Origin of the sequence: Rhodoblastus acidophilus (assembly GCF_900187365.1) — a bacterium.
Lineage (GTDB): Bacteria > Pseudomonadota > Alphaproteobacteria > Rhizobiales > Beijerinckiaceae > Rhodoblastus > Rhodoblastus acidophilus.
In genome coordinates this window covers 56537-111624 of record NZ_FYDG01000007.1, presented here as the reverse complement: position 1 = coordinate 111624, position 55088 = coordinate 56537, and the positions used below count along the sequence as shown (strand labels likewise).

At 64.6% G+C, this 55088-nt stretch carries 57 protein-coding genes and 1 other RNA gene (2 of these 58 running past the window's edge); 37 read left to right on the top strand and 21 right to left on the bottom strand.

Annotation, left to right across the window (positions count from 1 at the left end; all coding sequences use genetic code 11):
- Positions 1 to 994, bottom strand: the 5' portion of a protein-coding gene (gene pyrC, locus CFB24_RS14440) for a dihydroorotase (protein WP_088521337.1). Its footprint begins 323 nt before the window's first position; 994 of the gene's 1317 nt are visible here — the first part of the coding sequence; the start codon lies at positions 992 to 994; the stop codon falls past the left edge of the window.
- A gap of 185 nt (positions 995 to 1179) precedes the next feature.
- On the opposite strand from pyrC, the gene CFB24_RS14435 reads away from it, so the two are divergent.
- The 3 genes from CFB24_RS14435 to CFB24_RS14425 all read left to right on the top strand — a co-directional run bounded on the left by CFB24_RS14435 (position 1180) and on the right by CFB24_RS14425 (position 3596).
- Positions 1180 to 2832: a tetratricopeptide repeat protein gene (locus tag CFB24_RS14435; RefSeq protein ID WP_088521336.1), complete on the top strand. Its 1653-nt coding sequence runs from the start codon at positions 1180 to 1182 to the stop codon at positions 2830 to 2832.
- 125 nt (positions 2833 to 2957) lie between these two features.
- Complete coding sequence (locus CFB24_RS14430; protein ID WP_088521335.1) at positions 2958 to 3188, top strand: hypothetical protein; 231 nt, start codon at positions 2958 to 2960, stop codon at positions 3186 to 3188.
- A 162-nt stretch (positions 3189 to 3350) separates the two neighbouring features.
- Positions 3351 to 3596, top strand: coding sequence for a hypothetical protein (locus tag CFB24_RS14425; protein ID WP_088521334.1), 246 nt, complete (start codon positions 3351 to 3353; stop codon positions 3594 to 3596).
- Here the strand turns inward: CFB24_RS14425 and CFB24_RS14420 are convergent.
- On the bottom strand, positions 3563 to 4162 hold the full coding sequence (locus CFB24_RS14420; protein WP_088521333.1) for a hypothetical protein: 600 nt from the start codon (positions 4160 to 4162) through the stop codon (positions 3563 to 3565). The two genes, CFB24_RS14425 and CFB24_RS14420, sit on opposite strands and share 34 nt — an antisense overlap.
- Before the next feature lie 207 nt (positions 4163 to 4369).
- Here CFB24_RS14420 and CFB24_RS14415 point away from each other — a divergent pair, with 207 nt between their 5' ends.
- Positions 4370 to 5494 carry a glycosyltransferase family 61 protein gene (locus tag CFB24_RS14415; RefSeq protein WP_141098454.1) on the top strand — a complete coding sequence of 375 codons (1125 nt, stop codon included), beginning with the start codon at positions 4370 to 4372 and terminating at the stop codon, positions 5492 to 5494.
- A gap of 64 nt (positions 5495 to 5558) precedes the next feature.
- A complete protein-coding gene (locus tag CFB24_RS14410; RefSeq protein WP_088521331.1) occupies positions 5559 to 6371 on the top strand; it encodes a class I SAM-dependent methyltransferase in 813 nt (270 codons plus the stop codon).
- 15 nt (positions 6372 to 6386) lie between these two features.
- Here CFB24_RS14410 and CFB24_RS14405 read toward each other — a convergent pair whose 3' ends face one another.
- Together CFB24_RS14405 and CFB24_RS14400 are read right to left on the bottom strand one after the other, a co-directional pair.
- Positions 6387 to 7145 (bottom strand): class I SAM-dependent methyltransferase, encoded by a 759-nt coding sequence (locus tag CFB24_RS14405; protein WP_088521330.1) that lies wholly within the window; start codon positions 7143 to 7145, stop codon positions 6387 to 6389.
- Positions 7146 to 7193: 48 nt separating this feature from the next.
- Positions 7194 to 7742, bottom strand: a complete 549-nt coding sequence (locus tag CFB24_RS14400; RefSeq protein WP_244593251.1) for a dihydrofolate reductase — start codon at positions 7740 to 7742, stop codon at positions 7194 to 7196.
- Between the two features lie 181 nt (positions 7743 to 7923).
- Here CFB24_RS14400 and CFB24_RS23390 point away from each other — a divergent pair, with 181 nt between their 5' ends.
- From CFB24_RS23390 to CFB24_RS14385, 3 genes are all read left to right on the top strand, one after another.
- Positions 7924 to 9147: a cyclin-dependent kinase inhibitor 3 family protein gene (locus CFB24_RS23390; protein WP_206605483.1), complete on the top strand. Its 1224-nt coding sequence runs from the start codon at positions 7924 to 7926 to the stop codon at positions 9145 to 9147.
- 182 nt (positions 9148 to 9329) lie between these two features.
- Complete coding sequence (locus CFB24_RS14390; protein WP_088521329.1) at positions 9330 to 9596, top strand: hypothetical protein; 267 nt, start codon at positions 9330 to 9332, stop codon at positions 9594 to 9596.
- A gap of 26 nt (positions 9597 to 9622) precedes the next feature.
- On the top strand, positions 9623 to 9841 hold the full coding sequence (locus CFB24_RS14385) for a hypothetical protein (RefSeq protein ID WP_141098453.1): 219 nt from the start codon (positions 9623 to 9625) through the stop codon (positions 9839 to 9841).
- Positions 9842 to 10051: 210 nt separating this feature from the next.
- Here CFB24_RS14385 and CFB24_RS14380 read toward each other — a convergent pair whose 3' ends face one another.
- Both CFB24_RS14380 and CFB24_RS14375 read right to left on the bottom strand, forming a co-directional pair.
- Complete coding sequence (locus CFB24_RS14380; protein WP_088521327.1) at positions 10052 to 10948, bottom strand: thymidylate synthase; 897 nt, start codon at positions 10946 to 10948, stop codon at positions 10052 to 10054.
- 38 nt (positions 10949 to 10986) lie between these two features.
- On the bottom strand, positions 10987 to 11835 hold the full coding sequence (locus CFB24_RS14375; protein WP_088521326.1) for a 3-hydroxybutyryl-CoA dehydrogenase: 849 nt from the start codon (positions 11833 to 11835) through the stop codon (positions 10987 to 10989).
- Positions 11836 to 11949: 114 nt separating this feature from the next.
- On the opposite strand from CFB24_RS14375, the gene ssrA reads away from it, so the two are divergent.
- The 4 genes from ssrA to CFB24_RS14355 all read left to right on the top strand — a co-directional run bounded on the left by ssrA (position 11950) and on the right by CFB24_RS14355 (position 13498).
- Positions 11950 to 12324: a transfer-messenger RNA gene (ssrA, locus tag CFB24_RS14370) on the top strand.
- 41 nt (positions 12325 to 12365) lie between these two features.
- Positions 12366 to 12959 carry an SspB family protein gene (locus tag CFB24_RS14365; RefSeq protein WP_088521392.1) on the top strand — a complete coding sequence of 198 codons (594 nt, stop codon included), beginning with the start codon at positions 12366 to 12368 and terminating at the stop codon, positions 12957 to 12959.
- Positions 12959 to 13159 (top strand): DUF4169 family protein, encoded by a 201-nt coding sequence (locus CFB24_RS14360; protein WP_088521325.1) that lies wholly within the window; start codon positions 12959 to 12961, stop codon positions 13157 to 13159. The genes CFB24_RS14365 and CFB24_RS14360 overlap by 1 nt, the downstream gene beginning before the upstream one ends.
- Positions 13160 to 13255: 96 nt before the next feature.
- Complete coding sequence (locus CFB24_RS14355; protein ID WP_088521324.1) at positions 13256 to 13498, top strand: ribbon-helix-helix domain-containing protein; 243 nt, start codon at positions 13256 to 13258, stop codon at positions 13496 to 13498.
- Here the strand turns inward: CFB24_RS14355 and CFB24_RS14350 are convergent.
- The 4 genes from CFB24_RS14350 to CFB24_RS14335 all read right to left on the bottom strand — a co-directional run bounded on the left by CFB24_RS14350 (position 13473) and on the right by CFB24_RS14335 (position 15995).
- Positions 13473 to 14063, bottom strand: coding sequence for a hypothetical protein (locus CFB24_RS14350; RefSeq protein ID WP_088521323.1), 591 nt, complete (start codon positions 14061 to 14063; stop codon positions 13473 to 13475). The genes CFB24_RS14355 and CFB24_RS14350 overlap by 26 nt on opposite strands.
- Positions 14064 to 14068: 5 nt before the next feature.
- The gene (locus CFB24_RS14345) at positions 14069 to 14776 is read right to left on the bottom strand and encodes an orotate phosphoribosyltransferase (protein ID WP_088521322.1); all 708 of its coding nucleotides are present in this window, start codon (positions 14774 to 14776) and stop codon (positions 14069 to 14071) included.
- Entirely contained in the window at positions 14748 to 15200 is a 453-nt protein-coding gene (locus CFB24_RS14340) for a nucleotide-binding protein (protein ID WP_088521321.1), read from the bottom strand. Before CFB24_RS14340 ends, CFB24_RS14345 begins: the two co-directional genes overlap by 29 nt.
- A 147-nt stretch (positions 15201 to 15347) precedes the next feature.
- Positions 15348 to 15995, bottom strand: coding sequence for a ParA family protein (locus CFB24_RS14335; protein WP_158255260.1), 648 nt, complete (start codon positions 15993 to 15995; stop codon positions 15348 to 15350).
- A gap of 161 nt (positions 15996 to 16156) precedes the next feature.
- Here CFB24_RS14335 and CFB24_RS14330 point away from each other — a divergent pair, with 161 nt between their 5' ends.
- The 3 genes from CFB24_RS14330 (at position 16157) to CFB24_RS14320 (ending at position 19328) form a co-directional block, all read left to right on the top strand.
- The gene (locus tag CFB24_RS14330; protein WP_088521319.1) at positions 16157 to 17467 is read left to right on the top strand and encodes a replication-associated recombination protein A; all 1311 of its coding nucleotides are present in this window, start codon (positions 16157 to 16159) and stop codon (positions 17465 to 17467) included.
- A gap of 281 nt (positions 17468 to 17748) precedes the next feature.
- Positions 17749 to 18132 (top strand): fluoride efflux transporter CrcB, encoded by a 384-nt coding sequence (crcB, locus tag CFB24_RS14325; RefSeq protein WP_088521318.1) that lies wholly within the window; start codon positions 17749 to 17751, stop codon positions 18130 to 18132.
- On the top strand, positions 18129 to 19328 hold the full coding sequence (locus CFB24_RS14320; RefSeq protein WP_088521317.1) for an RluA family pseudouridine synthase: 1200 nt from the start codon (positions 18129 to 18131) through the stop codon (positions 19326 to 19328). The genes crcB and CFB24_RS14320 overlap by 4 nt, the downstream gene beginning before the upstream one ends.
- 27 nt (positions 19329 to 19355) lie before the next feature.
- On the opposite strand, the gene CFB24_RS14315 is transcribed toward CFB24_RS14320, so the two are convergent.
- The 3 genes from CFB24_RS14315 to CFB24_RS14305 form a co-directional block, all read right to left on the bottom strand.
- Entirely contained in the window at positions 19356 to 20678 is a 1323-nt protein-coding gene (locus CFB24_RS14315) for a L,D-transpeptidase family protein (RefSeq protein WP_425332091.1), read from the bottom strand.
- 190 nt (positions 20679 to 20868) lie between these two features.
- Entirely contained in the window at positions 20869 to 21381 is a 513-nt protein-coding gene (gene ldtR / locus CFB24_RS14310; RefSeq protein WP_088521316.1) for a transcriptional regulator LdtR, read from the bottom strand.
- A 175-nt stretch (positions 21382 to 21556) separates the two neighbouring features.
- A complete protein-coding gene (locus CFB24_RS14305; protein WP_088521315.1) occupies positions 21557 to 22090 on the bottom strand; it encodes a DUF6163 family protein in 534 nt (177 codons plus the stop codon).
- Between the two features lie 139 nt (positions 22091 to 22229).
- Here CFB24_RS14305 and hemB point away from each other — a divergent pair, with 139 nt between their 5' ends.
- From hemB to CFB24_RS14280, 5 genes are all read left to right on the top strand, one after another.
- Positions 22230 to 23252 (top strand): porphobilinogen synthase, encoded by a 1023-nt coding sequence (gene hemB / locus CFB24_RS14300; RefSeq protein WP_088521390.1) that lies wholly within the window; start codon positions 22230 to 22232, stop codon positions 23250 to 23252.
- A gap of 127 nt (positions 23253 to 23379) precedes the next feature.
- Complete coding sequence (locus CFB24_RS14295) at positions 23380 to 24012, top strand: GNAT family N-acetyltransferase (RefSeq protein ID WP_088521314.1); 633 nt, start codon at positions 23380 to 23382, stop codon at positions 24010 to 24012.
- Positions 24013 to 24145: 133 nt separating this feature from the next.
- Entirely contained in the window at positions 24146 to 24598 is a 453-nt protein-coding gene (locus tag CFB24_RS14290; RefSeq protein ID WP_088521313.1) for an RDD family protein, read from the top strand.
- Positions 24599 to 24610: 12 nt separating this feature from the next.
- Entirely contained in the window at positions 24611 to 25354 is a 744-nt protein-coding gene (locus CFB24_RS14285; RefSeq protein ID WP_088521312.1) for an arginyltransferase, read from the top strand.
- A 121-nt stretch (positions 25355 to 25475) separates the two neighbouring features.
- Positions 25476 to 26252, top strand: coding sequence for a class I SAM-dependent methyltransferase (locus CFB24_RS14280; protein WP_088521311.1), 777 nt, complete (start codon positions 25476 to 25478; stop codon positions 26250 to 26252).
- Positions 26253 to 26285: 33 nt separating this feature from the next.
- Here the strand turns inward: CFB24_RS14280 and CFB24_RS14275 are convergent, their stop codons facing one another.
- A complete protein-coding gene (locus CFB24_RS14275) occupies positions 26286 to 27041 on the bottom strand; it encodes a GDSL-type esterase/lipase family protein (RefSeq protein WP_158255261.1) in 756 nt (251 codons plus the stop codon).
- A 211-nt stretch (positions 27042 to 27252) separates the two neighbouring features.
- On the opposite strand from CFB24_RS14275, the gene CFB24_RS14270 reads away from it, so the two are divergent.
- From CFB24_RS14270 to CFB24_RS14260, 3 genes are all read left to right on the top strand, one after another.
- The gene (locus tag CFB24_RS14270; protein WP_088521309.1) at positions 27253 to 27630 is read left to right on the top strand and encodes a DUF423 domain-containing protein; all 378 of its coding nucleotides are present in this window, start codon (positions 27253 to 27255) and stop codon (positions 27628 to 27630) included.
- A gap of 431 nt (positions 27631 to 28061) precedes the next feature.
- Entirely contained in the window at positions 28062 to 29855 is a 1794-nt protein-coding gene (locus tag CFB24_RS14265; RefSeq protein ID WP_158255262.1) for an AsmA family protein, read from the top strand.
- Position 29856: 1 nt separating this feature from the next.
- Positions 29857 to 30750, top strand: a complete 894-nt coding sequence (locus tag CFB24_RS14260) for a LysR family transcriptional regulator (protein ID WP_158255263.1) — start codon at positions 29857 to 29859, stop codon at positions 30748 to 30750.
- 42 nt (positions 30751 to 30792) lie between these two features.
- Here CFB24_RS14260 and CFB24_RS14255 read toward each other — a convergent pair whose 3' ends face one another.
- Positions 30793 to 32676, bottom strand: coding sequence for a PAS domain S-box protein (locus CFB24_RS14255; protein WP_141098452.1), 1884 nt, complete (start codon positions 32674 to 32676; stop codon positions 30793 to 30795).
- A 242-nt stretch (positions 32677 to 32918) separates the two neighbouring features.
- Here CFB24_RS14255 and CFB24_RS14250 point away from each other — a divergent pair, with 242 nt between their 5' ends.
- Entirely contained in the window at positions 32919 to 33533 is a 615-nt protein-coding gene (locus CFB24_RS14250) for a response regulator transcription factor (RefSeq protein WP_338064185.1), read from the top strand.
- Positions 33534 to 33535: 2 nt separating this feature from the next.
- Here the strand turns inward: CFB24_RS14250 and CFB24_RS14245 are convergent, their stop codons facing one another.
- Complete coding sequence (locus CFB24_RS14245; protein ID WP_158255264.1) at positions 33536 to 34141, bottom strand: DUF2147 domain-containing protein; 606 nt, start codon at positions 34139 to 34141, stop codon at positions 33536 to 33538.
- A gap of 509 nt (positions 34142 to 34650) precedes the next feature.
- Here CFB24_RS14245 and CFB24_RS14240 point away from each other — a divergent pair.
- On the top strand, positions 34651 to 35106 hold the full coding sequence (locus tag CFB24_RS14240; RefSeq protein ID WP_088521303.1) for a hypothetical protein: 456 nt from the start codon (positions 34651 to 34653) through the stop codon (positions 35104 to 35106).
- A 77-nt stretch (positions 35107 to 35183) separates the two neighbouring features.
- Here CFB24_RS14240 and CFB24_RS14235 read toward each other — a convergent pair whose 3' ends face one another.
- On the bottom strand, positions 35184 to 36395 hold the full coding sequence (locus CFB24_RS14235; protein WP_088521389.1) for an NADP-dependent isocitrate dehydrogenase: 1212 nt from the start codon (positions 36393 to 36395) through the stop codon (positions 35184 to 35186).
- 596 nt (positions 36396 to 36991) lie between these two features.
- Between CFB24_RS14235 and CFB24_RS23105 the strand changes: the two genes are divergently transcribed.
- The 4 genes from CFB24_RS23105 (at position 36992) to CFB24_RS14215 (ending at position 40533) form a co-directional block, all read left to right on the top strand.
- On the top strand, positions 36992 to 37450 hold the full coding sequence (locus tag CFB24_RS23105; RefSeq protein ID WP_158255265.1) for a response regulator: 459 nt from the start codon (positions 36992 to 36994) through the stop codon (positions 37448 to 37450).
- A 69-nt stretch (positions 37451 to 37519) separates the two neighbouring features.
- Positions 37520 to 38302 (top strand): NAD(+)--dinitrogen-reductase ADP-D-ribosyltransferase, encoded by a 783-nt coding sequence (locus tag CFB24_RS14225; protein ID WP_088521301.1) that lies wholly within the window; start codon positions 37520 to 37522, stop codon positions 38300 to 38302.
- Positions 38299 to 39168, top strand: coding sequence for an ADP-ribosyl-[dinitrogen reductase] hydrolase (draG, locus tag CFB24_RS14220; RefSeq protein ID WP_088521300.1), 870 nt, complete (start codon positions 38299 to 38301; stop codon positions 39166 to 39168). The genes CFB24_RS14225 and draG overlap by 4 nt, the downstream gene beginning before the upstream one ends.
- A gap of 513 nt (positions 39169 to 39681) precedes the next feature.
- Positions 39682 to 40533 (top strand): RNA methyltransferase, encoded by an 852-nt coding sequence (locus CFB24_RS14215; RefSeq protein ID WP_088521299.1) that lies wholly within the window; start codon positions 39682 to 39684, stop codon positions 40531 to 40533.
- Between the two features lie 16 nt (positions 40534 to 40549).
- Here CFB24_RS14215 and CFB24_RS14210 read toward each other — a convergent pair whose 3' ends face one another.
- Entirely contained in the window at positions 40550 to 41032 is a 483-nt protein-coding gene (locus CFB24_RS14210; protein WP_088521298.1) for a hypothetical protein, read from the bottom strand.
- 266 nt (positions 41033 to 41298) lie between these two features.
- Here CFB24_RS14210 and CFB24_RS14205 point away from each other — a divergent pair, with 266 nt between their 5' ends.
- Together CFB24_RS14205 and dksA are read left to right on the top strand one after the other, a co-directional pair.
- Entirely contained in the window at positions 41299 to 41595 is a 297-nt protein-coding gene (locus CFB24_RS14205; protein ID WP_141098450.1) for a hypothetical protein, read from the top strand.
- A 102-nt stretch (positions 41596 to 41697) separates the two neighbouring features.
- The gene (dksA, locus tag CFB24_RS14200; RefSeq protein ID WP_088521296.1) at positions 41698 to 42117 is read left to right on the top strand and encodes an RNA polymerase-binding protein DksA; all 420 of its coding nucleotides are present in this window, start codon (positions 41698 to 41700) and stop codon (positions 42115 to 42117) included.
- Between the two features lie 102 nt (positions 42118 to 42219).
- On the opposite strand, the gene CFB24_RS14195 is transcribed toward dksA, so the two are convergent.
- Complete coding sequence (locus tag CFB24_RS14195) at positions 42220 to 43260, bottom strand: hypothetical protein (protein ID WP_088521295.1); 1041 nt, start codon at positions 43258 to 43260, stop codon at positions 42220 to 42222.
- 253 nt (positions 43261 to 43513) lie between these two features.
- On the opposite strand from CFB24_RS14195, the gene cckA reads away from it, so the two are divergent.
- From cckA to CFB24_RS23940, 3 genes are all read left to right on the top strand, one after another.
- Entirely contained in the window at positions 43514 to 46075 is a 2562-nt protein-coding gene (gene cckA / locus CFB24_RS14190) for a cell cycle histidine kinase CckA (protein ID WP_244593100.1), read from the top strand.
- Between the two features lie 89 nt (positions 46076 to 46164).
- On the top strand, positions 46165 to 46917 hold the full coding sequence (locus tag CFB24_RS14185) for a CDP-diacylglycerol diphosphatase (protein WP_088521294.1): 753 nt from the start codon (positions 46165 to 46167) through the stop codon (positions 46915 to 46917).
- A 419-nt stretch (positions 46918 to 47336) separates the two neighbouring features.
- Positions 47337 to 49283 carry a methyl-accepting chemotaxis protein gene (locus CFB24_RS23940; protein ID WP_111390661.1) on the top strand — a complete coding sequence of 649 codons (1947 nt, stop codon included), beginning with the start codon at positions 47337 to 47339 and terminating at the stop codon, positions 49281 to 49283.
- A 332-nt stretch (positions 49284 to 49615) separates the two neighbouring features.
- Here CFB24_RS23940 and CFB24_RS14175 read toward each other — a convergent pair whose 3' ends face one another.
- Positions 49616 to 51319 (bottom strand): methyl-accepting chemotaxis protein, encoded by a 1704-nt coding sequence (locus CFB24_RS14175; RefSeq protein WP_088521292.1) that lies wholly within the window; start codon positions 51317 to 51319, stop codon positions 49616 to 49618.
- Positions 51320 to 51553: 234 nt separating this feature from the next.
- On the opposite strand from CFB24_RS14175, the gene CFB24_RS23100 reads away from it, so the two are divergent.
- On the top strand, positions 51554 to 52033 hold the full coding sequence (locus CFB24_RS23100; RefSeq protein ID WP_088521291.1) for a cache domain-containing protein: 480 nt from the start codon (positions 51554 to 51556) through the stop codon (positions 52031 to 52033).
- Here CFB24_RS23100 and CFB24_RS14165 read toward each other — a convergent pair.
- Positions 52024 to 52977, bottom strand: coding sequence for a hydrogen peroxide-inducible genes activator (locus CFB24_RS14165; RefSeq protein WP_088521290.1), 954 nt, complete (start codon positions 52975 to 52977; stop codon positions 52024 to 52026). The two genes, CFB24_RS23100 and CFB24_RS14165, sit on opposite strands and share 10 nt — an antisense overlap.
- A 166-nt stretch (positions 52978 to 53143) precedes the next feature.
- Between CFB24_RS14165 and ahpC the strand changes: the two genes are divergently transcribed.
- Positions 53144 to 53707, top strand: coding sequence for an alkyl hydroperoxide reductase subunit C (ahpC, locus tag CFB24_RS14160; protein WP_088521289.1), 564 nt, complete (start codon positions 53144 to 53146; stop codon positions 53705 to 53707).
- Positions 53708 to 53843: 136 nt separating this feature from the next.
- Positions 53844 to 55088, top strand: partial view of an alkyl hydroperoxide reductase subunit F gene (ahpF, locus tag CFB24_RS14155; protein ID WP_088521288.1) — the 5' portion only. It continues 327 nt past the right edge of the window; 1245 of the gene's 1572 nt are visible here — the first part of the coding sequence; it begins with the start codon at positions 53844 to 53846; its stop codon lies beyond the right edge, outside the window.

Below are 55088 nucleotides of genomic sequence, written 5' to 3'. Positions count from 1 at the left end.
AATCGGCCTCGGCGAAAGGCAGGCGCTTGGTCTCGACGTCCTGCGGATTATGATCCGAGAAAATCACGTCGATCAGCCCGCTGGCGACCGCTTCGACCAGGGCGAGGCGCTCGTCCTCGCGGCGCAGCGGCGGCTTCACCTTCAGGAAGGTGCGGTAATCGCCAATATCGTTTTCGTTCAACGTCAAATGGTTGATCGTGACGCCGCAGGAAACCGGCAGCCCCTCCGCCTTCGCCTTGGCGATGGTTTCGAGCGCCAAAGTCGTGGAGATCGGCGCGGCGCAGTAGCGGGCGCCGGTCATGCGCACCAGACGGATGTCGCGGTCGAGCGCGATGGCTTCCGCCTCGCGCGGGGCGCCGGAGAGACCAAGCCGCGTCGCCAGTTCGCCGGCGTTCATCACGCCGGCGCCGGCCAAGTCGCGATCCTCGGGGAAGTGCACGACCAGCGCGTCGAAATCGCGGGCGTAGGTCAGGGCGCGCCGCAGGGTCTGGCTGTTGCGAATCGAGCGCGACCCGTCGGTGAAGGCGACGGCGCCCGCCTCGCGCAGCAGGCCAAATTCGGAAATTTCCTGGCCATCCAGATGTTTGGTGATGGCGGCCGCTGGCAGCACCCGCACGCGGCCATGGTCGCGCGCGCGCCGCTTGAGGAAATCGACCACGGCGGGGTCGTCCACCGGCGGGGTCGTTTCGGGGCTGGCGACCAGCGTCGTGACGCCGCCCGCCGCCGCCGCCGCCGTGGCTGTGGCGATGGATTCGCGATGTTCGCCGCCGGGCTCGCCGACATAGGCGCGCAAGTCGATCAGGCCGGGGGCGAGCGCCTGGCCGCGGCAATCGATCACGCCGAAGCGTTCCGCCAGCCCTCCCGCGCCGATCTGCGGGCCAAGATCGAGGATGCGGCCGTCTTCCACGAGAAGGCCGCCGCGCGTCTCGGCGCCGGTCTCGGGATCGACGAGGCGCGCGTTCAGGAAAGCAAGGGGTTTGGTCGTCGCGGGCATGACGTTCGATAGCGCGCGGCGGCGGTTTCGGCAATGGCCCGACGATATTTCCGCAAACGGACCACCGCTTTCACGCGGCCGTTTCGATGGGACGGCCACCCCCCCGGCCAGCCGCCCCATTGCGCGCCTGGGTTGCCCTAAGGCGAAGGCTTGGCTAATCTCAAGCGAAACGTCCTGGACTTGTTATGAGCGCAACGCCTCCGGACCGCGACGACATCGAGGCCGAACTGGCCCGGGTGCTCGCTTCGCCGGATTTCGAGAAAAATCAGGGCGCCTCGCGGTTTCTGAAATTCGTCGTGGCGGAGACGCTCGACGGGCGCGGCGACAGGCTCAAGGCGTTCACCATCGCGACGCAGGCGCTGGAGCGCGAGGACACTTTCGATTCGCAGAACAATTCGGCCGTGCGCGTGCAGGCGCTGCGGCTGCGACAACTCCTGCAGGCTTGGTACGAGGGGCCTGGCGCGAACAGTCCCGTCCGCATTGAAATCAAGACGGGGACCTACAAGCCGAATTTCGTACGAGGCGCGCCGCTCGATGCGGAGGCGCAATGCGGCGCGTCTGATCTCGCGGCGCGTTCGGACTTGCCAGCGCCTCAGGAGGCCGCGCCGCCCGAGCGCCGCTCGTTCGGGCGCCGTTTCGCTGGGGCGCTGGGACTCGCGTTCTCGGTCTTCTTCGTCGCCCTCACCGGGCTGATGACCGAACCCGCCTCGCCTCCCGGCGCCCGGAGCGGCAACGCCCCGCCCCTGCCCAGCCTGCGCATCGAGCGGCCGTCGGGCGACAAGCCTCTTGGCGATCTCGCCCAGGCGCTGGAGCTCGAATTCAGCGCCTTCGACAATGTGATTGTGAGAAAATCGAACGCCGAAGCAAGATCTTCCGTCAATGCCTACGCCCTGTCGCTGCAGCCGGCCGACAAGGCCTATGTCGCCGAACTGCTGCGGTTGAGCGACCGGACACTGGTCTGGGCGGAACGCTTCCCTCTGCCCGACGGCGCCGACGCGCTCGCCCGTCAGGCGCGCGGGCTGGCGCAGACGCTCGGCGACGCCTATGGCGTCATCGACGTCGACGCGCTGCGCCTGCTCAACGATTTCGACGGCATGCCGCGCGGGTTCAACTGCACCCTCAGCGCCTTCACCTTCCTGAAAAACCAGAGCCTCGACCGATTGCGCGTGGCGCGGGAATGCCTGGAGGTCGCCGTCGGCGCCAACGCCCGCGACGACGACGCCCGCGCCATGCTGGCCATCGTACTGGTGCATGACGCCTTTTACGCGCCGCCCGAAAGCGATTCGCGCGCCGATCTCGCCCGCGCCGAAAAGCTGGCCCAAGAGGCGTTCGACCTCGCGCCGCGACGCGCCCGCTCCTATTTCGCGCGCTTCGTCGCCGCCTACGCCGCCCAGCGCTATGACGAAGCGTTCGTCGCCGCCCGCGCCGCATTGGCGCTGAACGGCAATTCCACGCTTTTCGCGCGCGCGATCGGCGCCGCCTATATTTTGCGCGGGGACGTGGAGGCCGGCATGGCGCTGCTCAACCCTCTGATCGACGCAACCAACGACGTCTCTCCGGCGTCGGGCGCGGCGGCGCTCGGCCATGAATTGCGCGGCGAGCGACGCGAGGCCGAGCGGCTGCTGGCTCGACCCGGGGCCTCGAACCAGGCTCTCGCCCTCCTGCTGCAACTCAGCCTGTGCGCGGACGCCGCCTGCGCACGCGATCGAAGCGCCGATTTGCGGCGCAATTTTCCGGGAATCGCGGCCGACATCGGCGCCGCGCTCGACCGGATCGGCGCGGCCGAACCAGTCAAGACGCGCCTGCAGACGTCCCCGCTCCGCGACGATCAACGCTGAACATACGGAAACCTTTTGGGGTCTTCGCGTCTAAACCCGTGTGTAACCCCTGTAACGTGTCGCGTTATATGCCGTTGCGGCACTTTACCTTCGTCGACCGGAGCCGCCGGTGGATCGGAGGAAACATGGAAAAGCATCTCGAACGCGCTCTGATCGAGGTTTACTACGCGTTGGCCGAGTTCGAGCAAGCGCAGAACCGGGAACAAGGCAAAGGCGGCGGGGCCCGGCCGGAGGCCGACGAACAAGCCGAAAGCCTGTTCATTACGCTGCGCTTGGCGCGCTGGGGCCTGGAAACAGCCTTGCGCGGACTGCAGGCATGCGAAAAGCGCGAGGCCGAAGCGTCGGCTGTTCATTGACCCATGTGAAGGCGCACGCCCCGAATTCGTTAAAATGCCAGAGAGTTTCATGACACTCCGGTAATTCCCGCCCTCGTATCAACACAACGTAAGGTCGTAGTCGCAACGTCAAGGGCGGCAAAAACGCCAAGACCGAAAAATGCATCTGTGGAGGAAACAACCATGACCTGCGAGCGTCAGATCGTCGATCATCTTGAGCGCGCTTTGGTGGAAACCATGTTCGCCATCGCCGAATTCGATCACTTGCGCGCCGAGTCGACGGCGCGCGGGGCAACGAAGCCGCTGGATACGCTCGCGGGCCTGCTGGCGATGCTGAGGTCGGCGCTGGATTCGGCGCTATCGCTGACGCAGGCGCTCACGCCCCAACCCAGCGGCTACAGTCTGGCTTCGCCCGACAACAGCCGGTAAAGCCCCGCGACAGCTGCTCCCGTGGCCGCCTCCATCGGCAGACCGATGGCGCTGGCCTCCAGCCCAAGCATCGCGGAAAGCCCCGCCAAGCCGAGACCGACCGCCGCGCCGAGCATCGCGAAAGCGGGCGGCGCGGCGATCTCCAGCGCGGCGGCAAGTTTGCGCGTCAGCCAGAGATTGGCGCTGAAATTGGCGAAATTACCCACAAGCGCCCAAGCCAGCGCAAGCGGCCCGGCGTAACGTCCAATCGCGGCGAATGACGGTCCCAATGGCCCAACGGCCGCCTGAAGCAGGTCGAGTTCCTGATGCGCCACGCCGATCGTCTCCAATGCGGCGGCGACCGCCGTCATCGCGGCGCAGGCGATCAGGCCGGCGCGGCGCAGGGGACGGGCGTCCGCCGCGCCCGCAAGGGCGACCGCCGGCCGCGCGTCCGTTTCCGCTTGCGGCGCGGACGCGCCAAAAAGATAAGCGCGCTGTTGCTGCGTCAGAACGAGGCCTGGTTCTGGCGCGGATGCGGCGGATGAAGTCGCGGCGGGGCGGTTGCGGCGTCCGAAAGCGGCGGTCATGTCGCCATCATGAGCCGCAATGGTTGAAATATCTTTGCGCCGTCGAACCAGACTCTTCGGAAGCTCGCCCAATCCCTGAGCAACGCGTGGACGATATTGACATCGGCGGCGCCGACGCATAGAAAAAAACTTGGAAAAACCAAGCGGTCACTTCCCCACGCGCAGAATATTCATGGTGTTGCCGGTTTCTTTGATGAGATATTGTTCTTGACCGAAGTCATCGCTCACCGCGTCCCGATCAAGGCGCGCCCGGCCCATGAACTGGCGCGACGGCTGGATGAGCCTTCGGCGTTGGCCCCCTATCGCCGTCGACGCCCGAATATTTTTGGTCCTGTTGCGGAAGCCCTGGTCAACCAGCGGCGCTGGTACGAGGTCACAGCCGAAAGCCACACGCCCGAAGGCGGCGTTTATCTTTTTGAAAATGCGGTGACCTGCGAGGGCCTGCTGTTCGCAGCCGACTGGAGTCTGACGCGCGAAAGCCTGATCAACCGCCAGCACGAGAACGCTTTCGTCGGCCTGACGCGCGGCGCCGGCGACGATTTCCTGCTCGATCCCGCCCGTTTCGAACGGCGCGACCTGACGTTCGAACGCTGCGCGCTGATCCGGCAGCAATGGGACCCCAATTACGGCCATTGGATCGTCGAAGGCTTGCCGCGCATGGCGCCGCTGCTGGCGGCCGCCGCGCTCGACGGCGTCGTCTTTCTCGTCACCAATACTTCGGCGGCGATGATGAAGGTTTACCGGGATTCGCTGAAATGGTTCGGCGTCAAGCCGGAGCAACTGCGCTTCGTCGGCAGCGAAATCATCGCGGCGCGCCAACTGATCTATCCTGCGCCCCTGACCATTCAGCCCTGGGTCAAATCGCCGCGGATCGCCGCCACGCTGGAGCAACTCTCGCAACGCGTCGCCGCCACGTTCACCGGCGTCGCCCCCAAGAAGATCTTCATCCGCCGCGCGCCGGGAAGCCGCCGGCAATTGCTCAACCAGGACGAGGTGCGCGACTTTTTCCTTGAGCGCGACTATGTCGAGGTCGCGCCCTATGAACTGACCTTTGACCAACAGGTCGCCGTGTTCCACGGCGCCACACATGTTGTCGGCGTGCTCGGCGCCGAATGCACCAATTTCGCCTTCTCGCCGCCCGGCGTCCGCTTCCTCGGCTTCGCGCCCGAAGCCATGCAGGACGATTTCTTTTGGGATCTGGCCTCACATAAAGGAAGCGAATATTTCTGCGTGCATGGCGCGCCGAAGGATCCGGCGGACGGCATGAACGCCTCGTTTTCCGTCGATCTGTCGTTGCTGAGGGAAGCCTTCGCGGCCTTCGAGGGCGCCTGAGGGCTTCATTCAGGGCGTCGCCGACGCCCTTCCTGTTCTTCCGGCTCTGGCGAGGTCCAGCGAAATGGCGAACCCCAAACATTTCAACCTGCTTCCCAATATCGAAGCCGTCAGCGCGCGGCACGCGCCCGATACGGCGCGTTATTACCAATGCATCCAGGGCCCGCCCGTCATCGACGCTTATGTCGAGAGCCTGCGCAATGTGATCTATGGCGAGGACTATCTGGAATTCCACAAGCGGCGCTGGGATGAAATCCTGCGCTATGTGCGGCATTACGCCACAGCAAGGCCGCAGCCGAAAATCCTGGAAATCGGCATGAGCACCCTGCTGCGCTGCTACAAGGACGTCGCGCCCGGGGCCATCGTTCACACCGTCGACCGGCCCAGGGCGCTCGGCGGCCAGAGCGCCGAATCGGCGAGCGCCGTAGGCTCCGACGGACACTTCAATCTCGATCTCAACAGTGATTCCTTCGACGTCCTCGCCGGCGAAGCGCGCAAATACGACCTGATCATCATGACCGAGGTGGTCGAGCATATTCTGGCGACGCCGGCCGAACTCATTGCGGAATTGCTGCCGCATCTGGCGCCGGGCGGACGGTTCTACCTGACCACGCCCAATGCGCTGCGCCTCGCCAGCCTGATGAAAATGTGCGAGGAAGGCTGCACGGCTCAGAATTTCTTCTCGAAAATCGAGGGCAACACCTGGGGCCACTGGCATTACCGGGAATATACGATGAACGAGTTGGCCGACGAGATCCGCAAGGCTGGCGCGACCTCGGATATGGCCGCCTTTTCCGACTGCTGGGACAGCGATCACGAAATCTTCAGGGAATTGATCGCGACGCGCGGAAATCTGGTGGCGATTTTCGGCAAATAGCCCGCCGCCAGCGTCTCAGGACGGCGTCCGCTCCTGTCGGACGCCCGCCCAGCCCCCGCCATAGGTCGAAAAATCGGTGTAGTGCGGAAATTTGTGACGCAGCGCCCGATAAATGTCCGGCGGAACGTCATTATACAGCAGGTGCATGCGAGTGACGGCGAAATATTGGTTCATGTGAGTCAAATAGTCCTCGTACATGAGCCTGTTAATGTTCGGCGTCTCGTAAATCTGGTCGAGAATCGCGCGGATCACTTCCTCGCTGTAGCAATTCTGCCGGTAGAAATCCTGAATTTCGTTCGGCGAAGACAGCAGATGCATCCAGCCCGGCAATTTCCACAAGGCGAAATTCAGCAGCGGATCGTTCGGGTCCACAAACAGGTGATGCCCATAGGGCGAGGACCAGACCGGGCCGAACAATGAGGCGAACAGGCCGCCCGGCCTGAGGATTCGGTTGATGTTGGCGAAGCCGGCGGCGACGTCGATATGCTCCAGCACGGCGAAGCTGGCGACCACGTCAAAACTCTCCGGCGCGAACAGGGCGGGGTCGCAGATGTCGCCGACCACATGCGCGTGAGACCCAAACGCCTCGCCGGCGCCTGCCAGCACGGTGATGGATTTCGGACTGTGCGGCTCCAGCGCCGCCGCGATCTGCTCGGGACTGAAGCCGAGCGCCAGCACGTCCCTGCCGCCGATGGCAACGCCAAGTTGCGGCAGGAAGTCAAGCTCCAGCCAGTTCGCGATCGGGCCGAGACAAGGCAGGCTGCCGACTTTCATGGCGAGACTCCTATTCCTCCCGACGACTACCACGCCTCTGCCGAAACGTCAGCACCGCTGGTAATCGATATATTCCAGGTTGCATTCGTCCTTTTCGCCGCGGGGCGCCGGCTCGCGGCGCAATTCGCGCCATTGCGTCCAATCGACCTCCGGGAAAAAGGCGTCGGCCTCCGGCGCGCAGTCGACGCGGGTCAGCCGCAGGAACCGGCCCAGCGGCAGCGCCTGCCGGTAAATCTCGGCGCCGCCCGCCACGATGATCTCGGCGCAATGCATGAAGTCGGCGAGTTCATTGGCCCGCGCCAGCGCGGCGGCGAAATCGCCGGCGACATGGACGCGCTCCGGCGCCGGCGTCCCGAGCCAACCGCCGTCGCGCGTGACCACCACGGTTTCGCGGCCCGGCAGGGGCCGTCCGATCGACTGGTAGGTCTTGCGCCCCATGATCAGCGGCCGCCCCCAGGTGATTTCCTTGAACCGCTTGAGATCGGAGGACGCGCGCCACGGAATGGCGTTCTGAAAGCCAAGCGCGCCGTTGCGGGCGACGGCCGCGACGATGGTGATGGGCAGGCCGGTCATGCCGCCGCCCTGATTGTCTTGCACATGCGCGCTCCGGTTTGATTGACGGCGGGAAGCTAGATCAGGCGCCCCGGCGCGGCCAGTCGGCAAGGGGCGCAAAAGTTGCGGATTTCACAACTTCCTGCCGGGCCGGGCGACGCAAGGTCGCGTGGCGTCGGGCGCGGGCTTGCGTTAGCTTCGCCGCGCAACAATCAAGAGGACGCCCGTGACCTTAGCGCGGACCAGCCAGACCCACCCGCTTCAGATCGCCCATGTACGCGCCACGCCCGCCCATGGGCGAATCGGAATCACGTTCTGCCCCGGCAAGCATGACAAGTCCGCCCACACCGGCGCCTGGGCGCGCGATCTCGCGGCGGATCTCGACGTCATCGCCGACTCGGGCGCGCGCCTCGTGCTGACGCTGGTCGAACCCGCCGAACTGGCGGCGCTCAAGGTCGAGTCTCTCGGCGCGGAGGTCCTGGCGCGCGGGCTCGACTGGCGCCATCTCCCCATCGCCGATTATTCGGTTCCCAGCGCGGTGTTCGAGCGGCTCTGGCGCGCGCAGGGCCGTGAGTTGCGCGCGCTTTTGCGCCGGGGCGGCGACATTGTCGTGCATTGCAAGGGCGGGCTCGGCCGCGCCGGCATGATCGCCGCGCGTCTGCTCGCCGAATTGGGCGTCGATCCCGCAGAGGCGATCAAGCAGGTTCGCCAGGCGCGCAAGGGCGCGATCGAGACGCCGTCGCAACTCTCCGTGGTGCGGCGGACGCGACCCGTGCTGGATGTCGAGGAGATCGACACGACGAGATTGCGCAAGGTCGGCGGCACGCTCGGCAGCAATCCCGGGGGCCTGTTCGAGGACGCCGAGGGCCGGCGTTATTATGTCAAGACGCTGGAATCGGCGGCCCATGCGCGCAACGAAATGCTGGCGGCGAAATTCTATCAGCTCGCCGGCGCGCCGACGCTGACCTATTTGCCCGCGCGCGATCCGACCGAGGTCGCGACCGAATTTGTCGTGCTGGAGAAGAAGACCCTCGGCGAATTCGACGCCGAGGCGTTGAAGCAGGCCCGGCGCTGGTTCGGCGTGCACGCCTGGACCGCCAACTGGGACGCCGCCGGCTATCTCGGCGACAACCAGGGCGTGGTGGAGGGCGTGGTCGTCACCCTGGACGTCGGCGGCGCGCTGGCGTTTCGCGCGCAAGGCGACCCGAAAGGCAAGGCTTTCGGACCCGTCGTGGGCGAATTGGACAGCTTGCGCGGCGATGAAGACAATCCCCATGCGAAAAAACTGTTTTCCGCAATGAGCCGCGCCGAACTCGCCGAGTCCATCGCGGTGGTGACGCGCATTCCCGACGCCGCGATCCGCCGCATGGTCGCGGACAACTATGGCGGCCCCGCCCTGGCCGAGAAAATGATCGCGCGCAAGGCCGACATGGCCGCGCGCTTGGCGTGACGGGCGATTAGCCGTCGTGAAAAAAAGTTCCCGGCGGCCAGCCAGGACGACCTCACAATTATTTTATTTCTATCTCGATGCGATTCAAGGCATTACCCTCGACCTAACCAGCCTCGGACGAATGATATCGGCGCCCTGAAGCCGAAACGCCAGGCTGGATGTGCGATTTCGGGGGGACGACCATGCACTTCGAATTTCGATCCCAGATTTACGCTGACGCGTCCGACATGCATCACGCCATCGCGATCGCGTATCTGCTGGATAGCGGCGGGCGGGATGAGTGGGACCGGCGCGCGTTTCTTGCAAGCCATTCCGCCGAGGCCTGCGCCGACGAAGCCATCGTCCAGTGGCTGCTCGACGAACCCGCCTGGGCGAATCCGCGTGGTTTTTCGCGCGTCTCGCTGATTGATGCCTATGCCGAATTGCTCCAATCCGGTTCCGCAGCCTGATGGCTATCCAGAAAAGCGAGGCTGCGATGGTCCAGAAGCTTGAACTGCGTCTGGTTGGCGCCGGTGGAGAAATCCGGCATCGGGAGAGCGTGGAATTCGCCTCCAACCTCGCCATTTGGCGGGCGCTGGCGAGTCTCGCGCGAAAGCGCGGCCAGCCGGGAGAGTTCCTGCAGGTTCTCGATCAGAACCACGAAATGATCATCCGAGTGGGCGTCGCCACGGCGGAGACGTGCTACGCCGCCTGACTTTTCGCTATGAAGTGGCGGCCGACGCGTCCAAGGCGGACAAGGATTGCGGCGCCGGCCAGTTCTGCATCGTCGCGGTGAGGCCGCACGTCTGCAAGGCGCCCGCGCGCCCAACAAGCGAGATGTCGTCTGCCCGTCCGGAACATGCGACATGTCCGCAGGCATGTGCAAGGAAACCGGGCGTCATCAGGCCCCAAAAGGCCGCGCCAGCTAAACGGCGACCTCGGCGGCGATATGCGGGTGCGGGTCGTAGCCCTCCACCTCGAAATCCTCGATGCGATAGGCGTCGATGCTCGGCGGTCGTCTTTTCAGGCGCAGGCGCGGCAGCGGTCGCGGTTCCCGGGTGAGTTGCAGCCGGGCCTGATCGAGATGGTTCAGGTACAGGTGGACGTCGCCGCCGACCCAGACGAAATCGCCCGGCTCAAGGTCGCATTGCTGCGCAATCATGCTCTGCAGCGCGGCGGCGCCAATCCAGTTGAACGGGCAGCCCAACAGCAGATCCACCGACCGCTGCAGCAACATGCAGGACAAGCGTCCGTTGCTGACATGAAACTGATAGACCATGTGACAGGGCGGCAGCGCCATCTGGTCGATTTCCGCCACGTTCCAGGCGTGGAACAGAATGCGGCGGCTCGACGGATTTTTCCGCAGGGCGTCGATGACGCCGGCGATCTGGTCGTGTTCGCGGCCGTCCGGCCCCTGCCAGCGCCGCCACTGCTTGCCATAGACCGGGCCGAGATCGCCCCAGCGCCGCGCGAAATCGTCATCCTCGACGATGCGCGCCTCGAAAACGTCCTGGCTGACCGACTCGCCCGTTTCCTTGCGATAGCGCGTCAGCGGCCAGTCCGACCAAATCCGCACGTTCTCTTTCAACAGCGCCTGGATATTGGTGTCGCCGGTCAGGAACCACAGCATTTCCTTGACGGCGGTCTTCCAATAGACGCGCTTGGTGGTGAGCAACGGCGCCCCGGCGCTGAGGTCGAATCGGATCATCGCGCCGAAAATCGACAGCGTGCCGACCCCGGTGCGGTCAATCCGGCGGTCGCCACGCTCCAGCACCTGGTTCATCAGGTCGAGATACTGATATTCGGGGTGGCGGTTCAGCATAGCGGACTCCGGACGACGCCGGGGTCCTTACCACGCGCTCAATAGCTGAAAAAGCCACGTCCCGTCTTACGGCCGAGAAAGCCGGCGTCACACATCTGTTTGAGCAAGGGGCTCGGCCGGTATTTCGGATCGGAGAAGCCCGCGTAGAGGACCTCCATCACGTCGAGCACGATGTCGAGGCCGATCATATCGGCGAGCGCCAACGGACCCATCGGATGGGCGGCGCCCAGCTTCATCATGGCGTCGACGTCTTCCGGCGTGGCGACATTTTCATAAACGCAGTTGATCGCCTCGTTGACCATCGGAATCAGCACGCGATTGACGACGAAGCCATACGAATCGCGCGCGACCCTCGCCTCCTTGCCGAGCCGAGCCACGGTCTCGACAATGGCGGCGTTGACCGCATCCGAGGTCTGGATGGCGCGAATCACCTCGACCAACCGCATCATCGGCACGGGATTGAAGAAATGCATGCCGATCACCCGGCCCGGCTGTTTCGACGCGGCTGCGATCTTCGTCAACGACAGCGACGAGGTGTTGCTGGCGAAAATCGCCTTCTCGGCGCAAATGCCGTCGAGATCGGCGACAATCGCCTTCTTGACCTCGAATTTCTCCACCACCGCTTCGACGATCAGGTCGCGGTCACGAAAGTCCTCCAGCTTCAGCGTCGGAACGATGCGCGCCAGCGCCGCGTCGGCGTCGCTCTGCGTCATTTTCTCCTTGGCGACCAGACGCGACAGACTAGCCTTGACGGTCGCGAACACACGGTCGAGCGCGCTTTGCGAAATGTCGCGCAGCAGCACAGGATAGCCCGAGGTCGCGAAGGCCTGGGCGATGCCCGCCCCCATCACGCCGGCGCCGATCACGCCAATTTTTTCAATCTTCATCGTTCTTCACCTGTTGGCGCCGCATTCCGCTCGGGAATCCTAGGCTCCGAGCTTGACGGATTCAAGACTCCAGCCGCGCCGGAGGTCGCGCAAGAGGCAAGGCGCCGCGTTTTTCCCCTTTCGCGGCGCGGATGGCTTCACTATATTCGATCTGCCGTCCTCGGACGGCTATGGCGATAAATGGTCATCGAAATAAGCCTATCGGACCCGGGGGCGGTACCCGGCGCCTCCACCACAAGCCATCTGCAAGGATGGCTCCACCGCTTGGGATGGCTTGCGGCGGGGGCGAAATAGGATAGACGAGGGTGTAAAGGGTGTTCTTTTGCCCGGCATGATACCGCCGTTATCGGGTCAAACCTATAGTTGCCAACGACAACTATGCTCCGGTGGCCGTCGCCGCGTAATGCGGTGATAGTACCGAAATTGAAGTCCTGAGGCTTAGCCGCTTCAGGCGGGGTCCGGAGGCGCCTGGCAACAGAAGCCTCCACTCGTTTTCGAGCGCGGCCGGTCTCAAATCCAATGAAAGACCAATGTCGAAAGATTTGATACGCTACGATCTTCAAGTACAGGACGCGCTGCGCGGCGTCGTTCGCAAGGTGCTGGCCGACGCCGCCCGCGACGGCTTGCCGGGCGATCATCATTTCTACATCACGTTCCGAACCCATGCGCCCGGCGTGAAGCTGTCGCAAAGGCTGCGCGAGCAATATCCGGAGGAGATGACGATCATCCTCCAATACCAGTTCTGGGATCTCAAGGTCGATGAACTCGGGTTCGAGGTCGGCCTGCACTTCAAGAACGTGCCCGAACGCCTGTCCGTGCCTTTCGACGCCATCGCCGGCTTTTACGATCCCTCCGTGCAATTCGGCCTGAAGTTCGAGTCGCAGGAGGAGGGCGAAGACGGCGAGATCGAGGGTGATGAGGACGAAGAGTCCACGATCGACCTCGGCCCGGTGGCCAATCCGCCCCGCCCCACCCCGCGCGAGGCCGAGAAGAAGCCGCGCGGCGCCGGCGCGGAGCCCAAGCTTGCCCCGGCGTCTGGCAAGGCCGACGAAGCGGCGGCGGAAAAGAGCGGCGACGAGGGCGCGAAGGTCGTGTCCATCGACGCCTTCCGCAAAAAGACCTGATGGGCGAAGTCGTCAACCTGCGTCTGGCGCGCAAGCGCCGGGAACGCGATGAGCGCGAGAGCGAGGCGGACTCCAACCGCATCAAGCACGGTTTGAGCAAAGCGGAGAAAACGCTTGCCTCGGCCCGGCGCGATCAGGATGTGCGCAAGCTCGACGGCCACCGTTTGGAGGCGGACTCCACTCCGCCGGAAAACCACTGATTCTTCTATGTTTGCTTTCAGCCTCGACCGGCGCCCCTGCCCCGCCTTGGCGCGATACGGTCATGACGCCCGCTTCAAGCGCGGGTCGATCCACACGTGAGCGACGATAAACTTCGCAAGCGCTCGCTGGTCATCGCGGGACATCGCACGTCGATTTCGCTGGAGGATGATTTTTGGGACGCCTTGCGCGAGATGGCCGGGGACCGTGGCCTTTCCCTACCCGCGCTGGTCGTGGAAGTCGATTCGGCGCGCGGCGGCGCCAACCTGTCTTCGGCGCTGCGCGTCGCGATTCTGCGCCACTATCGGGAGAAGCTTATTTCGCCCGCGCAGCCGATCTGACGGACGCGTAAGTTCCGGCCAGACCGCCGCCACACTGGCCATTGTCGCGCACCAGCAACAACTCGCCGCCGCGCGCCATGCGCACCCGGCACCCCGGCGCCTCCATATTTTCGGGATCGACGCCCTCGCCGTAAAACAGGCCGACGCCATCGCGCATATCCATATCGCCAGCGACCGAGCCGGCGCCCGTCGCCTCGACGATGAGGCGACCGTCGTCGCGCCAGTCGATGCGCAATGCGGCCGCGCCGCGCCGCCAATCGCCGACGAAAGAGCCGGTGTCATTGATGCGGACGATTTTCTCCAGCGAATCGTTCGGCAGCCAACCGGAACGACCGCTCTTGAGCGCCTCGGCGCAAACCTGCGCGTCGGAGATAACGCCGAGCGCCAGCAACTCGCCACGCGCGACAGCGATCCGGGACTTGCCGCCCGTGAACGCCACAGCGCCGGGCGCCTTGGCGAAACGCACCCAGAGCATGTCCGCGAAGCCGACGCCCGCGCAATCCGCGGCGCGCGCCGGCGGCGACAGAAAAAATGCGGCGCCGAGGAGGAAAAGCAGACGCCGCATGCCGCTTACCCCTTTTGGCCGAATTCGGAGGCCCCGCCGTGAGCCGCCGACCATTCGGCAGGCGCATGGAGAAATTTCTCCACCTCGTCGAGCGTCGCATCCGGAAGGTAATTCGTCTTGCGCGCGACCTTCAGCACGTCCCACCAGGTGGTGAGTTGGTGCAGGCTGATGCCCTCCTTGGCCAGTTCCGCGCGCGCCTGCGGGAAGATGTCGTAGAAGAAAAACACGAACGTATGGGCGCAGGATTGGCCCGCATCGCGAATCGCCGTGCAGAAATTGACTTTCGACGCGCCGTCGGTGGCGAGATCCTCAACCAGCAGAGTGCGGGCGCCGTCTTTCAACTCGCCCTCGATGCGGGCGTTGCGGCCAAACCCCTTGGGCTTCTTGCGCACATATTGCATCGGCAGGCTGAGACGATCGGAAATCCACGCCGCAAAGGGAATGCCGGCCGTTTCGCCGCCCGCGATAATATCGAGGCTTTCGTACCCGATCTCGCGCTGGATCGTGGTGACAGCGAAATCCAGCAGACGGCTGCGCAGCCGCGGAAAGGCGATCAGCTTGCGCATGTCGGTATAGACCGGGCTGGCCCAGCCAGAGGTGAAGATGAACGGCTTTTCCGCGTTGAACAGCACGGCGCCGACCTCCAGCAGCATTTTGGCGGTCTCTTCGGCGATCAGTTGTTTTTCAAGCGCGGCGGGCGACAGGTCGGACATGAGGTTTCCTTTTTCCGACCATTAAAACGCAGTTCGCCTTTCCGTCAATCAGGCGGCCAGTTTCCGGGTCTTTCTCCGCCGCCGCGCCGGCGAGATTGACCTCCCCGACGCCCAGGCCGCACCGCACCGCCTCCTGGCAATCGACACGCGAGGAGATCAGCGGATTCATCAGCACGCCGAGCGCCTGCAGCGTCGCCACGCCCTCCTCGATGCGGGCGTTCCGCCGCGCGGTGAGGCATTGGTTGATTACGACGGCGTAAGTCCCGTCGCCGCGCGCCCGCGCCCAACCGCTCAACGACTGCAGCCGGTCGAGGTCGATGAGAAACACACGTTCGCCAGCCTCGCGCGCCGCGACGGCCAGCCAAGCCGCCAACGTGCTCTTTCCGGACTCGCCCTTTTGCGTGACGAAGGCGACGCGCCGCATCTCTTCCCGTCCCGATTCACGGCGTCGAAACGACGTACGCTCAGTCGAATCAGAAACGTCGACCCGAGGCCTATTGCGAAGAACAAGACTATTGCCGAAAGGGCCTGGATCGCGCCGACGAATACGTGCCCTTACGTAATCAGACCTTCAGGCAACGCGCCCTTTCTGTGCGCGACTTTCGAGCCGCGCACGGGTCGATCGCCACAACTCACGCATTTCAGCCGCCGCCGCTCCCGACGAGTTCAGTTCGGTCACGCCCATCGCCTTGCGCGCAGCCTCCTGGTAATCGGCGCGGGACGCCACCAGCGGAGTGAGCAGCGCGCCCATGGCCGCCAGCGCGTCAATGCCCTGCTGGATGCGCGGAGTCTGGCGCTGCGGCGGGCATTGGTTGAGCACGAAGGCGTAATCGCGCTCTTGCACCTTCAACCTTTTCAGCGTGCCGCCGCAGGCCGCCACGTCGAAAATATTGGGACGCGCGGGAACCAGACACAAGTCGGTCGCGTCAATAGCCGCCGCCGCCACATCGGTGTCTCCCGCTGGCGTATCGACAATGACCACCGTCGCGCCGTGCATTTTCAACTGGCTCATTATCCAGGGCAATTCACTGGGGACGGTGGCCATGACCAGGATATCCTCGGATTTGCGGCGATGGCCCCAATCGGTCAGCGACCCCATCGGATCGAGGTCGATCAAGCACACGTTTTCTCCCGCCTCCCGCGCGGCGACGGCGAGGCAAATCGCCAAAGTGGTTTTTCCCGCGCCGCCTTTTTGCGTTACGATGGCGATCTTGCGCATCGTTCCCTCCATATCGGAACTCTCAATGATGTTGACGAATGCCAAATACCGAAATTAGCAGAGAAAAACGGATTGCCATCAACTTTAACCATTTATACACAAGAATAGAGATGACATAAGGTCAATAAAGCGACGCTGGTAACCTTAGGACTCCGACGCTCATGAGTGATCTTTTCGCCGCCGCAGGATTGGAGCGGGACGCCCCCCGCCCGCTGGCGGAACGGCTGCGGCCCAAGCGATTGAGCGAAGTCGCGGGACAGGCGCATCTGCTCGGCGAGAACGGCGCCCTGACCCGCCTGATCGAATCGGGATCGCTGGGAAGCCTGATTTTCTGGGGCCCTCCGGGCACTGGCAAGACGACGGTGGCGCGATTGCTCGCGCATGAAACTCAACTCAACTTCGTCCAGGCTTCGGCGATCTTTTCTGGCGTCGCCGATCTCAAGAAGATTTTCGATCAGGCGAGGGCGCGACGCGGCGCCGGTCAGGGCACGCTGCTGTTCGTGGACGAGATCCATCGCTTCAATCGCGCGCAACAGGATTCCTTCCTGCCGGTGATGGAGGACGGCGTGATCACGCTGATCGGCGCCACCACCGAAAATCCCTCCTTCGAACTCAACGCCGCGCTGTTGTCGCGCGCCCGCGTGATGACGTTCAAGAGCCTCGACGACGACGCCGTCGAAAAGCTGCTGGCGCGCGCCGAAGCGATTGAAAACACGCCCCTGCCCCTCGACCCGGCCGCGCGCGACTCCCTCGTGCGCATGGCCGATGGCGACGGCCGCGCCGCGCTGACCCTGTGCGAGGAAATCTGGCGCGCCGCGCGTCCTGACGAGGTTTTCGATCCCGCAAAACTGTCCGAGATCGTGCAGCGGCGCGCGCCGATCTACGACAAGGGCCAGGAGGGCCATTACAATCTGATTTCGGCCCTGCACAAATGCGTGCGCGGCTCCGACCCCGACGCGGCGCTGTATTATCTTGCGCGCATGTTCGACGCTGGCGAGGATCCTCTGTTCCTGGCGCGACGCGTGGTGCGCATGGCGGTGGAGGACATCGGCCTCGCCGACCCGCAGGCGCTGGTCATCGCCAACGGCGCCAAGGACGCCTACGATTTTCTCGGTTCGCCGGAAGGCGAACTGGCGATCGCCCAGGCGGTGATCTATTGCGCCACCGCGCCCAAGAGCAACGCGGCCTATCTCGCTTACAAGGGCGCTATGCGCCTCGCCCGTGAACACGGCTCGCTGATGCCGCCCAAGGTGATCCTCAACGGCTCGACCAAGCTGTTGCGCTCGGAAGGCTACGGAACCGACTACGCCTATGACCACGACGAGCCCGACGCGTTTTCGGGCCAGAATTACTGGCCGGATTCATTGGGGCGGCAAACGCTTTATGAGCCGGTGGAGCGCGGATTCGAGCGCGAGATCGGCAAACGGCTGGGCTATTGGGAGAAGTTGCGGAAGGAGCGGGGCGGATCTTGAATTGAGGCTTCCATCTACGCGCTGATGTCATGCAATCCGCTCGATATAACGCGGGCGCAAAAAAGACCGTCATTGCGAGCGGAGCGAAGCAATCCACGACTCTTGCAAGCGGCGGATGACTGCAAGACGGCGCCCACAGCGGCTATTCTACGCGTCAAGGCGCCTGGATTGCTTCGCTCCGCTCGCAATGACAGCACAGAGCACGAGAAATTACTGAAAAATCCGGCCGCCCCCCGACAAAATGACCTGACGCCGCCGCCCATCCGCGCTAAGGAGGTCGGATGCAGAGCTATCTCATCGTATTCTTCGGCGCCGGCTTCGGCGGCTGCCTACGCCATTTCATCAATCTCGCCGCCGCACGCACGATGGGGACGGGGTTCCCTTGGGGCACGTTCGTCATCAACATCAGCGGCTCGCTGGCCATGGGGCTGATCGCGGGCTTTCTGACCTTCCGCGAAGGCCTGCACGGATCGCAGCATCTGCGGCTGTTCCTGCTCACCGGAATTCTCGGCGGCTACACCACCTTTTCCGCCTTTTCGCTCGACGCGGCCCTCCTCTACGACCGGGGCGACGTGCTGGGCATGGCGCTATATGTCGCCGGCTCCGTGGCGCTGGCTCTTGTCGGGGTGTTTTCCGGACTCGCGATCATGAGGGCTTTGTCATGAAGACGTCGCGCCCGAAACAAGCCGCCCCCGCGCGCAAGCCCAAGCCCACAGACAAGCCCGGATCAACGTCTCAGCCGGCGCCCGCGAAAAAGCCCGCGCCCGAAAAAGAGCCGGTGAAAATCGCCACCGGCGTGCAAAATCTCGCGGTGACAGAGGACGAGGACAACATGCGCCTCGACCGCTGGTTCAAGCGGCGTTTCCCCACGCTCGCGCTGTCGCATCTGGCGAAAATCTGTCGCAAGGGCGAGGTGCGGCTTGACGGCAAGCGCGTCGAGACCGCCTCGCGCGTCGCAACGGGACAGAGCGTGCGGGTGCCGCCTTTGTCCGTGGAGGCGCCCAAGGCGCCGGCGGTGAAGAAGCCGGCGCAATCGGAAGCCGATCAGCGCGCGATCAAGGACATGATCCTGTTTGAGGATCGCGACCTGATGGCGCTGAACAAACCGTTCGGCCTCGCCGTCCAGGGCGGTTCGGGCACGAAGATTCATCTCGACGGGATGCTCGCTTCGCTGGCCAATGAACGCGGCGACCGTCCGGTCCTCGTGCATCGGCTCGACCGCGACACCTCCGGAGTTCTGCTGATCGCCAAGACGCGCAAAATGGCGGCCGATCTTGGCGAAGTCTTTCGGTCGCGTTCGGCCAAGAAGATCTATTGGGCGCTGGTGGAGGGCGTCCCAAAACCGTCGCAGGGACGCATCTCGCTTTACCTCGCCAAGGGCGAAGCGATGGGGGACCAGCGCGGCCCGGTCAAGGGGCGCCACGGCATCGAGGAACGCCGCGACATCGAGAAGATGCGTGTCGTCAAACATGGCGACGAGGACGCCCAGCACTCCGTCACCTATTACGCCATTGTCGACAAATTGGCGCCGCGCTGTTCCTGGCTGTCGATGAAGCCGATGACGGGCCGCACCCACCAGTTGCGCGCCCATGCCGAGGCGATCGGCTGCCCCATCGTCGGCGATCCCAAATACGGCCATGGCGACGAGGACCGTCGCCGACGCAGCGACCCCAACCGCAACATTCCCGACGGCGTGGACATAAAACTGCACCTGCTGGCGCGCCGGCTGCTGCTGCCGCATCCACGCGGCGGCATGGTGGACGTCACCGCGCCGCTGCCGCCGCATATGAAACGATCATGGGAATTGTTCGGCTTCGACGCCGGGCAATACGATCCGATTCTGGACGCGCCGGAAGATTAAGCTCCGGCGCGCGCCATCGCGCCGCCGTTACCGCTCGTCGGGCGCGGCGTCGAAGCGGTCGGCCTGCTGCCGCACCGCCGCGGAGGGCTGCTGGAACGAGGCGGCCCGCGCCTCGTTGGGCGAGAAGCCGTCGCGCTGGTAAATGTCCTCGCGGAACTGCACCACGCCTTCCGGCGTGCCCCAGGCCGTGATGTAAACCCAATAGACGTTCACCGGCGGCTCGATCTTCACATCCAGCCGCTCGCCCGACGCGATCACGGCGTCGATGCGGTCGCGGTCCCAGCCCGGCTGGTTCTTCAACAGCCAGGCCACATAGTCGCGCACGTTCTGCATGCGCATGCAGCCGGAGGAGACGAAGCGGAAATCGTCGCCGAACACACCCTTGGCGGGGGTGTCGTGCATGTAAACGCCGTAGGGATTGTTGATGTTGATGCGCACCACGCCGAGCGAGTTTTCCGTGCTCGGCTCCTCGCGGAAGCGGTAGTTGGTGGCGTCCATCGAATGCCAGTTGATCGATTCCGGCGGCACTTCCTGATTGTTCTTGTCGAACACGTGGATCTTGTTGTCCCGCAGGTAATTCGCGTCCTGCTGCATTTTCGGGATCAGATCCTTGCGGATGATCGAGGCCGGCACGGTCCAGTAAGGATTGAAGTCCACGTCAAGCGCGCGGGTCTGCATCACCGGAGACTGGCGGTCGATCTTGCCGACGCCGGCGATATGGCGGGTCGCGACCATATCGTTCTCGACGGTCTCGACCAGGGCGGCCGGAATGTTGGCCGTGACGAAGCGGTCGCCGAGATTGGCGGAGAAGCTGCGCAGGCGCACGATATTGGTTTCGAGCTGCCGCAGGCGGTAATCGGCAGGAACGTTCATCGCGTCCAGCGTCGCCTGGTTGACCACGCCGGTCTCGATCAGGCCGTGGCGGGCCTGGAAGCGGCGCACGCCGGCCTCGATATAGGAATCGAACACGCCCGAAGTCGAGATCGCCGAATCCAGGTCGCCGGTCACCACCAGGCGCTTGCGCAACGCCGCGACCGCGGCGCCGCCGGCGCCGAGCTTCAATCCGGCGCCTCCGGGAATCCGGCCCCAGCCGCCAGTGCCGACGATGCGGCGGTAATCCTCGATGGCCTGCTCGGTCGCGGCGAGGGTGCGCGGCGACAACAGCGGCGTGGTGGAGCGCGTCACCGAAAGCCGCGCGTCCGAATCATAGTGCTGGGCCCATTCGGCCTGACCATCGAAAGCCCAAGCTGGGCCTCCCGTCGGCGCAACGGCGAACAGGAGGGATGCAGCCAGTCCCGCGCCAAGGCTTTTTCCGGGGCGGCGGGCGCAAATTGAGGGAATCGCGAACAAGTTCCTGTCTCCATGACGGGGCCGCTCACGGCCGCGCGTTCTGAATTTGGCGAAAACACTCTTCGATTGCCGTTAACAGAGCGCAAATAGCGCGGCGTTTTTAAGGCGCGCAGGCCCTATGGACGAAAAAAGCCGGGCTCAAGGCCCGGCGAATGGTTAAGAATTTGCGACGAAGATGGGAACGCGGAGATCACAGGCGATATTTGATCTGGTCGGTCCAGTAGCGCTCCAGACGGATCAAGGCGTTGTTGATGGTGCGGAATTCATCGATGGACACACCGCCGATCTGCTCCACCGTTACAACGTGCTTTTCGTAAAGTCCGGAGACGATGTCGCGGATTTCCTTGCCCTCGTTGGTCAGGCTGATGCGCACGGAGCGGCGGTCGACGCGGGAGCGGGCATGGTGCAGGTAGCCCATCTCCACCAGCTTCTTGACGTTGTAGGAAACGTTGGAGCCGAGGTAATAGCCGCGGGTGCGCAGCTCGCCGGCGGTCAGCTCGGAGTCGCCGATGTTGTAAAGCAGCAGCGCCTGAACCGCGTTGATATCTGAGCGGCCGCGCCGGTCGAATTCGTCCTTGATGACGTCAAGCAGACGGCGATGCAGGCGCTCGATCAGGGTCAGCGCCTCGAGATAGACCGGGCGCACTTCGGCGTTGCGCTCGGCGCGCACCGCGGAGATTTCCGTCTTGAGAGCATTGTTCATGGCATCGGCCCCTGGTTCGTCGCGCGCCTTGTCTGCGGCGCCCCTTGATGAAGGCAACATAGGGTCCACGGATGAAAACGAGTTTAAACAACAGCCTGAATCGAAAATGAACGGCGATTGCGGCAATTGAAGTGAATCTTTGTTGAATCCAGATTCTGTTTACCTTGAGTATTTCTTATCTAACCGGGGACTTTCCTTTAATCTGCCGGTGCGCCCAGACCAGCCCCATGTCGATAAGACGGTCCAGCGCGCTGATTTCGCCATTGGCGCGATTGGCGCGCCAGGACAGGAACAGGTAGATCGCCACCAGCACCCCGTCGAAGCCCTTGATCAGGCCGCCGCCCGGAAAGAAGCTCGGCTTGATCGCCGCCACATAGATCTGCGCCATCAGCGTGAGCAGCCAGACCACGCCGCCCCAGGGCGCGACCATCCACAAGCCGACGGCGGCGACGAGGTCCATCACGGCGAAGAAGACCACCGCGACGGCCACCGCGCCACTCCCATCTAGAAAGGAGCCGGCGGCGGGAGAGAGGATGCGCCGCCACTGGTCGAGGCCTTCAAGCATCCACAGCAGCGCCACCGCCCGAAAGAAGATCGTGAGCAGAAAGCTCCAGCGCGCCTGGTCCGCGTCGGCGCCGGCCTTGCCGCCCACCTGGATGGCGGCGGCATATTCGAGTTCGTTTGAAGTATTCGGCGCGTACGTCTTCACTTCAGCTTTCTCCCGCCCACGCTTTACGCCGGCGCCGTCTTCGTTAAGCCATTTGCGCCGGCGCCGCAAAATTTTTCTGAGGCGGCGCCGGAATGTGCTAATTCAGCGTCAGCGCAATAACCCGTCAAAGGAACGCGATATGAATCAGGCGCCTCCTCCCTCCGGTTTCGACCTCGCCCTCAACCTCATCCGCCGCCCGCGCCGCAACCGCAAGTCCGATTGGGTGCGCCGTATGGTGCGCGAGAACGTCCTGACCGCCAACGACCTGATCTGGCCGATTTTCGTGATCGAGGGCGAGAACCTGCGCACCCCCGTCGCCAGCATGCCCGGCGTCGAGCGCCTGTCGGTGGACCAGACCGTGGTCGCGGCGAAAAAGGCGGCGGAGTTGGGCATTCCCGCCATCGCCCTGTTTCCCTTCACCGATCCCGCGCTGAAGGACCCCAACGGCTCCGAGGCGCTCAACGAGAACAACCTGGTCTGCCGCGCCGTGCGCGCGATGAAGAAGGAAGTTCCCGAGATCGGCATCATCACCGACGTCGCGCTCGACCCCTACACCAGCCACGGCCACGACGGCCTGCTGGAAGGCGAGACCATCCTTAATGACGAGACGGTCGCGGTGCTCGTGCAGCAGGCGCTCAACCAGGCCCGCGCCGGCGCCGACGTCATCGCGCCCTCCGACATGATGGACGGCCGCATCGGCGCCATTCGCATCGCGCTCGACAGCGAAGGCTTCACCGACGTGCAGATCATGGCCTATGCGGCCAAATACGCCTCCGCCTTCTACGGGCCGTTCCGCGACGCCATCGGCACCAAGGCGGCGCTGCATGGCGACAAGCGCACCTACCAGATGGACCCCGCCAATTCGGACGAGGCGCTGCGCGAAGTGGAGATGGACCTCGAGGAAGGCGCCGACATGGTGATGGTCAAGCCGGGCATGCCCTATCTCGACATCATCCGCCGCGTGAAAGACACGTTCGGCGCGCCCACGTTCGCCTACCAAGTTTCCGGCGAATATGCCATGATCACCGCTGCGGCGCTCAATGGGTGGCTCGACGGCGACAAGGCCATGGTGGAAAGCTTGCTGGCTTTCAAGCGGGCCGGCGCCAATGGCGTGCTCACCTATTTCGCGCCGCGGGTGGCGGAAATGCTCAAGAAGGGCTGACGAAAGCCCGTCGCGCTTCCGGCGAGCGTGAGCGCGACGCGCGCAAGTAGGGCGCGACGCGCGTCGCGCCCGGCCTGTCCGCTTCCAGACGGCGTCTTCGACCCCGTCGAACCAGGGAGGAGGGGTCATGAGCGCGTCCAAAAACGCCGGGACCAAAAGCGGCGGGAACAGAGACAAAAGCGTCGGGAACAAGAACGGCAAATCCCCGTGCGCCCGGGTGGATTTCCTGTCAAAATTATTTCCCGACGGCAGTTTCAAAACCGAGCGGCTGCTGCTGGAGCCTTTGCAGGGTTCTGACGCTTACGGGCTTGTCATTCTCACCAACGATCCGCTGGTCGCCTATGGCGCCTCGACGCTGCCGCAGCCCTTCACCCTTGACGACGCCCGCGCCCTCATCGCCTTGCCCGCCTCGGGCGGCGGCTGCTTCGCCGCGCTGCGCGCGCTGGAGGGTGGCCAGACGATCGGCTGCGCCGGCGTTCTCGCCCGCACGCCGGAGTTGGGCGACGCCGGCGATCTCGAACTCGGCTTCTGGCTCGGCGCGCCGCACCATGGCCGGCGCTACGGCGCCGAGGCCGCGCGCGCCATGCTGGAGCGGGCGAAAGCCGCCTTTCCGCAAGCGCGGATCGTGGTCGAATGTCCGCGCGAGAACGCCGCCTCCTGGAATTTGTTACGTCGGCTGGGCTTCCAGCCAGGCGCCGGCCATGGCGCGAGGCAAAACGCCGAGCTTTTGGTCTGGCGCGCGGCGGCGGAGGTGGACTGACCGACATGCGGCTTTCGGCCTCGCCATGCGGCGCGCGTGTGAACAGCTTCGCCGCGCCTCTTGCGCGGCGACGGGCGTGGGGCCAGATTAGGTGGGTCAGGGTCCGCGCCCCTGGCTCATTCGGAACGCCGCCATGACCCACATGACCCCGCCGACCGCCGTCTACCCGCTTGCGCCCCTCCCGGCGAGCGCGCTTGACAGCGTGCGCCGCCGCCGTATCACGGCGCTGATGCTCGACCTGATGTTCGTAACCGTGCTCTCCGTGGGGCTTTGGGCGCTGTTGGGCCTGTTGTCGTTCGGCCTGCTGTGGTTCATCCTGCCGCCGCTGTTTCCTTTCGTGGCCTTCTTCTATAATGGCCTGACGGTCTCCGGCTGGCGCATGGCGACGCCGGGCATGCGGGCGATGGATCTGGAAATGCGGCTTGTCAGCGGCGATCGCGTTCCGTTCCTTTATGCGGCCGTTCACGCCGTGCTTTTCTACCTGTGCTGGAGCTTCCCGCCCATTTTCCTGTTTTCGCTTCTTTCCGCCGACAAGCGCTGCCTGCACGACATGCTGGCCGGCGTGATCGTGCTGCGCCGCGTCTGAACGGGGGCGCCATTGACCAGCGAACCGCGCGACCCTCCGCAGTTCTATCTCACCTCGCCGGCGCCCTGCCCCTACCTGCCGGGGCGCGAGGAGCGCAAGGTGTTCACCCATCTGGTCGGCCGCCGCGCCGGCGTGCTCAACGACGCGCTGACCCATTCCGGCTTCCGCCGCTCGCAGACCATCGCCTATCGGCCCGCCTGCGAGAATTGCAAGGCCTGCGTGTCCGTGCGCATCCTCTGCGCGGAATTCTCGCCCAACCGCACTCAGAAAAAGCTGATGGCGCGCAACGCCGACATTTACGGCGACCTCGCGCCGGCGCGCGCCGATGTCGAGCAATTCCGCCTGTTCCGCTCCTATCTCGACTCGCGCCACGCCGACGGCGGCATGGCCGACATGGCCATGCTCGACTATGGCATGATGATCGAGGACAGCCATGTCGAGAGCCGGATCGCGCTCTACCGCCTGCCGCCCGTCAAGAACGGGCTTGGCCCGAGCCCCGGTCCACTGGCGGCCTGCTGCCTCACCGACGTGCTGGAGGACGGACTGTCCATGGTCTATTCGTTCTACGACCCGTCCCTGCCCCGCCGGTCGCTCGGCGCCTACATGATCCTGGACCATATTGAGAAGGCCAAAGCGCTTGGCCTGCCACATCTCTACCTCGGCTATTGGGTCGAGGGGTCGCGGAAAATGGATTACAAGGCGCAATACTTGCCGCAGGAAAGACTCGGCCCCGGCGGCTGGACCCGGGTCGGGTGAACCGCCGGGGCCAATGTGTCCTCAACTGTTTTGGCGCCTGATCGCGTCCCTTGGTCAGGGCGCCGCAACCCACCGTTAAACCGGTCTCGCGTAAACTGCGGCGTTTTCCCGCGGAGCCGCGATGACCGAAGCCCTTCAGCACACATCCACCGCCGACGATATCCGCCAGATCGTCGCCGACCTCGGCTATCCCGCGAATTGGCAGTGGTGCTGGGACAATTACAAGGCGACCATCCTTGCTCTGTCCCGCGCGCGCGGGCTGGCCCGGCATCTCGAAATCGGGGCCGGCCGTGACCCGCTGTTCCAGCCGTCAGAGGCGGCGGAACTCGGACTCGACATCACGCTTAACGATATCTCGGCGCATGAACTGTCGCTGGCCCCGTCCGGCTATGGCAAGATGCTGTGCGACATCGCGGCGCCGGATGGGCCGGACGCCCTCGGGCGCGGACAGTACGATCTCGCCTATTGCCGCATGGTGATGGAGCACGTGCCCGACGTCGCGGCGATGTGGCGCAACATCGGCGCGGCGCTCGCGCCCAACGGGGTCGCGCTGGCGTTTTTCCCGACGCTTTACGCGCCGCCCTACGTCCTCAACGCGCTGATGCCGGAGAAGCTGTCGCGCACCCTGCTGGAGGCGGTTTTCCCGGAGCGCAAGCCGGATGGCGACGACCCGAAATTCCCGGCGCATTACAACTATTGCTTCAGCCGCGAGGACAAGCTGGCTCCGATGCTGCGCGCCGCAGGATTTTCCGATTGGGTAATCTTGCCCTTCTGGGGTTACAGCTATTTTTCCAAATTTCCCGGGGTCCGCGAACTCGACGCCGCCTTCAACCGCCTGGCGGAGCGGCGCGACTGGCGTTCCGTTTCGAGCTTCGCCTACATTATCGCGTGCAAATAGCGCGTCGTTCATGACGGCTCCCTGAAAGCGGCGTCAGCGCGTTCCCGACAGGCGTCGATTGATTTCCGCCGTGAGCGCAGCAAAGGCGGCGGCGTTCGGCTTGAGTCCGTTGCGCGCCCAGATATCCGGGGTGCGGCGGTCGTCGCCGCCGAGCGCGCGCGCGACGTCGAGAAGGTCGATTCCGGGGTCGCCGGACACGCCCGCCCGCAGCGCGGCATTGGCTTTTTCACTGAAATCGCGAATGCTCTCGCGCCAGAATGGCCGCCGCAACAGTTCAGGGTCGAACGGCGGCACAATGGTGGACAGTATCACTTTGCCGCCATTGTCGCGCGCCAGCCGCGCCAGAGCCAGCAGACGCTCCGCCGCTTTTTGCGCAAAGTCCGGCAATCGCTCGGGCTGCGCGAAAGAGGCGCCGACACCATCGTAAACACCGGAAATCAGGACCACCACATCGCCAGGCCGCAAGAAGTCGAACCGATCGAACCTTTGCACGAGTTGCGCCGTGGTTTCGCTGCTCATGCCGCAATGAACCGGATCGTAGCGCGGGTCGAATCCCCCTGTCGGCCATTCATTGGCGAGGGAATCGCCGACGAGGTAAAGACGCGGTTGTTGCGCCTCGCTCGCCGGCTCCGCACGGACACACTTGTTCCAGGCGGGATCGAAGCCTTCGAGATAAGCGACTTTTCGCGCGATCCAGGCCTCGCGGCCGATATCGGCCACGCCAATCAGCGTCGCGGCGCCGGCGACGGCCAGAAACGCCCGGACAGGAACCGCGCGCCGGGACGTCATGCGCGAGCCGGAAGGTCCGCGCAGCCCTCGCCGATGCGCGCGGGATGGCGTGCGAACGGCGGCGGATCGCCCCGAACCGCACCACGGGCCGGGAGAGGCGCCGCAGCATGGACGATGCAAACTTGGAATTTTTCTTCGCTCATATTGGCTCCAGCCGTCACGCGCCGCATAGTGCCGGCAAAAATTTGCCCCGTGTTTAAGAGTCCCAGCCATGAGCAAAATTAAGGCGATCCTCGCCCGGTCGCACGTGATCCTGACCGCCGCGGCGGGCCTGATGGGCGCTTGCGGCGTCGCTGCGGCCGCTGCGGCGGCCCATGTCGGCGGCGCGCAGAAACTGTTCAGCGTCGCGCTCGTTCTGCTCGCCCACGCGGCGGCGATCCTCGCGCTCACGGCGCGCCCGGGCAGGCTCGCGGCCGGCGCCGCCTGGGCCATGGCTTTTGGCGCCAGCCTGTTTTCTTTCGATGTCGGTCTGTTCACGCTTCGTGGCGCGCATCTGTTTCCGATGGCCGCGCCAACCGGGGGAATCACGCTCATCCTCGCCTGGATGACGGTTGTTTTCGCGGCGGCGACGGACGTGAGAAGCAAGTAGGACAAGCGCGTCGCCCAGGGGCGGTTCACACCCACGCGCCGAGGAAAGCGCCTGACGCCCTGCGGTCTGAGGCCGCGCATCTTCAGCCTTCGTTAGCCGCAACATCACGAATTCACGCCATCTTTGCGCTGCTTGCGGATACGGCGTCTTTTTTTGCCGGACCTCCACTTGAACTTGTCGTGGGACGCGCCAAACTAAGCATAAGGAGGTCACCATGATCCTTGCCGCAGCCACCGCACTCGCACTTCTGTTGCTTGCCGCCTCGCGTCGCGCTGCGCCCGCGCGCGTTCCAGTAAGAGCGCGCCGCCGCAACGGCCGCTGAACCTTTCGCCAGCCCCGGTTTCCGCATCCGCGCCTGAAAGCGGTTGCGGGCCGACAAAACAGTTTTCCTTGGCAAGGGGCGCGTCTATCCTGCAGCGATGAGACTCACCTTGACGTTCAGATGGATGGTCGCCGCCTCGGCCGTCGGGTTGCTCGGGCTTGCGGCGGCCCCCTGGACCGTGTCGCAGACCGCGCAGATTTCGGCGCTGGAGCAGCAAATCCGCCAGCGCGCCGGTTTGAGTCTCGCTCATCATGGCCGTTCCGTCTTCGCCGTGCTGCCTCGTCCGCATATTCGCATCTATGAGCCGCAATTGCGCGACGCGGATGGGGAACTCATGGTGTCCGCCAGTTCGCTTCGAGTCGATCTCGGCTTTGGCGGTCTGCTGACTGGAACGCTCGATCTCGCCCGCGCGGTGCTGGCCGACGCCATCTTCACCGTGGACGCGGCGCGTCTGCCTGCGGCGCTAACGACCGTTTCTGCGCGTTCCATCGACGGTCTCGGCGATCTCGAAGTCACGCACGGCAAGATCTTTGTGCGGCGGGCGGGAGTCGAACGGCCCGAAATTGCGGCCGACGACATCGGGGCGCGGCTGGAATGGAGTCGGGCCGGCGCGCCGCTGTCGCTCACCGGCCAGGCGCGCTTACCGGCCATGGGCGAAGATCATGCGCCGTCGCGCTTCGCCCTTTGGACGGCGCAGCCGGATCGTTTGCTCGGCGGTGGCGCTAGCGCCATCACGCTGAGATTCGAAGACGAAGGCCTGCAGGTTGTGATCAACGGCGCGTTGACGCTGGCCCAGGCCCCCCGCTTCGAAGGCCAGGTCGCTGCCTCCGCCGCCTCGCTGCGTACGGCGGCGGGTTGGGTCGGCGTGCCAATGCCGCTGCCCGGCCCCTATCGCGACGCGCGGCTCAAGGCCGACGCTATTCTCGAATCAGGACAGCTCGGGCTGACCAATCTGACCATTTCCGTTGATGGCAACGCGCTCGACGGCGCCGCCTCGATCCGCTTCGACGGCCAGCGGCCCTCCGCAGCGGCGACCCTGGCGAGCGCTTCGATCAATTTCACGCCCATGTTCGAGGACTATCCCGCCGCCGAGGCCAACGGTCAGTGGGCGCGCGAGACCTTTCCGCCAGCGCGGCTCAACGCCGCAGACCTTGATCTGCGGCTTTCGGCCAAGCGCGCCCGGCTTGGCGATCTGCAATTCGAGGACGCCGCGCTCTCCATCATTTTGAAGAATGGACGCCTGGACCTGTCGCTCGCCCAGGCGCGCGCCTATTCCGGCGTCGCGCGGGCGCGCGCCGTCGTCGCCGAAAGCGAAGCGGGCCTCGACATTCGCGGGTCGCTGTCGGCTGAAAAACTCGACATCGCCCCGCTGCTGTGGGACGCAGCCAAGCGGCAGATCCTCACCGGGGCCGTCGGCCTTGCGGCAAGTTTCGAAACCAGCGGCAATTGCTTCGCCGATCTCGCGGCCCGTCTCGACGCGCGCGGCGACTTTTCGGTGGCCGCAGGCGAAATCTACGGTCTCGACCTCGACCTCGCTTTTCGGCGGATGGAACGGCGGCCGCTGTCCGTCGGCGCCGACCTGCGGTCGGGACGCACGCCGTTCGATGGCCTGTCCGCCAAGTTCAACGTCGTACAGGGCGTGGCCGATGTCGAGGAAGGCGCCGCTCGCGGCGGCGCGGTCGCGCTGTTTTACTCGGGGCGCCTCAATGTGGCCGAGCGCTCGGTCGATCTTCATGTCAACGCCAGCCGCGCCGACGCCGAAGGCACGGCGCTGCAATTCGGCTTCAATATCGCTGGCGCCTGGGACGAACCGGCGGTGACGCTCGACGCGGAAGGACTGATTCGCCGCTCGGATGCAGCGGCGCCCCTGCTGCCCGCGCCCCGCCCCGCCCCGCCCAACTGACATGTTCATCCGCCAGTTCGAATATCTTGAGGCGCTGGCGCGGGAGAAACATTTCCGGCGAGCGGCAGAGGCCTGCAATGTGTCGCAGCCCACGCTGTCGGCGGCGCTGGCGCAATTGGAAGATGAACTTGGCGTTCCCCTGGTGGAGCGGTCGGGGCGTTTCCAGGGCCTGACGCCCGAAGGCGAGATCGTGCTGGCCCGCGCGCGCCGCGCCCTGATCGAGATCGAAGCGCTGCGCGCGGAAGTGGCCGAGGCGCGCGAGGGATTGCGCGGCAAGCTGCGCCTGGGGGTGATCCCGACCGCCCTACCGATGGCCGTGCGCGTGACGGCGCCGTTCTGCTCCGCCTTTCCCGCGGTCACTCTGGAAATCCTCTCGCTGACTTCGGATCAGATTTGGCAAAGACTGGAAGGGTTCGAGATCGACGCCGGCCTGACCTATATTGACGACGAACCGCCCCCCGGAGCGTTGTACAAGCCGATTTATCGTGAATCCTACTGCCTGCTGACGCGCGCCGACGGGCCGCTGGGCGGGCGCGAAACCATCAGCTGGGCCGAGGCCGCCGAGCAGAAACTGTGCCTGCTGACCGGCGACATGCAGAATCGCCGCATCATTGACGGCCTGTTCCACAAGGTCGGCAAGGCTCCGCGTCCAGCGGTCGAAACCAATTCGATTTTCAACCTCATCACCCACGCGGCGCTGCCGGGCGTCGCCAGCGTCTCCTCGCGTCAGGTTCTCGAACTTTTCGGGCCCCTCGCCGGCGTCATCGCCCTGCCGCTGGTCGATCCGGAAGCGCAGCGCACCATCGGCCTGGTGGTGGCCGACCGGCAACCGCTGCCGCCGCTGCCGCGCAAGTTCTTCGCCAGCGCGCCGTCCCTGGATGATCTGGAGGCATAAAGCCTATAGTTTCAGACGCGAGCGGCGCGGCGAACTGCGGTCCTAGCCTGGGACATTTGACGTCGGAAGCGTGAATTCGAAGATCGCGCCACGTGGCTGGTTGGGGCGAAAGCGAATCTCGCCGCCATGGGCCTCGACAATGCTCCGGCAAATCGACAAACCCACGCCCATGCCGAACATTTTCGTGCTGTAGAAGGCTGAGAACAGCTTCTCCCGCGCGTCCGGCTCGACGCCCACGCCATTGTCGGCGACGCTGACGCTAATGTGGCCCGGATCGAGCTGGGCGAGTGAGATGTGAATTTCCGGGGCGCTGGTCATACGCAGCGCTTCCTCCGCGTTTTGCAGCAAATTGACCACGACCTGCTCGATCTGAATACGATCCACCACCGCTTCGAAACTTCGCTCCGGTGCGAACACGACCGGCGCCCGCAAACGCGACGGCCACAGTTGCAGAGCTTCCTCGATCAGCGCCGCGAGATCTTCCGTCTCGCGAGTTGGGGGCCGCTTTTCAATGAAGCCGCGCAAGCGCTTGAGAATCTCGCCGGCGCGACGCGCCTGAGCCTCGATTCGGCCGATCATCTCGGCTTCCGCTCCCGGAGCGCGGCGACAGGCGGCGGAAAAATTCAGGATGGCGGCGATCGGCTGGCCGACTTCGTGAGCGAGCCCGGCCACCACTTCCCCCATTTCATTGAGCCGGACGACATGGGCCAGTTCGTCGCGCAAAGCTTCCACACGGCGTCGCTCCTCGCGGATCGGGCTGAGATCGCGCATGAAACCGACGAAAATCGCGCCGCTGTCGTCCTTCGCCTCGCTGACCGTCAACTCCAGGGGGAAAATCGTCCCGTCCTTGCGCCGCCCCTCGACTTCGCGCCGGCGTCCCACGATCCGACCGTCCCGATTGCTCCGGTAGGCCTCCAGATAGCGAAAATGCCCGGCAAGCGGCGCGGGAGTCAGGAGATCGATGCTCTGGCCGAGCAATTCGGGCACGGCGTAGCCAAAGACTTCGCATGTGGCGGGATTAGCGGAAATCACGCGGCCCTCAGCGTCGATGGTGACAATGGCCTCCATGGCGGAATTAAGGATGGCGTTCAAACGGCGTTCGTTGTCTTCCAACGCCTGCCTGATAGCGACCCGGTCCGAGATGTCCTCGCAATAGATCAGTACGCCGCCGACGCCGTCAAGCGGATGCCTCCAGGGCCGCGCCTCCGACCGCAGCCAGATCGTTCCACCCTGTAAGCGATCGAAACGGTCCCGGTCGCACTTCACGATTTCCCCCGCTAACGCGCGGGCATGGATGGATTTCCGCGCCCCGGCGATCTCGGGCAGCACCTCGTAATGCGACTTGCCGATAATGTCGCGGCTCAGGCCAAAATCATCGCGCCAGCGCGCGCTCGCGGCGAGATAGCGCATATCGCGATCGAACATGGCCATCGAGGCCGGAGCTTGCTCGATGAAATGGCCCAATTGCTCGGCGTTAATCCGATCAAGTTCATCCACTTCGCTTTTCGCGCGCGACAGATCCTGCAAAGCGCGGGCGAGCAGCAACAACACGACGCCGTTGAAGACGAACGCGCCGAGTTGGAGAACGTCTGGCCAGCCGGCGAGCGGAGACAGCGGCGGCCCGAACAGAGGCGCGTGAACAGCCGTCAGGGCGACGGCAAACACCGCGACGCCGCTCGGAATTTCGAGCAAAAGCGCCGCCGCGATCAAGGCTGGCATGAACAGGCTATGCGTGAGTCTGTCGCCGAGGTCGGGTGCGAGGGTTAAACTCGCCGCAAGCCCTGCGAGCGCCAGCGCCGCTATGGCGCCGATGCGCAAGGGGCGCGGCCAGACGGCGATCCGACACAGCCACGCCACCACGAAGGAGGGCGTCGCTGCGCTTCTTCGCGCTGCGGTGGCGTCCTCGCCGACATTTGCTGCGGACACGTCTTCCTCCCGGCGCGACAGCACCGCCGCCAAAACAACATGCACACCGCGCAACGTTGATTTTACGCCTTCATCCAGCTTGGCGAAAGGGCCGGAAACTACTGAATGCTTGCGTCTCGACGTCGCGGATCGGAACGATCCATGATAGACGCCGGTTATGGCCCTGCTTGGGGCGTCGTGACATGACGACGAACGGAGGTCGATCCGCCGGGAGCCCCGGAGCGGCCCGGAGGGCACCTATGATGAAGGAGCAGATTGTCCACATCATCGAAGACGATTGCGCCGTCCGCGAATCGCTCGATCTGCTGTTGAGGTCAGCCGGACTTGCGCCGCGTCTGCACGCCAGCGCGCGCGAATTTCTTGAGTGCAAGGCTGAACCAAATGGTTGTGTGGTCACCGACATCCGAATGGCCGACATGTCCGGCATCGAGTTACTGGCGGAGATGAAGACCCGCCGCATCCTGTTGCCCGCCGTGGTCATGACGGCCTTCGCCGACGTGCCGCTGGCCGTGAAAGCCATGAAGCTGGGCGCCATAGATTTTATCGAGAAGCCGTTCGACGACGAGTTGATGGTGGGATCAATCCGGGCCGCTCTCGCGCGCAATGCCGATCCCGGCGGCCTTGACGCCCAGGTTGGCGCGGCGCGGCGGCGACTGGCGGGCCTGACCGCGCGCGAGCGCGACGTTCTTCATGGGTTAGTGAAAGGCAAGTTGAACAAGACCATCGCCTTCGAACTCGGCATCAGCGTGCGCACGGTCGAGACCCATCGCGCCAATCTGATGACCAAGACTCAGTCCGAAAGCCTGTCGGAACTCATCCGTCTCTCGCTGCTGACCGAGGAAACCGAAGTCGGTTAATCCTACTCCTTGCGCTTGGGCGCGTCCGGCCCTGTCGGCAGCGCGTTCAGAGGCATGGCGTCGTTGGGCAGGCGCGTCCAGGTCTTGGTCTGGCCAAGCATGGAGACGCCGACGTAGCCGCGCAGCATCAGCTTTTTGCCGTCCGCACTCAAATCCATGCGCGCGTCATAGACTTGACCGTCGCGCGGATCGAGCACCTCGCCATCCTCATAGGCCAGACCAGCGCGCTTCATGCCGGTGACGATCGGCAGGCCCAGAATGGGCAATCCCTTGAGTTCACCCTCGCATTTGTCGCAGGTCTTGACCTTGCCCTCTTCGCCCGGCTTGGGGAAGGACTTCACCAACCGGCCTTCGTACAGGCCATCCTTTTCCGTAAAATAAAACCAAGCGTTCGGCTTGCCTGAATCGTCGTAGGACTGCCAGAAGCCCTTGACCGTCTGCTCCTCGGTCGACGGCGCGCCCTTGCCAGCGGGTGCTGCGGTTTTTTCGGACGGCGCGGGAGCGGCTTTCTCGGCCCGCGCGGAAGCGATCTGCGCCAGAGACGCCGCGTTTGCGAGCGCGAAGGCGGCGAGCGCCAGAAAGGCGCGCTTTGTCGGAAATCTTTTCATACGCAAAGTTCCAGTGACTGACGGACGCGCCGGACGCCCCCGTCTCCCTTGGCGCAGGCTCTTATAGACCGCGCGCCGGAGGTTGACCAGACGGAATCGCCTGACACGGTCGATCCTGCCCGCGGGCGAGCACAATGCTGAAATAGACACGCCAACCCGGCGCGCCTTCCCGCCCCGCGAGACGAAACTCCCATTGCGACACCGGGCTGCCATCCACCGCGCGTGCGCTGTGCGCCTCGAGACGCCAGGGAAATCGCGGCCAGTGAAATCGCGATGAGGCCCAGGCGAGCAGCCATGCCGCGCCCGCCACGCCTCCTGCAAGGCTTATCAGCAAGGACAACGCTCCCAATGGAACCTCCCCAGAACGAAATGAAAACAAACATGTTTGTAATTTATTCTTTCATGCTTTGGTTAATTGTCAACGGTTTTGCAGCACAATTGCACTGCACAGCTCACCCATTGATTCACATTCAGGCCTTGCGTATGGTTGGCTTACGCGGAGGCGCGGCATGGCTTACAACCAGGACGAGGAACGAGAGGCGGCGGCGCGGCAACTCGCGAAAATGCTGCTTGGCGAAGCTCGCCGACTGGCGCTGCAATTCCAGACCATTCTGACGCTCGACGCCGGCGTGCATCAAGAGGCGGTCGATGAATTCGCCGCGCTGGTGGAAGACTTGCGGTCTGGCGCAACGCGCGGCGAAACTTCGTCGCGCGCAGAGATCGAGCGCCCCCTGGACAGTGGAAATACGGAGAATTTCATCCTCGACATTATCGGGATTTTCCCGGAGGGCGCCTCGGTCGAGAACATTTTCAACGGCGTGATCGAATCCGGCGCCGCCATGAGCCGGGAGGCGCTGACCGTCCGTTTGCATCGCATGCTGCGCGCCGGCAAGATCATGCGTCCGTCGCAAGGCCACTATGCCCTGCCCCACGCGCCAGTCACGCCATTCCGGCGCATGTCGTGATCGGCCTGTAAGCTAAAATTACAAAATGTGCCTGAAAGAAAAAAGGCGGGCCAAACGGCCCGCCAAAAACTTGGCGTTTACGCCATAGCCGTCTTTAAATTCTCATCGATCTTGTCGAGGAAGCCGGTCGTGGTCAGCCATTTCTGATCAGGACCGACCAGCAGGGCGAGATCCTTGGTCATGAAGCCGGCTTCGACCGTATCGACGCAGACCTTTTCGAGCGTCGCGGAGAAATTGGCCAGCGCCTCGTTGTTATCGAGCTTGGCGCGATGGGCGAGGCCGCGGGTCCAAGCGAAGATCGACGCCATCGAATTGGTCGAGGTCTCCTTGCCCTTCTGGTGCTCGCGATAATGACGGGTCACGGTGCCATGCGCCGCTTCCGCCTCAACCGTCTGGCCATCGGGCGTCATCAGCACCGATGTCATCAGGCCAAGCGAGCCGAACCCTTGCGCCGCCGTGTCGGACTGCACGTCGCCGTCGTAGTTCTTGCACGCCCAGACATACCCGCCCGACCATTTAAGGCAGGACGCCACCATATCGTCAATCAGGCGATGCTCGTAGTGCAGGCCGAGCGCCTTGAACTTGCCGGCGAATTCGGCGTCGAAAATCTCCTGGAACAGGTCCTTGAAGCGGCCGTCATAGGCTTTCAGGATCGTGTTCTTGGTGGAGAGATAGACCGGATACTTGCGGGCGATGCCATAGTTGAACGAGGCGCGGGCGAAATCGCGGATCGATTCGTCGAGGTTGTACATCGACATGGCGACACCGGCGCCGGGGAACTTGAACACTTCCTTCTCGATGACCGTGCCGTCCTCGCCCTCGAACTTGATCGTGAGCCGGCCCTTGCCGGGCACTTTGAAATCGGTGGCGCGATACTGGTCGCCGAAGGCGTGACGGCCGATGACGAAGGGCTGCGACCAACCGGGCACCAGGCGCGGCACGTTCTTGCAGATGATCGGCTCGCGGAAGATCACGCCGCCGAGGATGTTGCGGATGGTGCCATTGGGCGACTTCCACATTTCCTTGAGGTTGAACTCCTTCACGCGGGCCTCGTCGGGCGTGATGGTGGCGCATTTGACGGCGACGCCATATTTCTTCGTGGCCTCGGCGGAATCGATCGTCACCTGGTCGTTGGTGGCGTCGCGGTGCTCGACGGAAAGATCGTAATATTTCAGGTCGATGTCGAGATAAGGGTGGATCAGCTTCTGCTTGATGAACTGCCAGATGATCCGGGTCATTTCATCGCCGTCCATTTCGACGACAGGATTGGCGACCTTGATTTTCGACATGAGCTGGTCTTCCCCCTCAGCTTTGAAATCCCGGCGTTGAGCCGAGCGCCGGCCGAATCCGCGCCGGCGGGCGCGGCGCCGGCGCAGGGCCGGCGGGCGCCCTTGCTCCGAGCCGGGGCCGGAAGCGAAAGCCGCCATGAAGATCGTGCGACAGAATGTCGCCCGCCGCGGCCTATAGCATCGGCGGCAAGCGCTCGCTAGCTCGGCTTTAGGAGAGAATGACAGAAAAAGCCAAATGTCATTCCTCGCGCCGCGCGCCTGAACCCTTCCAACGTCGCACGCCCGCGCCGGGGCGTGCGCGGCGTCCCCGTGGCAAAGCCTGGAACGACAGCCCGGACATTATGCCGCGCCCTACAGTCGACCATTTGTTCGCATTGAGAATTGACCATGCCGGCCCGCCCGGCCATGCTGATCATGAGCACGGTCGCCGGGCGGCTTCGAAAGTCAGAGCGAAGATTTCGCAACTCCTTCCGGCCGGTCCCGTTCAGCAGGTCCGTAACGATGCGCGTATCCGTTTGTCTCCACAAAGTGGACATTTTAAGCCCACCTTCACAGGGTTAAAGGACCCGCTCTCGCTCGAAGGTCATGAATTACCCATGTTGACAATCGCCGAAAACCGCCGCTCCCGCCATGTTTTGATCGTGGAAGACGACCGCGACGACGCTTATCTGCTCAAGCGCGCGCTGACGACCGCCGCCCGCGAGCGCCAGGTGGACCTGGAGATCGCGCATTCGGAGAACGGTATGGATGCGCTCGGCGAGGTCGCCTTCAACGACCTGCTCAACCGTCTGCCCGACATTATCGTGGTCGATCTCAACATGCCCGTCGTCAATGGCGAGCGGTTCCTCAACGTGCTGCGCAGCGACCTGCGCCTGACCAACGTTCCGACCGTGGTGCTGACCACGGCGACCGAGAATTACGTGCTCGACAGCGCCATGTCCGAAGGCGCCGATGCGGCTTTTTCCAAGCCCAACACCAACGAGGAGTTGCTGGCGATCGCCCGCGTGATTCTTTCCTACGGCGAGCCGCCCGCCCCTGTGGCGCGGCATGCGTGAGTCTTCGCGAATGCCTCTGGACAGGCGGCCGCTCCCGCCGATAGGAAAGCGAGGAGCGGGAGCCTGACCATGACGCCGCGCGCGCATCCGACCAACCTGATCGAATTCACCGCGGACTTCCTTTCCAGCCCGGACTTCAACGCGGCTGGCGCGCGGATCGAAATCACCAACGTCCGCAGCTTCAACCGCGACCTGTTCGCGATGCTGGACGACTCGCCCACCCTCGCAGACGCCGAGCGCGCCTTCATGCTCTACATGAACGCGCTGTTCGCCATCGACGTCGAGCAGGCCCCGACGAGCGCGCGCACCCCGTTCCGCTCCTGCTTTCTCAAACTCCTGCAAGGCTGGGGCTTCGACTCCAACGGCCCCGAAGGCGCGGTGATGAAGGGCTGGGTCGAGAGCCGGTTCGGCCTGCGCCCAAGCTACCACAAGCACCCGCTCGACCGCGACGACCCCACCGCCTGGGGCCCCTATCTCAAGGAGAAGATGGACAGCCGCTTCCATTCCAACTCCATCTATTCCCAACTCGACCTGCTCTACGAATTCATCCAGTACATTCTCCGGCGCTTCATCTACCAGGACCGCACCCACATCACGGTCTACCGCGGCCTCAACCTGTGCGAGGCGACGCATCTCAATCGCAAGGCGTGCTGCCTGATGTGGCTCAACAATTGCGTATCGACGTCCACCGACCCCGACGTCGCCGGATGTTTCGGCGACATCATCGTGAAAATCAGGGCGCCCGTGAGCAAGATCCTGTTCGTCAACAACCTGCTTTCGATCCGACCGCTGCGTGGCGAAGGCGAGGTCCTGCTCATCGGCGGCGATTTTTGGGTGACGCCGCAATCATGACTCTCGAAAATCGCGCGCTCGCTTGCTTTCTCGGCTTCGCCATCGGCGACGCGCTCGGAGCCACCGTCGAGTTCATGACGGAACGCGAGATCGCCGCAACCCATGGCGTCCACAAGAACATTGTCGGCGGCGGCTGGCTCAAGCTCAAACCCGGCGCCATCACCGACGACACGCAAATGTCGCTGGTCCTCGCCCGCTCGCTGGTGAAAATCCAGGGGTTCGACGTCCACGACATCGCCAACGGCTTCGCCGGCTGGCTGCGCTCCGGCCCGCTCGACGTCGGCAACACCTGTCGGCGCGGCATCCGCCGCTACATGACTCACGGCAGCGTGGAAGGCCCGCTCTCCGAAGGCGACGGCGGCAATGGCGCGGTGATGCGGGTGGCCCCGGTGGCGCTGGCGACCGTCAACCAGCCGGAAAAGGGCGAAGGCTGGGCGGTGACGCAGGGCCGCATCACCCACCACCACCCGCGCTCGGACGCCGCCTGCGTCTGGTTCGTCCGCCTGCTGCGGCATGCGCTTGCGACCTCGGACAAGGCCCCGCTCAAAACGCTGGCGGAGCAATGGGTCGCGTTGGACCCCGCCTTTCGCTTCGCCAATTACACCGGCCAGTCCTCGGCCTATGTGGTCGATACGATGCGCACGGTTTTGTGGGGCTTTTTCGAGACGGAGTCTTTTGAGGACTGCCTGATCCGGGTGGTGAATCGCGGCGGCGACGCCGACACCACCGGCGCGCTGGTCGGCGCGCTGGCGGGGGCGTTCTACGGCATGCAAGCCCTGCCGAAACGCTGGGTCAAGGGCCTGCAGCGCGACGTGCGCGAGGAAATTTACGCGATTACGCCGCAACTGCTGGCGCTGGGCGTCTGAAGCGAAAGCCAACCGCCGACGGCGCCCGTCTGACGACGGACGATCGGATGAGGGACTGTCATGAGCTTCAAAGCCTCGGGCAAGCCGTTTGCGCGGCGAAAACGGCGAAAAGTGAAAACGCAATCCCATACTTGACAAATACGAAATTTCGTTCCCGTTACGTTCCACGTGAAACCCTGGCGCTCCAACGCATTGATGCAAAATGCTTTTCCACAATGTGGCCCCAAATCCCACCGCCAACGCCCCGCCACAACCGGACAGGTGTGCATACAAAAACCGACGCATTTTGATCGCTTCTTCGCACAAAAACGCAGAAAATCGCGCAGATTCGATCACTTTTGCAAAAACGCCTTCAACCGGAAATAGAATTTTTGTCAGATACGGGCTCCACGCCCTGGCGCAGACCGACCAAAACAAAACCAACGCTTGCCGCTGTTTGGACCCTGCCCCGCCCGCCTTGCCATCCCCGCCCCCCGCGCCTAAAACCGCGCGGGAAAATCGGGGGACAAAAAATTGGTCGGAGCCGGCACGGATCGCACGAAACCCTTGTTTGAGGGCGGGCCGTCCATCATCCTCGTCCGCCCCCAGCTCGCCGTGAATATCGGCATGTGCGCCCGCGCCATGGCCAATTTCGGCCTGTCGAACCTCCGCCTCGTCAGCCCGCGCGAAGGCTGGCCGCGAACCGACGCCCGGCGCGAAAGCGCCTACGCCGCCGCCGCCGGCGCCGTCCACCTGCTGGAAAACGCCACGGTCTACGACAGCACCGCAGCCGCCATCGCCGACCTCAACTTCGTCTGGGCCACCACGGCGCGCGAGCGCGGCCAGTTCAAACGCGTCGAAACCCCGGCCGCCGCCATGCCCGAATGCGCCCGCGCCACCCAATCGGGCGAAAAGCAGGGCATTTTGTTCGGTCCCGAGCGCACCGGCCTCGACAATGACGATATCGCGCTGGCCAGCGCCATCCTCACTTTCCCGGTCAATCCCGCCTATGGCTCGCTCAATCTGGCGCAAGCGGTGCTGCTGTGCGGCTACGAATATTTCAAGGCCCGCGAGGGCGGCGCCCTGCCCTTCGCGCAGGAGGAACGCTCTCCCCCCGCCCAGCGCGAAATGACCCTGTCCTTCTTCGAATTTCTCGAAGGCCACCTGGAACGCTCGGAATTCTTCAAGCCGGATTCAAAACGCCCGGTGATGCAGCGCAACCTGCGCAACATGTTTCACCGCATGAACCTGACGCAACAGGACGTCCGCACGCTCTGGGGCGCGGTGGTGCGGCTGGTGGAAGGCCCGCGCAAGGAAATCCAGACCCGCAAGCGCGCCAAGCCCAAACCCGCGGCCGAAACCACCGAGGTCGAGCCCAAGGCGTGAGACGGGGCTGAAAAACTCAGCTCGCCATGCGGCGCGCCCGCTCCATCGACGACAGGCCGTAGTATCCGCGCGCGGTGGAGACCAGCCGGCCCGCCTTGATCATCCGGTGTAATTTTACAGACAAATTTCCCTTGGTCATTTCCACGCCCATTTCGCCGAGCAGTTCGAAAACGGCGTCGACATGCATGCCGCCCTCCTCGCCCTCGACGATTTCGAGAATGGTCGATTCGAGTTCGCCCAGCCTTTCGGCGGCGCGGTCGCCCGGCCGCGCCGGCACCACCGACAGCCGCCCCTCGCCGCGCAACGCCGGCTGCTGATCGCCGGCGGCGACCAGAAACTCCACCGCCGCCCGCCGCAATTCGAGCCCCGCGGCGGAATCCTTGGCGGCCAGCCCCGCGATCAGAACTTCCAGCCGCGCCAGCAGGCGCTGCGCCTCGTCCCGCGCCTCGCGCGCCGCCAGCGCGATGAATTCGGCGTTCTGCTCAAAGGTTGCGCGCATGGTCCTTCTCCCCTAAACGCCTGCTTTTCCGGCCATTCCCCAAGGCTCCCGCCCGGGGCCGGCGTCCTCGACTTGCGAACCCGGACCTTCCATTGCGGAAGCGCCTCTGCGCCGACCAAACGTCAACCGAAAAATCTCTCAGCCGGCCGGTTTATTTCGCAGCTGTAATCTTTACACACCGCCCACCGATGCTAAAGATCGAAACCAGATATTAACCATGTTCGCTGCAATTTTTACACCACTTTGCAGCATATGGAGGGCATATGATGATCAGCAGGTCTTTCAGCGCATCTTGGACGGGCGTCAATCTTCCCAGGCGCGCGCGCGAGAGCAAGCTGCTCGCCCTGTTCGCGCCGATTTTCAGGTCGGCGCCCCTGCCCCCCGACGTGCTTGTCCTCGACGATGACGAATGCGGCGCGCAGGGATGGACGGCCGAATTGCGGCGCGGCGGCGACCTGCCCCGCCTGCGGCTCTCGATCCTCGACCAGCCCGGCGCCGGCATGGCCTTGCGGTTCGACGCTTGCGCCGCCTCCGCCTTGGAAACCCGCGGAGAACGCTGCTAAACAGGCCAGCGGTTTTTCCGACCGGCTCTGGCGCAGCCCGGATTGTCCCCGCAGACGGCCCGATATATATAGGCCGCGCGTTAGGGTTGGGAGAATGCAAGCATGGCCGCGGACATTGCAGCGGAGAACTACCGCCCGTCCGACGACGAACCGTTCATGAACGATCGTCAGAAGGAATATTTCCGCCGAAAACTGCTCAAGTGGAAGGACGAAATCCTGCAGGAGGCGCGCGAAACGCTCGCCGCGCTGCAGGCCGAAAGCGAGAATCACGCGGATATCGCGGATCGCGCTTCATCCGAAACCGATCGCGCCATCGAGTTGCGCGCCCGCGACCGCCAGCGCAAGCTGATTTCCAAGATCGACGCGGCGCTCACCCGCATCGACGACGGCAGCTACGGCTATTGCGAGGAGACCGGCGACCCCATTTCGCTGAAACGGCTGGACGCCCGTCCGATCGCCACCCTTTCGATCGAGGCGCAGGAGCGGCATGAGCGCCGCGAGCGCGTCTATCGCGACGACTAGCGAGCGCCGCGCGCGCATTGACCGCGACGGACTGGACGCCGCAAAGATCGAAAATCATGACGCCGCTCCGGGTTTTCGACCCGAAGCGGCTTTTTTGTGTCTTCAAGGCTTGTGGGTCGGACGTCCCAGCAGCTTGGCCATCTCCTCCTCAAGCGACTCCAGCGTGTCCGAATCCGTGCGCGGCGGCGGCGGGGGCGGCTCGGGCGCCGGTTGCGGCGCGGGCGCCGCGGCGGGACCCGGCAGCGGAGCGAACAGATCGTTGCTCTCCTCCGGCGCCGGCGGGACCGGGGCGCGCGTCTCGGGCGCAACCGGCTCGGGCGGCGGCGGCGGCGCGTTGCGGCGGGCCAGCGGCGGGATGACGAAGCGCGGCCGGGTCGGCGCCTCCCCGCCAGACGCGCCCGAGGGCGCTCCGGGGGATCGCGGCGGCAACGGAGCCCGGAAGCTCGGGCGCGGCGGCGGCGTGAACCGCGTCGCCGGACGCTCCGGCGGCGGCGCGAACGACGGCGGCGGGGGCGGCGTGAACGACGGAAGCGGAGTCGGCGGCGGCGCGACCGGCGCGGACGGCGGCTCGTTCGGCAGCAAGGGCGAAGCCTCCAGCGCCGCTTTCAGCTCCTGCTCGATGTCGATCTCCGACGGCGGCTCCGGTCGCGGCGCCGGCTCGAATTTCGGCTCGGATTTCGGCTCGAACCGCATCTCCGGGCGAACCGGCGCCGACGCCTCCGCGCGCTCCGCCGGCTCGGGCCGAACCGGCGAGGGCAAATCCTGCGCGGCGACGGGCGGCAGCACCAGCCCGGACGGCGCCGAGGCGGCCGCGGCGGCCGTCGCCGGCTCGAACGCGCCGCGAGACGCGCGGCCCTCGGCCCGAACGATGCCCGATTCGACCAGAACGTCGTTGGGGCCGCCGATCATGAGCAGATGCTCGACATTGTCGCGGCGCACCAGCAGCAATTGCCGCTCGCCGTCGAGGTCGAAATTTTCGACAAAGCCCAGACGCAATTGCCGCGAGCGCTCTCCGCCCGGCAGGCGGCGGCGCAGCTCGAACAAGATTTTTATCATATGCAAAAGCAATATGATGAAGACGACGAAGGCCAGGCCAGCCCCGACCCAGGCCACCCAGGGATGGCTACGCAAAAACTCGTCCATCGGCGGCGCATGCTCCTTTGCCACATTTATCTTAAACTATAACGCAGGCTCGGCGCGGCCGCGCGCCAAAGGTTAAAATTTGGTTAATTTTTGACCTCGGCCGATGCAAGTCCTCGCCAATTTCTCTCATGACGGCCGCCTGCTTAAGCTGTTATTTGTGATGAATCCCTATAAACTCCAGTCGTCGCGTCGGCAGTCCGGCGCTTTTTTCGGTGACCGGCGGCTCCGCCCGACCATTCATGACAGGCCTGGCATGCGCCCTGATTCCATGCACATCGCCGCCGAACGCGAAGGCGCGCGGCGTCTCATCGTCCTGGCGGTCGCCGCCCTGGCGCTCGCGGCTCTCGCGGGTCTCGCCTATTTTCCTAACGAACAGACTCCGATGTTGCTGCTTTTCCTGCTGTTGAGCCTCGCTTTCATCGGCGCCCTCGGCCTGATCGCCTTCGCCGCCGGCTTCCTGAGCACCAATGCGACGCGCGCCAGCGACAACGTCGCGCGATTGCTGGCGGACACAAGCCCCGACGGCCTGCTGGCGACCGAGGGCGAATCGCGAATCATCTACGCCAATGACGCCTATCTCGCCCTGGCCGGCGCGCCCGCCGCCGCCGCGCGCGGCGAAACCGGGCCGCGCACGGTCGACCGCCTGTTCGCCGGCGCCCCGGAAGTGGCCGAGCCGCTCTACCGGCTGGCGACGGCGGCGCGCGAGGGCAAGCGCTGCGCCGAGGAATTGCGCGTCACCCCCGCCCTGATCGGCGACGCCGAGGTCGCCTGGTACCGAATCACCGTGCGCCCGCTCGAGCGCCCGGCGCCCGGACGCGCCGCCGCGCCCGGCGGCCGGCGGACGTCCAGCCCCGCGGCGCTGTGGACCATTTCCGACGTCACCCGCGAGCGCGAACGCCACGAAAACGTGTTTCAGGAACTGCAGCACGCCATCGACTTCCTCGATCACGCCCCGGCCGGCTTCTTCTCGACCGACGCGCGCGGCAACATTTCCTACATGAACGCCACTTTGGCCGACTGGCTCGATTTCGACCTGTCGCAGGTCGGCGCCGGCGGCCTCGCCCTGCGCGACATCATCGCCGACGATTCCGCCTCGCTGCTGGTGCTGGGCGCCGGCGGCCCCAACACCGTGCGCACCGAACAGATCGACCTCGACCTGCGCCGGCGCGACGGCCTGCGCTTGCCGGCGCGGCTGCTGCACCGGGTCGCGTTCGGCGCCGACGGCTCGCCGGGCGCCTCGCGCACGCTGGCGCTCAACCGTTCGCCCGGCGGCGAACCGGCGGAAGAAGCCCGCGCGGCGGAAGTGCGCTTCGCCCGCTTCTTCAACTCCACCCCCATGGCCATCGCGACGGTGGACCGCGCCGGCAAAATCCTGCGCTCCAACGCCGCCTTCGCCAAACTGCTGCCCGGCGCGCTCACCGCGCCGGACGGCGACCGCAACGTTCTCGCGGGCGTGGCGCAGGCCCATCGCTCCGGCCTTTTGCGCGCGGTGCAGGACGCCGCGAGCGGAAGCGAGGACAACGCCCCCATCGACGCGGCGCTCACGGAGACGGGAAAATCCGCCCGCCTGTTCGTCACTCCCAACGAGGAAAACGGCGAGCGCGGCGCCAGCGTGTTCGTGCTCGACACCACCGAGGAGCGCAACCGCGAGGAGCAGCTGCACCAGTCGCAGAAAATGCAGGCGGTGGGCCAGCTCGCCGGGGGCGTCGCCCACGATTTCAACAACGTGCTCACGGCGATCCTCGGCTATTCCGAACTGCTGCTGGCCAATCACCGCCCGACCGATCCGTCCTTCCAGGACATCATGCAGATCAAGCAGAACGCCAACCGCGCCGCTGGCCTGGTGCGGCAGCTGCTGGCGTTTTCGCGCCGCCAGACCCTTCGCCCGCAAGTGCTGCAACTCGGCGACGTGCTGTCGGATCTGCAAATGCTCACCCGCCGTCTCGTCGGCGAAAAGATCGACGTCAGCTTGAAGCAGGCGCGCGACCTCTGGCTGGTCAAGGCCGACCTCAACCAGTTCGAGCAGGTCATCATGAACCTGGTCGTCAACGCCCGCGACGCCATGCCCGACGGCGGCAAAATCCTTTTGCGCGTGAAAAACGTGGCGGCGAGCGAATGCGCGGCCTACGCCTACAAGCAATTGCCCGAGGCCGATTACGTCATTGTCGAGGTCGAGGACAACGGCGCCGGCATTCCCGTCGAAATCCGCGACAAGATTTTCGACCCGTTCTTCACCACCAAGGACGTGGGCAAAGGCACCGGCCTCGGCCTGTCGATGGTCTATGGCATCGTCAAGCAGACCGGCGGCTTCATCTATTGCGACTCCACCGTGGGACGCGGCACCACCTTCCGCATCTTCCTCACCCGCCACATTCCCGTCGCGGAAGCGCCGGTCGAGGAGGAAAAGCCGGGCAAACCCGAGAAAAAACCCGCCTCCGCCGATCATACCGGCGTGGGCGTGGTGCTGCTGGTCGAGGACGAGGAGGCGGTGCGCTCGTTCGGCGCCCGCGCTTTGTCCTCGCGCGGCTACACCGTGCTGGAGGCGGAGAGCGGCGTCGACGCGCTGCGGGTGGTGGACGAGAATCCCGGCCGCATCGACCTCGTCGTCTCCGACGTGGTGATGCCGGAAATGGACGGGCCGACCATGTTCGGCGAATTGCGCAAGCGCGGCATCAAGGCCCGCGTGATCTTCGTGTCGGGCTACGCCGAGGACGCGTTCTCGAAAAACCTGCCGGAGGGCGAGGATTTCGGTTTCATGCCCAAGCCATTCACGCTCAAGCAGCTGATCGAAACCGTCAAGTCCAACATGCGGTAATCTCAGGCCGGCGGAAGTTTCAAACTTTCGCCGGTTTTGGCGTTCAGGCTTAGCTTTCGCAACGCATCAACCGGGAATTCGCGCGACGCATGATCCTGCGCCTTCTTCGCCTCGGCTTCACATTGGCGTTCGTCGCCGCGATCGCGCTCGGCGGGCTGGCGTTTTACCGCGTCACCCGCGCCGAGGACGCGCGCGCCAGCGACAGGGGCGATCTCTGGCTGGTGGCGCATAATCTCTGCGCCGCCATGGACAGGCTGACGGGCCTGCCGCTACCCTGCCTCAAGGTCGATCGCGAGGCCGGCTTCATCGTTTTGCGCGCGCCGATGGACCACGCCCGCGTGCTGGTGGTGCCGATCCGCAAAATCCCCGGCGTCGAAAGCCCGCTGCTGCTGCTGCCCGACGCGCCGAACCCCTGGACCTACGCCTGGAGCCAGCGCGATTACGTCGCCAACGGCGCCGGCCGGCCGCTGGCGTGGAGCGATTACGCGCTGGCGATCAATTCGCGGCGGGCGCGCACCCAGGACCAGCTGCACATTCACGTCTCCTGCGTCGATCCCCGGCTCAAGCGCTATCTGGCGCGCCATGCGCCGCCGCGCGACAAATGGACCACCATCGACCTCGCGCCCTGGGCCGACCGCTATCGGATCAAGCGCATCGACGAGGCGGGTTTGCGGCGCGATCCGTTCAAGATCGTGGCCGAGGAATCGCCGGGCGCGCGCGCCAACATGGCCGCGCATTCGCTGGCTTTGGTCGGCTATGGCGAGGCCGACGCGCGCGAATTCGTGCTGCTGGACGCCGGCGGCTACGGCCATGCCGAGGAATTGCTCGACCACCGGTGCTAGCGGACGAGATCTGCGGTTTGAACCCTGAAACAAGGGCCGAAATCGGCGGAAGCAGAAATCGAGCGGAGGGCCGGTCCAGGCGGCGAACCGGTCGATGACCGCAGGGTGCAGGATGCGCCACCAATTTTCTCCGCGCCCCCTGCCGCCCGGCGCGCAATTGCGAGACGAGTCCTTCAACCTGCCGCCACAGGTCAGATGCGCGCGCGTCCCCGGAGATCGTTGGTCATCTGGCCATAAATTCGAGACAAATTAAATTTTTAACTGGGCGTTAGAGGTTGTAATAACAAAGCTAAGCAACTTAAGGTCGCATACTGCAAGTCGTCGCGCATCCGCGATTCTGGGAATATTCGCCTCCTCATCCGTTGCGGCGAAACTTTGGCCGTCGTCTCGAAGCGAGCTTGAAGGGTTTGGATTTTCATATGTTCCAGAACATGAGGATTGCCGCCCGTCTGCTCGTCGGGTTTGGCGTGTTGATGCTCTTGCTCGCCAGCATAGCCGGATTTTCGGTCTATTCGGCGCGATCGACCCAGGTCGCCGTGGCCGATATGCTGCACTTCAAGGACGATCAGGTTCTGAATCATGAAGTCGAGAAGCTGATCTATCAAGCCCGCTTCCGGTTCTACAGGCTGCTGGCCCGCGGCGAGGCGGCGGACTACGACAAGGCGCAAGAGGCGTTCCGGTCCGCGCATGAGGCATTCGCGGAACTGGCCGCGAAAACATATCATCCGCGTCGCCGCGCCAAACTTGAAGCTCTAACGCGCGCGGTGGATGAATACAAGGCGGCGGTCAATCAGTTCAAGGACATCAAGGGCCACAACCCCAACCTCGACACAAACGAGGCGAAGGCGATCCTCGCCGCCGCCGACGTCCATTCTCCAAAGATCGCAGAGTTCGCGAAAGATCTGTCCGACGACTACGCGCAGGGCGCCAAGGACTCTGAAGCCGCAACCAATTCGGAAATGAAGACGGTCATTGCCGTTTCGTTGATTGGCGGCCTCATCAGCATCTTGCTCGGCGGCGCCCTGGCGTTCGCCATCGGGCGCAGCGTCGCCAGCCCAATCAATGCGATGACCGCGGCCATGGCGGCCATGGTCAAAGGGAATAACGCCATCGACCTCAAAGCCTTCAGCCACGATAAGGAATTCGGGGCCATGGTGAGCGCCATCGCCGTCTTCCAGGAAAACGCCATCGAGCGGAAGCGTCTCGAAAACGCGGCGCGATCCGAGCGCCAGCACGAACTGCAACGCCAGTCGGCGATGGAAAGCTTGATCAGCCAGTTCCGGGTCCTGATCGCCGATGTCGTCGCCGCGATGCGTTCCGAGACAAACAAAATGCAAGGGACGGCGCGGACCTTGACGGACGTCGCTTCGCGCGCCGACCAGACGGCGGGGTCGGCGCGGAACGCCTCCTCCGACTCGTCCGTCAACATCCAGACGGTTTCTGTCGCAGCCGAAGAACTCACCGCCTCCATCAACGAAATCTCGTTGCAAATTCAGGGCGCCAGCAAAAGGGCGAGCCAGGCGACCGACATCGCGCGCCAGACGGATGAAAATATCTCCGGGCTCGTCGATATTTCGAAAAATGTCGGCGCGATCGTCGAAATGATCCGCTCGATCGCCGAACAGACCAATCTCCTGGCGCTGAACGCGACCATCGAGGCGGCGCGCGCCGGCGACGCCGGCAAGGGGTTTGCGGTGGTGGCGTCGGAAGTGAAGATGCTGGCCGGGCACACCGCCAAGGCGACGGATGACATCGCCGCGCAGATCTCGGCGATCCAGGGCGCGACGCGGCAGGCCGTCACGGACATCAGGGCGATCACCGTCGCCGTCGCCGAAATTGATTCGATGACAAATTCCGTGGCCGCGTCGGTCGCGCAGCAAAGCGACGCAACGGGAGAGATCGCCCGCGCGATATCGCAGGCGTCCGCAAGTTCAAAGCACGCCTCGGCGGATGTCGAGAATGTCGCGTCCGTCATCGGCGAGACCAACACCGAAGCAGGCCGCGTGAACAGCGCGACCAATCTGATCGCCGGTTCGACGCAAAGGCTGGCCGATGCGGTGGAAGGCTTCTTGAACGATCTGAGCCGTGACGTGAGAAATCGGCGTGAAGCCACGCGCCGGCTCTCGACCGAGGCTGTCGTCATTCACACGAACGGCGCCCGCGCCAACACGAAATTGATCGATATTTCGGACACCGGCGCGAAGGTCGTCGCCACGTCGCATCTCGGCGTCAGCGGCGACCGCATCACCCTCGAATTTGAGGATCAATCCAGGGCGACGGCGAGGATTGTCTGGATCAAGGATGGATCCGCCGGCGTGCAATTCGATCAGCCGCTGAGTTCCAGAGTCGAAGGGCGGGCCGCCTGATAAGACGTGCAGGGTGTCGGTCAAAGGTCGACCGACCCGGCGCCGACCGCGGGGCGTCCTACCGCCGCAGCACCCCGAAGCGGCCGCTGAAGATGCTGCTTCGGCCATTGTGATAAAGGCTCGGATGGCCCGTTCGAGCCTTCATCCGTCATTCGCCCCGGACCGAGGCGTCAAACTTTGCCCGCCAGCGCCCCGCGCCGCCGCTCCGCTTGCCCCGAGACGTCCCACGCAAAAAGAGCCTGTCCGGCGCGCGCAACGAACGCGCCGGACAGGCTCTGAGGGCCAGTCGGCCCGGCGGCCTGCCTTCGCAAGCGGGCGCCAAACCCCTCGGCTTACGCCGAGCGGACGTGGTTGAGGAAGCGGTCGCATTCCGACCGCAAGCTGACGGTTTGGCGCGACAGTTCGGCGATGGACTGCAGCACCTCCTCGGCGGCGGAGCCCGACGCCTGGGACACGCTGCGGACATCCTCGACCGCCGCTTTGAGCTGGCTGGTGCGCTCCGAGGCTTGCAGCACGTTTTGCGCGATTTCCTGCGCCGCCGAATCCTGCGCCTCCAGGGTGCCGGCGATCACGCAGGCGATCGAGTTCACCTCTTGCGTGGTTTCGGCGATGGCGGCGATGAACTTCGACGTTTCGTTGGTCGAGGACTGCACCCCGGCGATCTGGGCGGCGATTTCCTCGGTGGCCTTGGCGGTCTGTTCGGCCAGCGATTTGACCTCCTGCGCCACCACGGCGAAGCCCCGGCCCGCCTCGCCGGCGCGCGCCGCTTCGATGGTCGCGTTCAGCGCCAGCATGTTGGTCTGTTCCGCGACGCTGGAGATCATGGTGACGATGCCGCCGATGCGATCGACGGCGGAGCTGAGATCCGCCACCTGCTGGATGGCGCGGGCCGCCTCGGTCGCCGATTCCGCCGAAATCTTCTGCGAGCGCTCGGCCTGCTGGCCTATTTCCTTGATCGACTGGGACAATTGTTCGGTGGCGGCGGCGACCGACTGCACATTGTTGGAGGTCATCACGGCCGCATCGGCGCCGGTCTGGGCTTCCTCCTCGGCCTGATGGGCGTTGGCGGCCATGCTTCTGGCGACGACATCGAGCTTGTTCGCCGAGGTGGAGACGGAGCCGACGATGCCGCCGACCGCCTTTTCGAATTGCGAGGCGAGGGTCAGCATCTCCTGACGCCGCTGCGCCGCCGCCTCCTGGTCGCGGGCGGCCTTCTCCTGCGCCACGCGCGCGGCCTCGTCGGCGGCCTTGATCTTGAATTCCTCGACGGCCCGGGCCATGTCGCCGATCTCGTCGGGACGGTCGAGCCCCGGCAGCACCACGCTGAAATTGCCGCCGGCCAGATCGTCCATCGCGCGGGTCATTTCCCCGAGCCGCTTGGACGAGGCGCGCCCCGCCCGGACCACATACAGGACGAACAGGCCGAGAATCGGGATCATCAGCAGGCCGATGCGTTCGATCACCTTCCAGATCTGGGCCGCCGCGTCGTCGAGATAGATGCCGGACCCCACGATCACGTCGAAGTCCTTGATCGGAATGAGATAGGCGGCCTTGGACACGGCCTCGCTCCTGCCGGGCCTCGGCCATGTGTAATCGACGAACCCGCTGCGGCCGGCATTGCCGATCGCGACCATTTCCCTGAAGAACTCGCGGCCGTTCGCGTCCTTGGTGTTCAGGGTGTTGGAGCCTTCGAGATTGGGCGAGGCGGGGTTCAGCGCCATCACGCCGTCGAAGCCCACGGCGAAAATATATCCGTTGGTGTCGAAACGCATCGGCCGCAGCGCATTGAACGCGCGCCGCCGCGCCTCCTCCTTGCTCAAGGCGCCGCTCTGGTATTCGGCGACGAAGCCCTGGACCATGGAGGCGGCCTGCTCGACCTCATGCTGGATTTCCGACCGCGACCGCGCCTCAAGCGTCTCATAGAATCGGTCGAGCGCGACGACAAGACTCAGCAAGATCGCCCCCACGGCGAGCGCCGCGATGACCATATACTTCTGACTAATCGTGGGTTGCAGAAAAGAGCGTGTCTTGTTCATTCGCGTTCAACCAATTTCACTATGACTTGCAAAGCAATTTTTTATTCAGGCAAGCTTACCCATGGCTTGCGCCGGCGGCGCCCGGCCCCGGCAAGGCTGTCGCTCCTCCTTTGGTGGGGTGTTTGCGCGATTTCCCCTGATGTAGCCTCACACCAAAGCTGGGGAAGCCCGGCGGGACGCCGCCCACGCCGTCGCGCGCGCAAGGCGGACGTCGCACGTTCAGGAGGAAATGACATGGCGCTCAAATTCATCATCGCCGCGCCGGCCGCGGCGCTCGCGCTGGCCTCGGCGGCGTTCGCCCAGCAGTCGCCGCGCCTGGCCGACGGCGCCGAGGCCCGGGCCATGCTGCTGAACGTGATCGACGAGGTGAAGGTCAACCGCGATCAGGCGTTCGACATGTTCAATCACGGCGGCGGCCGGTTCCTGAACGGCGACATCTACGTGTTCTGCACCGGCGCCGCCGACGGCAAATTCGTCGCCATGGGCAATGCCAACGCCAAGGAGCTGCTCGGCCAGGACGTCCGAACCCTCAAGGACGCCACCGGCAAGGCGTTCGGACAGGAGATCTACGCCGCCGGGCGGAAGCCGGAAGGCGAGATCACCGAAGTCAGCTATCTGTTCGCCAAGCCCTCCGACCCCAAGCCCGCCCCGAAAACCAGTTTCGTGACGCGGGTGGACGACGATTACGCCTGCGGCGTCGGTTATTACAAATAAGCGGCGGCGCCATCCGACGGCGACGGCTCCACGGCGCCGCCGTCCGGCTCCAGCTCGGCCTTGAACGCGGCGGCGAGCCGGCGAAACAGGATTTTTCGCCCGGAGGACGGCCGCCAGACCAAAGCGATTTTCCGCGCCGCGCCCGCCTCGGAGAGGGGAATCGCCTTGAGCTCCAGCCCGCGCAGGATTCCGGCGGCGACCGCCATCTCCGGGACCAGCGTCACCCCCAGGCCATTGGCCGCCATCTGCACCAGCGTGTGCAGGCTGGTGCCCTGGAAGCCGGCGTTGCGCCGCGCTCCCTCCAGCGAACAGGCCGCCAGCGCGTGCTCGCGCAGGCAATGGCCGTCCTCCAGCAGCAGCAGATCCTCGTTGGCCATTTCCTGCGGCGGAATCGTGACGCGGTTGGCCAGCCGGTGGCGCGGCGGCACGACGACATGGAACGGATCGCTGGCGAATTCCGCCGTCTCCATCTCGTCGCACGGATAGGGCAAGGCGAGGATGGCCGCGTCGATCTGGCCGTTCTTGAGCCGCGCCAGCAAGGGCGCGCTCTGCTCCTCGCGCAAGAACACTTTGAGCTCGGGGAATTGCGCGCGCAAAACCGGCATGATTCGCGGGGCGAGAAACGGGCTGATCGTCGGAATCACCCCGAGATGCAGCGAGCCCGACAGCGGATCGCGCGCGGCCTCCGCCGCCTCCACCAGCTCCTCGGCGTCGCGCAGCAGTTTTTTGGCGCGCGCGGCGAGGTCGAGGCCGATGGCGGTGGGAATCACCTTGCGCTTGCTGCGTTCGAGCAGGCGCACGCCCAACAAATCCTCCAGCTCCTGAATCGCGGCGCTCAGGGTGGATTGGCTGACGAGACAGTCCTCGGCCGCGGCGGAGAAGTGCCGGCGCTCCACCACGGCGACGAGGAAGCGCAATTGACGCAATGTTGGGAGATTACGCATGGGAACCAAGACTTTGACGGAATTTGCGCCAGTCTAATCGCTTTTTTCGATCACTAAAAGTTATTTTTTGCATTTTACTCGATCACGAGGCTTGTCTAGGTTGCGTCTGCCGGCGGGAAGCCGGACCCCAGCCGAACGGCGGGACAGAAATTTCCTGGAGTCGCAGATGTCTCTTCTCAACACGACCGTTAAGCCCTTCAAGGCTTCCGCCTTCAAGCAGGGCAAATTCATCGACGTGACCGACGCCGATCTGAAGGGCAAGTGGTCGGTTTTCTTCTTCTACCCGGCCGATTTCACCTTCGTTTGCCCGACCGAGCTGGAAGATCTCGCCGACAGCTACGCCGAATTCCAGAAGCTCGGCGTGGAAATCTACGCGGTCTCGACCGACACGCATTTCTGCCACAAGGCCTGGCATGACACCTCCGCCGCCATCAAGAAGATCAACTACACGATGGTCGGCGACCCCACCCACACGATCTCCCGCAACTTCGACGTGCTGATCGAGGACGCCGGCCTCGCCGACCGCGGCACCTTCGTGGTCGATCCCGAGGGCAAGATCGCCATCCTGGAAGTCTCCGCCGGCGGCGTCGGCCGCGACGCCAAGGAGCTGCTGCGCAAGATCAAGGCGGTGCAGTATGTCGCCGCCCACCCGGGCGAAGTCTGCCCGGCCAAGTGGCAGGAAGGCGCCAAGACCCTGGCTCCCTCGCTCGACCTGGTCGGCAAGATCTGATTTCCTAACTCCCCGCAGTCCCCCCTCTGCTGCGGCTGGCCCCGGACCACGGTCCGGGGCCTTTTCAAAAAATTGCGACAAGAAAAGCGATCCCACGCCGGGCCAAGCCCCCGCCGCGAACTTCAGGAGCCCCAAGATGTTGGACGACGCCATCAAGAGCCAATTGCGCGCCTATTTCGAGCGAATCGTCTCCCCCATCGCCCTGACGGCCAGCCTCGGGGCCGACGAAAAGTCCCAGGAGATGCGGTCGCTGCTCGAGGACGTCGCCGCCCAGTCCGACAAGATTTCGCTGAAAACCGACGGGACCGACCCGCGCGTCCCCAGCTTCGGCATCGGCCGCGAAGGCGAAGCGCCGCGTGTAAGATTCGCCGGCCTGCCGATGGGCCATGAATTCAACTCGCTGATCCTGGCGCTGCTGCATGTCGGCGGCTATGCCGCCAAGGAATCGCCCGAGGCGATCCAGCAGGCCAGGGAGCTGGCGGGCGACTACGTGTTCGAGACCTTCTTCTCGCTGTCGTGCCAGAACTGCCCGGATGTGGTGCAGGCTCTGAACCTGCTGTCGGCGCTCAACCCCAACGTCCGCCACACCGCCATCGACGGCGCGCTGTTCCCGGCGGAGGTCGAAGCGCGGAAAATCATGGCGGTGCCGACGATTTACCTCAACGGCCAGCCGTTCGGCCAGGGCCGCATGGGTTTTGAGGAAATCCTGGCCAAGCTCGACGTCGGCGCCTCCGCCAAAGCCGCCGAAAAGCTGAACGAGAAGAAGCCGTTCGACGTGCTGGTGGTCGGCGGCGGCCCGGCCGGCGCCGCCTCGGCCATTTATGCGGCGCGAAAGGGCATCGCCACCGGCGTCGTCGCCGAACGGTTCGGCGGCCAGGTGCTCGACACCATGGCGATCGAGAATTTCGTCTCCGTCCCGCACACCGAAGGCCCCAAGCTGGCGGCGGCGCTGGAGCAGCACGTCAAGGATTATGACGTCGATGTGATGAACCTGCAGAAGGCGGCGCGCCTGATCCCCGCCGGCGCCGACGGTCTGGTCGGCGTGAAGCTGGAAAACGGCGCCACACTCTCCGCCAAGACGGTGATTCTCTCCACCGGCGCGCGCTGGCGCTCGATGAACGTGCCGGGCGAGCAGGAATATCGCAACAAGGGCGTGGCGTACTGCCCGCATTGCGACGGCCCGCTGTTCAAGGGCAAGCGCGTGGCGGTGATCGGCGGCGGCAATTCCGGCGTCGAGGCGGCGATCGACCTCGCCGGCATCGTGGCCCATGTCACGCTGATCGAGTTCGACTCCCAGTTGCGCGCCGACGCGGTGTTGCAGGTCAAGCTGCGCTCGCTGAAGAACGTCGACGTGCTGGTGTCCGCCCAGACCACCGAAGTT

Bases quoted from the DNA above. Each gene is read 5' to 3' on its own strand.
- cckA (WP_244593100.1), top strand. From the start codon at position 43,514: ATGCGCCCTGATTCCATGCACATCGCCGCCGAACGCGAAGGCGCGCGG.
- CFB24_RS14250 (WP_338064185.1), top strand. From the start codon at position 32,919: ATGAAGGAGCAGATTGTCCACATCATCGAAGACGATTGCGCCGTCCGC.
- CFB24_RS14290 (WP_088521313.1), top strand. From the start codon at position 24,146: ATGACCCACATGACCCCGCCGACCGCCGTCTACCCGCTTGCGCCCCTC.
- CFB24_RS14330 (WP_088521319.1), top strand. From the start codon at position 16,157: ATGAGTGATCTTTTCGCCGCCGCAGGATTGGAGCGGGACGCCCCCCGC.
- CFB24_RS14390 (WP_088521329.1), top strand. From the start codon at position 9,330: ATGCACTTCGAATTTCGATCCCAGATTTACGCTGACGCGTCCGACATG.
- CFB24_RS14320 (WP_088521317.1), top strand. From the start codon at position 18,129: ATGAAGACGTCGCGCCCGAAACAAGCCGCCCCCGCGCGCAAGCCCAAG.
- CFB24_RS14375 (WP_088521326.1), bottom strand. From the start codon at position 11,835: ATGAAGATTGAAAAAATTGGCGTGATCGGCGCCGGCGTGATGGGGGCG.
- CFB24_RS14430 (WP_088521335.1), top strand. From the start codon at position 2,958: ATGGAAAAGCATCTCGAACGCGCTCTGATCGAGGTTTACTACGCGTTG.
- CFB24_RS14175 (WP_088521292.1), bottom strand. From the start codon at position 51,319: ATGAACAAGACACGCTCTTTTCTGCAACCCACGATTAGTCAGAAGTAT.
- CFB24_RS23100 (WP_088521291.1), top strand. From the start codon at position 51,554: ATGGCGCTCAAATTCATCATCGCCGCGCCGGCCGCGGCGCTCGCGCTG.
- CFB24_RS23940 (WP_111390661.1), top strand. From the start codon at position 47,337: ATGTTCCAGAACATGAGGATTGCCGCCCGTCTGCTCGTCGGGTTTGGC.
- CFB24_RS14235 (WP_088521389.1), bottom strand. From the start codon at position 36,395: ATGTCGAAAATCAAGGTCGCCAATCCTGTCGTCGAAATGGACGGCGAT.
- CFB24_RS14210 (WP_088521298.1), bottom strand. From the start codon at position 41,032: ATGCGCGCAACCTTTGAGCAGAACGCCGAATTCATCGCGCTGGCGGCG.
- CFB24_RS14420 (WP_088521333.1), bottom strand. From the start codon at position 4,162: ATGACCGCCGCTTTCGGACGCCGCAACCGCCCCGCCGCGACTTCATCC.
- ahpC (WP_088521289.1), top strand. From the start codon at position 53,144: ATGTCTCTTCTCAACACGACCGTTAAGCCCTTCAAGGCTTCCGCCTTC.
- CFB24_RS14275 (WP_158255261.1), bottom strand. From the start codon at position 27,041: ATGACGTCCCGGCGCGCGGTTCCTGTCCGGGCGTTTCTGGCCGTCGCC.
- CFB24_RS14410 (WP_088521331.1), top strand. From the start codon at position 5,559: ATGGCGAACCCCAAACATTTCAACCTGCTTCCCAATATCGAAGCCGTC.
- hemB (WP_088521390.1), top strand. From the start codon at position 22,230: ATGAATCAGGCGCCTCCTCCCTCCGGTTTCGACCTCGCCCTCAACCTC.
- CFB24_RS23105 (WP_158255265.1), top strand. From the start codon at position 36,992: ATGTTGACAATCGCCGAAAACCGCCGCTCCCGCCATGTTTTGATCGTG.
- CFB24_RS14270 (WP_088521309.1), top strand. From the start codon at position 27,253: ATGAGCAAAATTAAGGCGATCCTCGCCCGGTCGCACGTGATCCTGACC.
- CFB24_RS14205 (WP_141098450.1), top strand. From the start codon at position 41,299: ATGATCAGCAGGTCTTTCAGCGCATCTTGGACGGGCGTCAATCTTCCC.
- CFB24_RS14335 (WP_158255260.1), bottom strand. From the start codon at position 15,995: ATGCGCAAGATCGCCATCGTAACGCAAAAAGGCGGCGCGGGAAAAACC.
- CFB24_RS14245 (WP_158255264.1), bottom strand. From the start codon at position 34,141: ATGAAAAGATTTCCGACAAAGCGCGCCTTTCTGGCGCTCGCCGCCTTC.
- CFB24_RS14295 (WP_088521314.1), top strand. From the start codon at position 23,380: ATGAGCGCGTCCAAAAACGCCGGGACCAAAAGCGGCGGGAACAGAGAC.
- CFB24_RS14340 (WP_088521321.1), bottom strand. From the start codon at position 15,200: ATGCGGCGCGTCGCCTTCGTCACGCAAAAGGGCGAGTCCGGAAAGAGC.
- CFB24_RS14345 (WP_088521322.1), bottom strand. From the start codon at position 14,776: ATGTCCGACCTGTCGCCCGCCGCGCTTGAAAAACAACTGATCGCCGAA.
- crcB (WP_088521318.1), top strand. From the start codon at position 17,749: ATGCAGAGCTATCTCATCGTATTCTTCGGCGCCGGCTTCGGCGGCTGC.
- ldtR (WP_088521316.1), bottom strand. From the start codon at position 21,381: ATGAACAATGCTCTCAAGACGGAAATCTCCGCGGTGCGCGCCGAGCGC.
- CFB24_RS14185 (WP_088521294.1), top strand. From the start codon at position 46,165: ATGATCCTGCGCCTTCTTCGCCTCGGCTTCACATTGGCGTTCGTCGCC.
- CFB24_RS14385 (WP_141098453.1), top strand. From the start codon at position 9,623: ATGGTCCAGAAGCTTGAACTGCGTCTGGTTGGCGCCGGTGGAGAAATC.
- dksA (WP_088521296.1), top strand. From the start codon at position 41,698: ATGGCCGCGGACATTGCAGCGGAGAACTACCGCCCGTCCGACGACGAA.
- CFB24_RS14350 (WP_088521323.1), bottom strand. From the start codon at position 14,063: ATGCGGCGTCTGCTTTTCCTCCTCGGCGCCGCATTTTTTCTGTCGCCG.
- CFB24_RS14280 (WP_088521311.1), top strand. From the start codon at position 25,476: ATGACCGAAGCCCTTCAGCACACATCCACCGCCGACGATATCCGCCAG.
- CFB24_RS14365 (WP_088521392.1), top strand. From the start codon at position 12,366: ATGTCGAAAGATTTGATACGCTACGATCTTCAAGTACAGGACGCGCTG.
- CFB24_RS14425 (WP_088521334.1), top strand. From the start codon at position 3,351: ATGACCTGCGAGCGTCAGATCGTCGATCATCTTGAGCGCGCTTTGGTG.
- CFB24_RS14225 (WP_088521301.1), top strand. From the start codon at position 37,520: ATGACGCCGCGCGCGCATCCGACCAACCTGATCGAATTCACCGCGGAC.
- CFB24_RS14240 (WP_088521303.1), top strand. From the start codon at position 34,651: ATGGCTTACAACCAGGACGAGGAACGAGAGGCGGCGGCGCGGCAACTC.
- CFB24_RS14405 (WP_088521330.1), bottom strand. From the start codon at position 7,145: ATGAAAGTCGGCAGCCTGCCTTGTCTCGGCCCGATCGCGAACTGGCTG.
- CFB24_RS14195 (WP_088521295.1), bottom strand. From the start codon at position 43,260: ATGGACGAGTTTTTGCGTAGCCATCCCTGGGTGGCCTGGGTCGGGGCT.
- CFB24_RS14435 (WP_088521336.1), top strand. From the start codon at position 1,180: ATGAGCGCAACGCCTCCGGACCGCGACGACATCGAGGCCGAACTGGCC.
- draG (WP_088521300.1), top strand. From the start codon at position 38,299: ATGACTCTCGAAAATCGCGCGCTCGCTTGCTTTCTCGGCTTCGCCATC.
- CFB24_RS14360 (WP_088521325.1), top strand. From the start codon at position 12,959: ATGGGCGAAGTCGTCAACCTGCGTCTGGCGCGCAAGCGCCGGGAACGC.
- CFB24_RS14260 (WP_158255263.1), top strand. From the start codon at position 29,857: ATGTTCATCCGCCAGTTCGAATATCTTGAGGCGCTGGCGCGGGAGAAA.
- CFB24_RS14380 (WP_088521327.1), bottom strand. From the start codon at position 10,948: ATGCTGAACCGCCACCCCGAATATCAGTATCTCGACCTGATGAACCAG.
- CFB24_RS14165 (WP_088521290.1), bottom strand. From the start codon at position 52,977: ATGCGTAATCTCCCAACATTGCGTCAATTGCGCTTCCTCGTCGCCGTG.